45 protein-coding genes, 2 tRNA genes, 3 pseudogenes and 1 riboswitch (1 of these 51 running past the window's edge) are annotated in these 57,671 nt (G+C 35.3%); of the genes and pseudogenes, 23 read left to right on the forward strand and 27 right to left on the reverse strand.

Translation table 11 applies throughout. The features are described 5' to 3' along the window. Both IPK14_18275 and IPK14_18280 read right to left on the reverse strand, forming a co-directional pair. Nucleotides 1-774, reverse strand: a 774-nt coding sequence (locus IPK14_18275; GenBank protein ID MBK7995249.1) for a hypothetical protein, incomplete at its 3' end; no start/stop codon positions are given. Nucleotides 775-820: 46 nt separating this feature from the next. Beyond that, complete coding sequence (locus tag IPK14_18280; GenBank protein MBK7995250.1) at nt 821-1,957, reverse strand: M20 family metallopeptidase; 1,137 nt, start codon at nt 1,955-1,957, stop codon at nt 821-823. 130 nt (nt 1,958-2,087) lie between these two features. Between IPK14_18280 and IPK14_18285 the strand changes: the two genes are divergently transcribed. Continuing rightward, nucleotides 2,088-2,762: a hypothetical protein gene (locus IPK14_18285; GenBank protein ID MBK7995251.1), complete on the forward strand. Its 675-nt coding sequence runs from the start codon at nt 2,088-2,090 to the stop codon at nt 2,760-2,762. Between the two features lie 57 nt (nt 2,763-2,819). Here the strand turns inward: IPK14_18285 and IPK14_18290 are convergent, their stop codons facing one another. From IPK14_18290 to IPK14_18325, 8 genes and pseudogenes are all read right to left on the reverse strand, one after another. After that, nucleotides 2,820-3,089 (reverse strand): hypothetical protein, encoded by a 270-nt coding sequence (locus IPK14_18290; GenBank protein ID MBK7995252.1) that lies wholly within the window; start codon nt 3,087-3,089, stop codon nt 2,820-2,822. A 258-nt stretch (nt 3,090-3,347) separates the two neighbouring features. Continuing rightward, nucleotides 3,348-4,231 (reverse strand): annotated as a pseudogene (locus IPK14_18295) (ABC transporter permease). Nucleotides 4,232-4,235: 4 nt separating this feature from the next. Next, the gene (locus IPK14_18300) at nt 4,236-5,309 is read right to left on the reverse strand and encodes an ABC transporter permease (GenBank protein ID MBK7995253.1); all 1,074 of its coding nucleotides are present in this window, start codon (nt 5,307-5,309) and stop codon (nt 4,236-4,238) included. Between the two features lie 21 nt (nt 5,310-5,330). Next, nucleotides 5,331-5,891, reverse strand: a complete 561-nt coding sequence (locus tag IPK14_18305; GenBank protein ID MBK7995254.1) for a hypothetical protein — start codon at nt 5,889-5,891, stop codon at nt 5,331-5,333. Continuing rightward, on the reverse strand, nt 5,878-6,396 hold the full coding sequence (locus IPK14_18310; GenBank protein ID MBK7995255.1) for a DUF2085 domain-containing protein: 519 nt from the start codon (nt 6,394-6,396) through the stop codon (nt 5,878-5,880). Before IPK14_18310 ends, IPK14_18305 begins: the two co-directional genes overlap by 14 nt. Before the next feature lie 84 nt (nt 6,397-6,480). Continuing rightward, the gene (gene glpX, locus IPK14_18315; protein MBK7995256.1) at nt 6,481-7,512 is read right to left on the reverse strand and encodes a class II fructose-bisphosphatase; all 1,032 of its coding nucleotides are present in this window, start codon (nt 7,510-7,512) and stop codon (nt 6,481-6,483) included. Between the two features lie 235 nt (nt 7,513-7,747). Beyond that, nucleotides 7,748-10,925, reverse strand: a pseudogene (locus tag IPK14_18320) (efflux RND transporter permease subunit). Nucleotides 10,926-10,934: 9 nt separating this feature from the next. Beyond that, nucleotides 10,935-12,062 carry an efflux RND transporter periplasmic adaptor subunit gene (locus IPK14_18325; GenBank protein ID MBK7995257.1) on the reverse strand — a complete coding sequence of 376 codons (1,128 nt, stop codon included), beginning with the start codon at nt 12,060-12,062 and terminating at the stop codon, nt 10,935-10,937. A gap of 543 nt (nt 12,063-12,605) precedes the next feature. Between IPK14_18325 and IPK14_18330 the strand changes: the two genes are divergently transcribed. Both IPK14_18330 and IPK14_18335 read left to right on the forward strand, forming a co-directional pair. Then, complete coding sequence (locus IPK14_18330; GenBank protein MBK7995258.1) at nt 12,606-13,070, forward strand: hypothetical protein; 465 nt, start codon at nt 12,606-12,608, stop codon at nt 13,068-13,070. Between the two features lie 23 nt (nt 13,071-13,093). After that, nucleotides 13,094-13,972 (forward strand): hypothetical protein, encoded by an 879-nt coding sequence (locus IPK14_18335; GenBank protein MBK7995259.1) that lies wholly within the window; start codon nt 13,094-13,096, stop codon nt 13,970-13,972. 10 nt (nt 13,973-13,982) lie between these two features. Here the strand turns inward: IPK14_18335 and IPK14_18340 are convergent. From IPK14_18340 to IPK14_18355, 4 genes are all read right to left on the reverse strand, one after another. Then, a tRNA-Cys gene (locus tag IPK14_18340) sits at nt 13,983-14,057 on the reverse strand. An 84-nt stretch (nt 14,058-14,141) separates the two neighbouring features. Continuing rightward, nucleotides 14,142-14,213 (reverse strand) — tRNA-Gly (locus IPK14_18345). Nucleotides 14,214-14,317: 104 nt separating this feature from the next. Continuing rightward, entirely contained in the window at nt 14,318-17,863 is a 3,546-nt protein-coding gene (gene nifJ / locus IPK14_18350) for a pyruvate:ferredoxin (flavodoxin) oxidoreductase (GenBank protein ID MBK7995260.1), read from the reverse strand. 68 nt (nt 17,864-17,931) lie between these two features. Then, on the reverse strand, nt 17,932-18,780 hold the full coding sequence (locus IPK14_18355) for an energy transducer TonB (GenBank protein ID MBK7995261.1): 849 nt from the start codon (nt 18,778-18,780) through the stop codon (nt 17,932-17,934). Nucleotides 18,781-19,582: 802 nt separating this feature from the next. Here IPK14_18355 and IPK14_18360 point away from each other — a divergent pair. The 8 genes from IPK14_18360 to IPK14_18395 are packed head-to-tail and all read left to right on the forward strand — an operon-like array spanning nt 19,583 to nt 25,013. Beyond that, nucleotides 19,583-20,107 (forward strand): Rieske 2Fe-2S domain-containing protein, encoded by a 525-nt coding sequence (locus IPK14_18360; GenBank protein ID MBK7995262.1) that lies wholly within the window; start codon nt 19,583-19,585, stop codon nt 20,105-20,107. An 11-nt stretch (nt 20,108-20,118) separates the two neighbouring features. Next, the gene (locus IPK14_18365) at nt 20,119-21,540 is read left to right on the forward strand and encodes a cytochrome b N-terminal domain-containing protein (GenBank protein MBK7995263.1); all 1,422 of its coding nucleotides are present in this window, start codon (nt 20,119-20,121) and stop codon (nt 21,538-21,540) included. A gap of 45 nt (nt 21,541-21,585) precedes the next feature. Then, a complete protein-coding gene (locus IPK14_18370) occupies nt 21,586-21,864 on the forward strand; it encodes a hypothetical protein (protein MBK7995264.1) in 279 nt (92 codons plus the stop codon). A 7-nt stretch (nt 21,865-21,871) separates the two neighbouring features. Further along, nucleotides 21,872-22,075, forward strand: a complete 204-nt coding sequence (locus IPK14_18375; GenBank protein MBK7995265.1) for a hypothetical protein — start codon at nt 21,872-21,874, stop codon at nt 22,073-22,075. Between the two features lie 26 nt (nt 22,076-22,101). Then, the gene (locus tag IPK14_18380; GenBank protein ID MBK7995266.1) at nt 22,102-22,710 is read left to right on the forward strand and encodes a hypothetical protein; all 609 of its coding nucleotides are present in this window, start codon (nt 22,102-22,104) and stop codon (nt 22,708-22,710) included. A 3-nt stretch (nt 22,711-22,713) separates the two neighbouring features. Continuing rightward, nucleotides 22,714-23,577: a radical SAM protein gene (locus IPK14_18385; GenBank protein MBK7995267.1), complete on the forward strand. Its 864-nt coding sequence runs from the start codon at nt 22,714-22,716 to the stop codon at nt 23,575-23,577. Further along, entirely contained in the window at nt 23,567-24,520 is a 954-nt protein-coding gene (locus IPK14_18390) for a radical SAM protein (protein ID MBK7995268.1), read from the forward strand. Before IPK14_18385 ends, IPK14_18390 begins: the two co-directional genes overlap by 11 nt. Beyond that, the gene (locus IPK14_18395) at nt 24,510-25,013 is read left to right on the forward strand and encodes a hypothetical protein (protein MBK7995269.1); all 504 of its coding nucleotides are present in this window, start codon (nt 24,510-24,512) and stop codon (nt 25,011-25,013) included. Before IPK14_18390 ends, IPK14_18395 begins: the two co-directional genes overlap by 11 nt. A gap of 74 nt (nt 25,014-25,087) precedes the next feature. Here the strand turns inward: IPK14_18395 and IPK14_18400 are convergent, their stop codons facing one another. From IPK14_18400 to IPK14_18415, 4 genes are all read right to left on the reverse strand, one after another. Then, nucleotides 25,088-25,951: a hypothetical protein gene (locus tag IPK14_18400; GenBank protein MBK7995270.1), complete on the reverse strand. Its 864-nt coding sequence runs from the start codon at nt 25,949-25,951 to the stop codon at nt 25,088-25,090. Between the two features lie 24 nt (nt 25,952-25,975). After that, nucleotides 25,976-26,458 (reverse strand): GNAT family N-acetyltransferase, encoded by a 483-nt coding sequence (locus IPK14_18405; protein MBK7995271.1) that lies wholly within the window; start codon nt 26,456-26,458, stop codon nt 25,976-25,978. Between the two features lie 12 nt (nt 26,459-26,470). Continuing rightward, nucleotides 26,471-26,893, reverse strand: a complete 423-nt coding sequence (locus IPK14_18410) for a hypothetical protein (protein MBK7995272.1) — start codon at nt 26,891-26,893, stop codon at nt 26,471-26,473. 81 nt (nt 26,894-26,974) lie between these two features. After that, the gene (locus IPK14_18415; protein ID MBK7995273.1) at nt 26,975-27,262 is read right to left on the reverse strand and encodes a hypothetical protein; all 288 of its coding nucleotides are present in this window, start codon (nt 27,260-27,262) and stop codon (nt 26,975-26,977) included. A 263-nt stretch (nt 27,263-27,525) separates the two neighbouring features. Here IPK14_18415 and lpxB point away from each other — a divergent pair, with 263 nt between their 5' ends. Continuing rightward, nucleotides 27,526-28,704, forward strand: coding sequence for a lipid-A-disaccharide synthase (gene lpxB, locus IPK14_18420; GenBank protein ID MBK7995274.1), 1,179 nt, complete (start codon nt 27,526-27,528; stop codon nt 28,702-28,704). Here lpxB and IPK14_18425 read toward each other — a convergent pair. Then, a complete protein-coding gene (locus IPK14_18425) occupies nt 28,701-29,126 on the reverse strand; it encodes a YjbQ family protein (GenBank protein ID MBK7995275.1) in 426 nt (141 codons plus the stop codon). The genes lpxB and IPK14_18425 overlap by 4 nt on opposite strands. Nucleotides 29,127-29,461: 335 nt before the next feature. Here IPK14_18425 and IPK14_18430 point away from each other — a divergent pair, with 335 nt between their 5' ends. Together IPK14_18430 and IPK14_18435 are read left to right on the forward strand one after the other, a co-directional pair. Continuing rightward, a complete protein-coding gene (locus tag IPK14_18430; GenBank protein MBK7995276.1) occupies nt 29,462-33,112 on the forward strand; it encodes a protein kinase in 3,651 nt (1,216 codons plus the stop codon). A 2-nt stretch (nt 33,113-33,114) separates the two neighbouring features. Continuing rightward, nucleotides 33,115-34,095, forward strand: coding sequence for a hypothetical protein (locus tag IPK14_18435; GenBank protein MBK7995277.1), 981 nt, complete (start codon nt 33,115-33,117; stop codon nt 34,093-34,095). A gap of 78 nt (nt 34,096-34,173) precedes the next feature. Here IPK14_18435 and IPK14_18440 read toward each other — a convergent pair whose 3' ends face one another. The 5 genes from IPK14_18440 to IPK14_18460 all read right to left on the reverse strand — a co-directional run bounded on the left by IPK14_18440 (nt 34,174) and on the right by IPK14_18460 (nt 42,256). Beyond that, complete coding sequence (locus tag IPK14_18440) at nt 34,174-37,509, reverse strand: hypothetical protein (GenBank protein ID MBK7995278.1); 3,336 nt, start codon at nt 37,507-37,509, stop codon at nt 34,174-34,176. Next, the gene (locus tag IPK14_18445) at nt 37,490-37,708 is read right to left on the reverse strand and encodes a hypothetical protein (GenBank protein MBK7995279.1); all 219 of its coding nucleotides are present in this window, start codon (nt 37,706-37,708) and stop codon (nt 37,490-37,492) included. The genes IPK14_18440 and IPK14_18445 overlap by 20 nt, the downstream gene beginning before the upstream one ends. A 53-nt stretch (nt 37,709-37,761) precedes the next feature. Beyond that, the gene (locus IPK14_18450) at nt 37,762-38,973 is read right to left on the reverse strand and encodes a hypothetical protein (protein ID MBK7995280.1); all 1,212 of its coding nucleotides are present in this window, start codon (nt 38,971-38,973) and stop codon (nt 37,762-37,764) included. Nucleotides 38,974-39,169: 196 nt separating this feature from the next. Then, nucleotides 39,170-40,690, reverse strand: a complete 1,521-nt coding sequence (locus IPK14_18455; protein ID MBK7995281.1) for a glycosyltransferase family 2 protein — start codon at nt 40,688-40,690, stop codon at nt 39,170-39,172. Between the two features lie 102 nt (nt 40,691-40,792). Beyond that, entirely contained in the window at nt 40,793-42,256 is a 1,464-nt protein-coding gene (locus tag IPK14_18460) for a catalase (protein MBK7995282.1), read from the reverse strand. Between the two features lie 182 nt (nt 42,257-42,438). Here IPK14_18460 and IPK14_18465 point away from each other — a divergent pair, with 182 nt between their 5' ends. The 7 genes from IPK14_18465 to IPK14_18495 all read left to right on the forward strand — a co-directional run bounded on the left by IPK14_18465 (nt 42,439) and on the right by IPK14_18495 (nt 53,210). Further along, a complete protein-coding gene (locus tag IPK14_18465) occupies nt 42,439-43,992 on the forward strand; it encodes a response regulator (GenBank protein ID MBK7995283.1) in 1,554 nt (517 codons plus the stop codon). A 309-nt stretch (nt 43,993-44,301) separates the two neighbouring features. Continuing rightward, nucleotides 44,302-46,218, forward strand: coding sequence for a sigma 54-interacting transcriptional regulator (locus IPK14_18470; protein ID MBK7995284.1), 1,917 nt, complete (start codon nt 44,302-44,304; stop codon nt 46,216-46,218). A gap of 203 nt (nt 46,219-46,421) precedes the next feature. After that, nucleotides 46,422-46,964: a DoxX family protein gene (locus tag IPK14_18475; GenBank protein MBK7995285.1), complete on the forward strand. Its 543-nt coding sequence runs from the start codon at nt 46,422-46,424 to the stop codon at nt 46,962-46,964. A 97-nt stretch (nt 46,965-47,061) separates the two neighbouring features. Next, nucleotides 47,062-48,426: an NAD(P)/FAD-dependent oxidoreductase gene (locus IPK14_18480; protein ID MBK7995286.1), complete on the forward strand. Its 1,365-nt coding sequence runs from the start codon at nt 47,062-47,064 to the stop codon at nt 48,424-48,426. Nucleotides 48,427-48,626: 200 nt separating this feature from the next. Further along, nucleotides 48,627-49,304, forward strand: coding sequence for a Uma2 family endonuclease (locus IPK14_18485; protein ID MBK7995287.1), 678 nt, complete (start codon nt 48,627-48,629; stop codon nt 49,302-49,304). 195 nt (nt 49,305-49,499) lie between these two features. Further along, nucleotides 49,500-50,534, forward strand: a complete 1,035-nt coding sequence (gene lpxD / locus IPK14_18490) for a UDP-3-O-(3-hydroxymyristoyl)glucosamine N-acyltransferase (protein ID MBK7995288.1) — start codon at nt 49,500-49,502, stop codon at nt 50,532-50,534. Continuing rightward, a riboswitch (cobalamin riboswitch) is annotated at nt 50,516-50,739 on the forward strand. (Overlaps the previous gene by 19 nt.) A gap of 32 nt (nt 50,740-50,771) precedes the next feature. Beyond that, nucleotides 50,772-53,210 carry a TonB-dependent receptor gene (locus IPK14_18495; protein MBK7995289.1) on the forward strand — a complete coding sequence of 813 codons (2,439 nt, stop codon included), beginning with the start codon at nt 50,772-50,774 and terminating at the stop codon, nt 53,208-53,210. Nucleotides 53,211-53,302: 92 nt separating this feature from the next. Here the strand turns inward: IPK14_18495 and IPK14_18500 are convergent, their stop codons facing one another. The 3 genes and pseudogenes from IPK14_18500 to IPK14_18510 all read right to left on the reverse strand — a co-directional run bounded on the left by IPK14_18500 (nt 53,303) and on the right by IPK14_18510 (nt 57,130). Continuing rightward, on the reverse strand, nt 53,303-53,695 hold the full coding sequence (locus IPK14_18500; GenBank protein MBK7995290.1) for a retroviral-like aspartic protease: 393 nt from the start codon (nt 53,693-53,695) through the stop codon (nt 53,303-53,305). Between the two features lie 6 nt (nt 53,696-53,701). Beyond that, entirely contained in the window at nt 53,702-53,902 is a 201-nt protein-coding gene (locus tag IPK14_18505; protein ID MBK7995291.1) for a DUF104 domain-containing protein, read from the reverse strand. Between the two features lie 45 nt (nt 53,903-53,947). After that, a pseudogene (locus IPK14_18510) lies at nt 53,948-57,130 on the reverse strand (type I restriction endonuclease subunit R). 107 nt (nt 57,131-57,237) lie between these two features. On the opposite strand from IPK14_18510, the gene IPK14_18515 reads away from it, so the two are divergent. Beyond that, nucleotides 57,238-57,444, forward strand: a complete 207-nt coding sequence (locus IPK14_18515; GenBank protein MBK7995292.1) for a hypothetical protein — start codon at nt 57,238-57,240, stop codon at nt 57,442-57,444. Continuing rightward, on the forward strand, nt 57,444-57,671 hold the 5' portion of the coding sequence (locus IPK14_18520) for a type II toxin-antitoxin system VapC family toxin (protein ID MBK7995293.1). The gene runs 174 nt beyond the window's last position; 228 of the gene's 402 nt are visible here — the first part of the coding sequence; the start codon lies at nt 57,444-57,446; its stop codon lies beyond the right edge, outside the window. Before IPK14_18515 ends, IPK14_18520 begins: the two co-directional genes overlap by 1 nt.

Below are 57,671 nucleotides of genomic sequence, written 5' to 3' on the forward strand. Positions count from 1 at the left end.
TAGAAACCCTAAAGCTTGATTAGCAAAAGGAAATTTATCAGTCTCTACCAAATAACTTAAATTGGAAATTGCTTTTTGAGTATTCCCTAATGAAAAGTGAATTTCTGCTAAATTGAAAATAACATAATTAATATAAGAACTATTAGGAAACTCACGAGGTAATTTTTCTACACTTTCAAATAATTCTTTATCTTCTGAAATACTGCCAGCACTCATCAAATCAGTAAATCCTGGTAAAGCTTTTAATTTATCAAGTATTTCTTTATCTGACCCGCTAGGTTCAATAATAGAAATAGTCAATAAATTGGAGGTTAATCTTTGTTTTGCGCTATGGATAGTAAGTTGAAATTTATATTCGCCAGCCTTAGAAAATAAATCTGTCCGTCCGCTAACTAAGTGATATTGCCAAAGCTTTTCTGATTCAGTGATTTCTTCGGCAGAAATAACACTAGCCAAAGAATCTGTTAACTCAGTTAATTTAAGCTTTTTTTCTTTATCTTGATCATTTGTAAAAGAGCAATTTATTACTACATCTTCAGAAGAAACTTTTGGTTTTGTACTGTCAGCGATTGGCTGACCAAGGTTATTTTTTAACTTAACACTAAGGGAAATAGGTTCGAGTAAAAGAAACTCTGTTTTGGAAGCTTTTAACTCTAAGCTTAACATTGAAAGATTTAGCTTTTGCTCTTTTTTCTTAGAATTATCCGCCGCAAAAGTATTTGTAGTAACTACTAAAGCTATTAATAGCAATAATAAAAATTTTAGTAACTTCATAGCTTTTCCTTAGTTTTGATTTTGTTTTATTTATATAAATTATATCTTAAACAGTTTCCAGCAATCTTGTAATTAATGCTGCTCGTGGGGCGAGATTTCCTATTAGCACATGTTCGTAATCTGCATGTGCGCCGTCACCGTCCGGGCCTAGACCATCTAAAACCGGAACTCCTAGAGCAGCTATAAAATTGCCATCACTACCTCCACCGGTTTTGCCTTCTTGAAGTTCAAAACCTAGTTCTAAAGACAGCTTTTGAGCATGCTTAAAGAGTTCAGCAATTCTTTCTGAGCGTTCCAAAGGTGGACGATTGACTTTGCCTATTAATTCAATCTCTGCCCCATTTAAGACAGGTTTTAAGTTTTCTAATGCAGTCGAGAGTTTTTGTTGTTGCTGATTTGTCCAAAAACGGATGTCTATTTCTGCTCTAGCTTCGGCAGCAACGACATTTGAAAGCGTTCCGCCTTGAATAACACCTACATTAACAGAAATACCTTCTGTGTGATTTGTTAATGAATGTAGCTTAATAATTTGTTGGGCTAATTCCTCTACCGCACTAATACCTTTTTCTGGGGCAACTCCAGCATGTGCAGAGCATCCCCGAGCGATTAACTGATATTGGGCAATACCTTTGCGGGAGGTTTTAAGTTTTCCACCTGGCAGACAAGGTTCTAAAACCAAGGCAGCATAAGCTGATTGTGCGATGTCTTCAATTAATTGGCGTGTGGAAGGGCTTCCTTGTTCTTCATCACAGCTTAAAAAAACCTCTATTGGACGGCGTGTTTTTAGGTCTAATTCTTTGATTGCTCTTAGGGCTTCTAGCATTATTACTAGACCAGATTTCATATCAAAAACGCCAGGGCCATAGATTTTTCCATCTTCCATCTTAAATGGACGTTTAGCGATTGTTCCCAGCGGCCAAACCGTATCACAATGACCAACAATTAATAGCGGTTTATCCGACTCAACTTCACCTTCAGCAAAACGAGCATAAAGAGAAGAACCATTAGAAGTAGCAAAAATTTCTATTTTTGCGTCAAGTTCTCTAAGCAACGCAGCTAAATGCTCAACCATCCCAGCGATACGAACAACATCACCTGATGGGGTTTCACTCTCTACCAAATTACGAATTAATTGGATAGTTTCAAGTTGACGACTAAGAAAAAACTCTATCAGGTTTGACATATTTACTCCTAGTTACTTAAAGATTTATCAAAAATAATGCCCCATAAAAACCTAACCAATCAAGGTGTAAACTATTACACAAAATCAAGTTTGTATGGGAAAATACAAAAAATTCACTTTTGGAGACATTATGCACAAAAAGAAGATTTACTGGTTAGCTAGTTTAGCATTAATAGCACTAATGCTTAATCTATCTGTTATACAAACAGATACAATGGCACAAACAAACCGTCCACGCCCACGCACTACAACAACTCGTAAGCCTACAAGTATTAAGCCAAAAGTTGTTAATAATTCTGTACCTCGTGGTACACAAATGAAAATTAGATTAAATACAGAAATTGACTCACAAAAATCAAAAGAAGGAGATCGTTTTACAGCTACAGCACTTACACCTAATCGTTATGCTGATTCACAAATAGAAGGGCATCTTTCACGAGTTAAGCAATCAGGCAAGGTCAAGGGGCAAACTTCATTAGTTTTAGTATTTGATAGGATTACTTTGCCGGCTGGAGATAGCTATGCGTTAAGAGGCGATGTAACAAAAGTTTATGGAGAAAAGTCTGTTAAATCCGTTGATGAAGAAGGCAATATTAAAGGTGGCAGTCGTGGATCGTCCACAACTAAGCGAACTGTAGGCGGTGCGGCGGCTGGAGCAATTTTAGGTGGTATTATTGGAGGCGGAAAAGGGGCTGCAATTGGTGCTGGCATTGGTGCTGCTGGTGGTGCTGGTTCAAATGTTATTAGAGGTAGCGACAAAATTAAATTAGAAGAAGGAACAGAAATCTTAATTCGTACACGCTAAAAACCCTAACAAAATAACGCTGAAATTGCAGCGTTATTTTGTTGCAGCTATTTTTTATTATTTACTTCGATTAGTAGCAGCAAAAGTTAAGTTATCTTGACTATCAGCACGTCGGCGAACTCTTTCCCATTCAATGACTTGGCGAGCGCATCGGTTTTCTCGTGCATCAGCTAAATAGTTTATCAATTCGTCATCTATTTGAATAGTTTGGATTTTGTGTTTGGATTCTATTGTATTAATGTAATCTAGGACTTGGGCAGCTTCAGTATCAGAGAGAGAAGTTATTTTAGAAGAAATTTCTTGTTGATTAGTCAATCGCTTTGCCATGACGTTCCTCCTTAAAGTGTCCGGCAGACAACTGACCTAAGAGTTAAGTTAATCAGCCGGAGTTGTGTTGTTTTCTTTTATACATCTTGCAGTAGTATGTCTCCAGTAATGAAAAATTATGATTAATACATTAAGGTTAAATTAAGCCAATCTCTTATCGCAAGACAAGCCTCATTCTACCTTATTTAATGGCTATCCGACAACCCCAGAAAAATTTATTTCCACAACATATGGATAAGATCCAGATTCCTATAAATTTTAGCGACGTTCTTTAACATAAGGTTGACCAATTGCTTTTGGTGGGTGAACACGTCCAATAAAACCTGCAAGTACAACCATTGTAATTATATAAGGCACCATTTGAATAAATTGATTAGGGATATTTATGACTCCTTGCATACGAATGGCTAAAGCTTCTGTTAAACCAAAAAATAAACATGCAAGTAAAGTTTTAGTAGGGTGCCAATTACCAAAAATCAAGGCTGCTAGAGCAATATAACCACGTCCTGCTGTCATATTGCGAGTAAAAAAAGAATTTTGTCCAATAGCTAAATAAGCTCCACCTAGTGCAGCTAAAAGACCAGATATTAAAACGGCCATATAGCGGATTTTTTCTACACTAACACCAGCACTGTCGGCAGCTTCTGGACTTTCGCCTATCATTCTTAAACGTAGTCCAAAACGAGTATGAAATAAAACAAAGTAAGTAACAGGAACAGCTATAAAGGCAATATAAATAAACAAGTTAGGTAGTCTTTGTGCAGTTTCTAGTTGTGGAGTTGAACCAGATGAGCCAAAAAAAGCCCTTGAAAAAGTGCAGGTGCGCCCAAAAATAAAATATTGATAGCTGTGCCAATAACTACTTGATCAGCACGATAGCGAATGCAAGCTACAGCATGAATTAACGCAACTACAACACCAGAAATCAAGGCAGAAAGAGCAGCTAAATAAGGTGAGCCGGTTTTAGCTGCTACAGCAGCAGCAGTAAAAGCACCTGCTAACATAATACCTTCTAAAGCAATGTTAATTACTCCTGCACGTTCAGAATATAGCCCACCAATAGCTGCTAAAATCAAAGGAGTAGCAAGTCTTATAGTAGAACCTACTAAGGAAATATTAATAATATCTGTAGCATCTATCATGGTTTTAGTTTTTTCCTGTTGCTAGATTTCTTTTTTGCAAAAATTGAAAAATTGCTTCACAAGCGACAAAAAGAATAATTACTGCTTGCAAAACAACTACAAGGTCTTTAGAAACTCGGTCAGAGAAAATGTTAACAAAAAGCCCACCTCTAACTAAGGCCCCAAAAAGCAGTGCAGCCAAAAATATTCCTAGTGGATGATTGCGTCCAAGTAGGGCAACAGCAATCCCCGTAAAACCATAATTTGCAGAAAAACCATCATAATAACGATAACGATATCCTAACACTTCGTTAATACCAACTAGCCCAGCTAATGCTCCACTAATACACATTGCAAGAACAATACTTCTTCCAACATTAATGCCTCCATATTCAGCGGCTGAAGCATTAGCACCAACGGCCCGAAGTTCATAACCCCATTTAGTTTTCCAAAGAAAAATGTAAACAAATATACATGCAAAAATTGCAATAAAAAAGCCAAAGTTTAGAGGTAGCCAAGCAGGAAAATTTATTCCAAAAGTGCCAAGTATTGCACTCATTCTAGGAATTTGTGCTTGAGGAAAAATAGTTTTAGTTTGAAGTATTGGATCACCTGGCAAGCGGTAGTAATATTGGGTAAAATAGCTAGTTATTCCAACAGCGATAAAATTCATCATTATTGTATTAATAACTTCATGGCTACCAAAACGAGATTTTAAGATTCCAGGGATTCCTCCCCAAATTGCACCAGCCACAATAGCCGCAATCATACAAAGAGGAATAACAACCCATTGAGAAATATCTAAAGTAAAACCTACCCAGGCAGCAGCAAAAGCAGCAACATAAAGTTGCCCTTCAGCCCCAATATTAAGCAGACCACAACGAAAAGCCACAGCAACAGCTAAACCAGTAAAAATCAATGGTGTAGCATAAAACAATGTATAAGATATTCCGTCAATTGTACCAAAAGCACTAGCAAAGAAAATCTCATAAACACGTAAGGGATTATCGCCTACTAAAAAAACAATAATCCCTCCAACTAAAAATGCGCTTACCACAGCTAAGAGAGGAAATAACAGTGAATCTAATATTCGCTGCATTAGCTAGCCCCCAGATTAACTTTATTGATTTATTGGATAAGAAGATTTCGGGCCTTCTCCAAAAGATTGACCATAAGGAACATTTGGAGGTGGTGTTTTACCTTTATTAAATATCTTCACACCAATTACTCCACCTAAAGCACCAAAAATAGTCATAATTATTACACCAACAAGAAAGAACAAAATAATAAAGAGTGGTAAACTACCTAAAATAATATCCATAATCTTTATTACTTGATCGTATTGTTCAGCAGTTAAATTAGGTTGTTGAGAAAGAGCTTTTTCAAACTCTTGTCTTATTTGTTCAGTTGATGCACCACGCATCTTAACTATGTTTATAGTCCAACTAACCATATTTGAAATTATTCCAGCAACTGCTCCAGCTAATGCTCCAACCGTTGCACCTTCTGAAGAGCTTACAGGGCTAGGGTTATTACTAATAAACATTTTTACTGCTACTATGCCGCAAACTAGTAGCCAGGCACAACATACACAGTTAAGTGCGCCAACCAAAGGAATTACAGAAATAATGCCAAAGATTACACCAGAAATTAAAGCTGGTTTTAGCTTACTTTGATCCATAGAAGACTCCTTTATTTTTTCCAAACACCTTGGATAAATCTAGCAATAAACTTACAATTGCAGGAACAACATAAAATGCTATTGCAATGCCAGCAATCATCCCAGTAATGGCTCGTGATAGATGGGTATTTTCCCAAATATGAAATATTTTAAGCAAAAAATCTATTGTTGTTGGTGACAACGCTATTATTAAATATTTAGTTGCTGGCACATCACTACGCCGATAATTTCTTATTAATGGATAAATCACACTACCTAAGACTATACCTAAATAAATGCCTGTACATCTTGCACAAACTGCTAAAGGATAACCCCAAAGAAAAAAAGCTCTTTCTGCCTTTTGATGACAAAGTGAAGCAAATATTTTACGTAAAACAAATGCAGCTATTAGATTACCTTGATATTGCCAAAAGGCCGGCAAAATTATAGCTGTAAACCAAATCAATACAGACAATAGCACAATTACATAAGCTATTTTTGAAATATTGTCTGTATTTAGCCGCATAATTTTTTATAAAACCCAGTGGTAAATCACTGGGTTTTTATATGCCTTTGAAAATAGCATTATAGGATTATTAAAGAATATAACCTAAAATCTGACTATTACATCTGGTGCTTGAATTAGCTCAATACTATCAATGAATCTTACATAACGAGGTGAAGTAGTCATAATTAAGGAATGAGTCCTAATTCCATCACCAAAAAATCTTACACCTCTAAGCATATTTCCGCTAGTAACGCCACAAGCAGCAAAAACAATGTTTTTACCTGGGGCAAGATCTGAAGTTGTATATATTTTCTTTGGATCTGCTATTCCCATACTTTTCATTCTTTCAAGTACAGCACTATCTTCAGCAACTTTTTCATGGTCTTCAGCCGAGAGTTGATCTTTAAGAACAAACCTAGCTTGAATTTCACCATTTAAGCAACGCATTGCGGCTGCGGTTAATACGCCTTCTGGCGCACCACCAATGCCCATAACAGCATGTACACCTGAACCAGCAACAGCCGCACTAATACCAGCAGATAAATCGCCATCGCCAATTAGCTGTATTCTTGCACCTGCGCTACGAATTTCTTCAATTAAATTTTGGTGTCTAGGTCGGTCTAAAACAATTACAACTAAATCCGTAACATCCCGATTAAGACGACGAGCAATAATTTTTAAGTTTTCCTTTGGTGGAGCATCAATGCTTACATAGCCTTTAGCAGCCGGGCCAACAACTAATTTATTCATATACATATCAGGAGCTTTTAGTAAGCCTCCCTTTTCTGCTGCTGCTAGTACAGCAATAGCATTTGGCGCACCTGTTGCACAAAGGTTTGTACCTTCTAATGGATCAACAGCAATATCAACTGGATAGCTGCTATTTTCATCTTCTGCACCCATACCAACTTTTTCACCAATATAAAGCATTGGGGCTTTATCCCGTTCACCTTCACCAATAACAATTTCTCCACGTATAGGAACACTGCGCATTTCCTCACGCATTGCTTCTACAGCCATTTTATCAGAATATTTACGTTTTCCTTGTCCCATAGTGCGTGCAGAAGAAATTGCAGCAGCTTCTACAACATGCAAAAAATCTAGTGATAACTCATGGCCCAAAGTTCGTGGCATAAGTAATATTCCTCTCATTTTTAGATTTAATTAGATTTGATTATTTATACAATGGTCAATTGGTTATCTGATAGATTAGAAAATTTTGCAAGCCTTTTTCCGCTGTTCTCCGGTAAATACCTTAGAGTTATGTCAGCTACATTACAACTTCTTTGAAAGTAAGCATCCAAGCTAAAAATTGTAAAAGCCCTTGGAGGTCTAATATTCTTGAGTCGCATTAGCGATAACAAAACCTTTAGCTTGGTAAATCAGTGCCAAGTTGCCTTGCGGGTCTAACAAATATTTTCTTTAGCAATACCCCTATATCATCAAATACTGAATAAACTACAGGTGTAACAATCAGGGTTAAAAGTAAAGAAAGCGTCTGCCCACCAATAACAACTACAGCAATAGCACGGCGTTCTTCTGCACCTGGGCCAGAACCAACGGCTAGGGGTAACATACCAGCTACTAAAGCCAAAGTAGTCATTAAAATAGGTCTTAATCTATCCCGGTTGCCTTGTATAACAGCTTGCAGACGTTCCATTCCTGCTTGACGTAAATTATTCATATGGTCAATTTGTAAAATAGAGTTTTTCTTTACAACACCAAATAAAACTAAAATCCCTAGTGCTGAATAAAGATTAAGCGTGTTGCCTGTATACCATAATGAAAGAAGTGCAAATGGAATAGAAAGCGGTAAAGAAAGCAAAACTGTTAGGGGATGAATTAGGCTTTCAAATTGTGAAGCCAACATCATATACATAAAAATTACTGATAAAAGAAATGCCCAAAGAAATTCTGTAAAAAGTGCGCTCTAACTCTCTACCACGACCAGAAATACTAGTTGTATAGGTAGTTGGCAAGTTCATTTCTTTTACAGCACCACGTAGCGCATCCAGTCTATCAGCCAGTGCATAACCCGGTGCAGTAGCAGCACGAAGGCTAACTTGACGTTGACGGTCTAATCTATCAATACGAGAAGCACTTTTGGTTTTAGAAAACTTAACAAAATTATCTAGTAAAACTAGTCCTCCTGTTTTATTGGGAACATAAAGTTGAGCAATAGAAGTTTTATCTGTTCGATCTTTTGCATTAAGTCTAAGCTCTATATCATAGTCATAATTAACAGCAGGGTCACGAAAACGAGAAACTTCAGGATCGCCACCTACCATAATTCTTAATGCTGTAGCAATATCTCTAACATCAACTCCAAGATCGGCTGCTCGTTCTCGGTCTATTTCAATTCTTAATTCTGGCTTATCTAGCTTTAATGTTGTGTCTGCATCAACAATTCCACCAATTTCTTCTGATTTTAAGCGTAGTTGTTCGGCATATTCAGCTAATGCCTCAAGTTCGGGCCCGCGTAGCACAAAATCTATTTCAAAATTACCACCACCAATATTAAAAGATGGTGCATTACGTACAGAGCAACGCAAATCACGATATTTTCTTAATCGTTTTCTTACCTCCTGCATAACATCTCTTTGCGAATAATTCCCGCGAAAAGCATCTGAAGGAGAACCTTTTTTTATAGCTTCCCAAAGCCTGGTAAGAGAAAATGTCCTTACTTCATGCGGTTCAATACGAACATAGGCACGACCTTGACCAACACCACCTAAAACCCCTCCAGTTGAAGCAAGCACTAAATTAACGCCTGGTGTTTCCATTAAATCTTTTTCCACCATTAGCATTATTTCATTCATAGCTTGGAGTCCTACACCTTCAGGAGCATTAACATTTATATCAAATTCCGCTTCATCAACATCTGTTGGAATATATTCTTGTTTAACAAGTCTATAGAGTGGTGCAGAAGAAGCTATTACAGCTATAGCAACTACAGTAACAATAATACGATGTCGCATAGCAAAAGCTAATGTTGCTGTATAACTCCAATCAATCCAACTATAAAAACCTCCTCTGGATTTAGCTGTGTCATGCCCAGCATTTGCATCTTTGTCACTTAATAGACGCGCACTCATCATTGGAGTTAAAGTAAATGAAATCAACAAGCTAACTAAAACTGCAACTGCCGCAGTAATACCAAATTGATATAAAAACCGTCCTGAAATACTAGACATAAAAGAAACAGGCACAAAAATTACAACTAAGCTAAGCGTTGTAGCCATAACAGCAAGTCCAATTTCGGCTGTAGCTTCTTTTGCAGCTTGAAAAGCAGGCATTTTCTTTTCTTCAACAAAACGGAAAATATTTTCTAGAACTACAATTGCGTCATCAATAACAATACCTACCATTAACACTAAAGCTAACATCGTGACGCTATTAAGGGTAAAGTCTAAAGCCCACATCATACCAAAAGAAGAAACTACTGATGCAGGAATAGCAACACCAGCAATAATGGTAGAACGCCAACTTCGCATAAATGCAAGCACAACTAAACAAGCTAATATGCTACCCAAAACCAGGTGTAAATTAATTTCGCTTAGTGCGTTATAAATATAGCGGGATTGATCACGAATAATTTCTAGCTTTACATCTGAAGGGATTTGGCTGTTAATTTTTGCTAAATTTGCTTTAGCTGCTTCTACAACCTCAACAGTGTTTGAGCCTGATTGACGGCGTACTTCTAAAGTTACTGTAGGAACACCATTTAAGCGAGAAATTGAACGTTGCTCTTTGGTTCCATCTTCGGCACGTCCAATATCTTTAATTCTAATTGGCATGCCATTTATAGTAGTAACAACTAAATTATTAAACTCTCTTGGATCACTGATTTGACCCATTGTTCTAAGAGTTTCTTCACGTGTATTTGTAGTAATATTACCGCCAGGAATATCTGCATTTTGATTTGCAATTGCACTACGAACCGTAGTAATAGGGATTTTATAAGCGGCTAATTTTTCTGCTGTAACCCAAACATTTATTGCACGTTCTAATCCGCCTTCAATACGAACCTCTCCAACTCCTGTAGAGCGTTCCATCTGAACTTTTACTACTTTATCTGCAATTTCTGTTAACTCTCTAATGGAGCGATTTCCAGAAAGTGCAACAGTCAAAACAGGCGATGAATCATTATTAAATTTAGAAACTACAGGAGCATCAGCATCTTCTGGCAAACTGCGAATTACTGTAGCAACCCGATCACGTATATCTTGAGCAGCAGTTTCAATATCTCGGTCTAAATTAAATGTAACAATAACAAATGAACTTCCTTGACCAGAAACCGAGCGTAATTCATTTATGCCTTCAACAGTGTTTACAATTTCTTCAATTTTCTGTGAAACCTGGGTTTCAACCTCTTCTGGAGAAGCACCAGCTAAACCAGTCCTAATACTAACCGTAGGTAAATCAACAGAAGGAAACCGGTCAACACCTAAACGAAAATAGCTAGCTGCACCAACCACAACTAAAGCCAAAATAATCATGGCTGCAAAAACAGGTCTTTTAATACAAACTTCTGCAAGCTTCTGCATAAATTTTCCTTATTTAGTTAAATTTACTGGCTGTCCTGATTGAAGATTACCTGGTTCAGCTACGATTTCATCACCAACTTCTAACCCTTCAACAACTTCAATCATGCTGTCTATGCGCTGTCCAGTTGTGATTGTTTTTTCTACAGCTTTACCATCTTTAACTGTAATAACTTTTTCAATACCAGCAAAGCTAATTACTGAGCTTTTTGGAACAGTGGTAATAGTATTTTTATTATCAATAATCACTTGCGCACGTGCAAAAAGTCCCGGCTTTAGCGAACCATCATTAAGAATCTCTGCTTCAACCATTAGCATACGGTTTTCTTGCGTAAGTGTTGGGCTAAGCCGTTTGATTTGTCCATTATAATTATTACTACTAGCTTCCACACTTAGAAGAACTTTTTGACCTATTTTTATTTGATTAGCTTCACGCTCAGGAATTTCGGCTCTAAGCCGTAGCGGGTTAACTTGTACAACTGTAGCAATAGGCGCACCCGCAGCTAAAAACTCTCCTAAACTAGCGCGTTTTTCCTGTATTACTCCATCAAAAGGTGAATAAATTTTTGTGTCAGCAAGTTGCTGTTTAGCTATTTCTAGTTCTGAACGTCTTTGAGTTAAAACAGCAAGTCGATTATGAAATTCCTCAACAGCATCTTCATAACGACTAATTGCAACTTTGTGGGCTGTTTCTGAAACATCATATTCAGCTTGGGCAATAATTCCTTGTTTAACTAGTGCTGCACTACGATCAAGCTTAATTTTAGCCTCATCCACCAGGGCTTGAGCTTGACGAACTAAACTAATTTGCTTAGGGTCAGTTGGTTCTTCTGTACTATTAGGGTTTAAGGCAAGACGGGCCCGAGCTTGTGCTAATGCAGACTCAGCTTGCTGAACTCGTAGTTGATAATCTTGAGGATCAATTTGTCCAATTAGTTGGCCTTTTTTTACAACAGTTCCTAGATCAACCGTGATTTGTTGAAGCCGCCCTGGAACTTTAACACTTACAATTGCTTGATCATAAGCAACAAGTGTTCCTGTCACAGGAATTGTTTTGGCTGTAGTTTCTGCTTGTACTGCTATTAATCTAACTGTTTTAGCAGCAGCTTTATTATCAACTGTCTTTTCAGACTTATTCATTGATGAATAACTACTTTTACAAGAGAGCATCCCAAAAAGCAGCAAAATTAGGAGGCATTTTTCTTGCCTAGTTAACCGAGTAAAAATCATATTTTTAGATTTAGCCCTTATAACAAATAAAATTTAGTTAATAACCTTTTGTGTGGCAAAGTGTACATCATGCTAACAAGGTTAGTGTCATATGAAAATAGTTAGTTGCCCTTAGTATTTAAGTTAAAACTAAATTTAGATTAATGGGCTAAGTATTTATCTATCAATATAATAACTAGTTATAGTTTTTCGTAACTAGCTGCAATCGCTAGCTTAATACCTAAGTTTTAGATAAAGCTTCTATTTGTTTTAAGACTAGTTCTATGCTTCTAACTTCGTTATCAGGAAGCTATTTATATTTCCTTAGAAACAGGTTTTCTTGTAAGTTTCAATAAAACAAGAATAATTTTGCTTATTCTTGTTTATCAATATTTTTTTAAGCTGTTATAGTTAGCCCTAACTTATTTTCTAAGTTGCATTAAAATCTATATTAATTAGTATTTAGGGGTAATAATGAGCAAAAAGAAAGATAAAAAGAGCAAAAAAGATAAAAAAGGCAAAAAGAAATTTAATAAAAACCAGCAGATTTGCTTTCTAAATGTAGATTTAGATATTGAGTCAAAACATGATATTAGTGCGATAATAAAAGATTTTGGAGATAAAGTATTTATCCTAAATGATGAACCATATAGCGAAGGAAGCCATAACTTATCTGTTGAGCTTGATGGCCGTTGTGGTGATCTAGAACCTGAAGGTCTTATTTTAGACTATGTTGAGCTTATTAAAAACTTCTCTGACGATGCAAAAGATGCTTGGAATAAGGCACATAAGAAAGCATTTGATATAGGCTATGAATGTGGCTTTCAACCCTATAGTATTAACCACCAACTTTCAGCTAGCACTATTAATGCTGTTGCTTCTGTAAATGCTAGCGTTATCTTTACTTTATATTGTGTGCAAAAACAAAAATCCAAATAACAGTTTAGATATTGCATTATATTATGAAAATAGCATTTCTTTCTATCGAGGATTTAAGCGGCTATGTAAGTGATGACAATTTAGCTTTTGAGCCACTTCAAAACTTAGGCTATCAAGTTGATATTGTTCCTTGGCAACAAACCGCTGTTGATTGGAAAAAATATGCTGCTGTTATTATTCGCACTACTTGGGACTATCAAAACCACTTAGAAGCCTTTTTACAAGTTCTAAAGCAAATTGAGTCACAAACCTTGTTAGCAAACCCTTTTGAGATTGCGAAATGGAATGCTGACAAAATTTACCTTAATGATCTTCAAGAAAAAGGAGCAAAAATAGTCCCCACAATTTGGGTTAATAGTGGATTTAGCCTTAGTCAACTCCAACAATGGTTTAAGCAATTAGAATCTGACGAAATTGTAATAAAACCAAGAGTTAGTGCAACCGCACAAAATACTTTTTGGTTAAAACGCAGCAAAGAAGAGCAAGAAGATATTGAAAACTTAAACAAAATATTTGAAAACCGTCCCTTTATGGTGCAACCCTTTATGAAAGCAATAGTTGATGAGGGGGAATATTCACTGTTTTACTTTAATGGCGAATATAGCCATGCAATCTTAAAAACTCCAAAAACCCAGGATTTTAGAGTCCAAGAAGAGCATGGAGGCATAATCCAAGCAATAAAGCCCACATCCGACTTGTTAAAAGCAGGAGAAGAGATTTTGAAACATATTTCTAGGACATTGCTTTATGCAAGAGTTGATTTTGTAAGAACAGAAAATAACAAATTTGCATTAATGGAGTTAGAACTTATTGAACCATCATTATATTTACGTAATTGTGAAAACGCACCACACTTTTTTGCTAAAGCAATAAATAGTTGGTTAAAGGGTAGGTTAGGCTAATTGAAAGGGTTGGAGGCGGCGGACGGAGTTGAACCGACGAATAAAGGTTTTGCAGACCTCTGCCTTACCACTTGGCCACGCCGCCATTATCAAAAATTATCAAATTATTAAAGTTAAAAGGCGAAAACAGCTTTTTTCTGCTTTCGCCACTTTATGATTTACCGATGAAAGCGGGAGACGAGATTCGAACTCGCGACTTCAACCTTGGCAAGGTTGCACTCTACCGCTGAGTTACTCCCGCTTGAGACGGGCATAATCTACAATAGTTTTTAAGGGTGTGTCAACCTGTGTTTGGAAAATTTTTCCTAGTTTGCTAACAAAAACGCCAGGTATAAAACATCTTCCCTAAATACTTTTAGCCATTTGTTCTAGTTTTTGCCATTTTTCCAGAACTCCTTTTTGTGCTGTTTTCATAAACTCCTCAGCTATTTTTGGGTTAGTTTGAGCTAATGCGCTATAGCGAGTTTCATTATAGGCATAATCCTTAAATGGTAATTTAGGAGTTTTGCTGTCTAGTTGGAAAGGATTCTTGCCCATTGACTTTAATGTTGGGTTATAGCGATAAAGCGGCCAATAACCAGTTTCAACAGCTAATTTTTGTTGGCCTAAGCCTTTGGAAGTGTCAATTCCATGTGCAATACAATGGCTATAAGCAATAATCAAAGATGGGCCAGGGTAGCTTTCTGCTTCTAAAAATGCTTTTACGGTTTGACTATCATTTGCGCCTAAAGCTACTTGGGCTACATAAACATTTTCATAGCCTATAGCCATAAGTCCTAAGTCTTTCTTTGCGCTAGTTTTACCACCAGCAGCAAATTTAGCTACTGCTCCAAGAGGTGTTGCTTTAGAAGATTGTCCACCTGTATTTGAATAAACTTCTGTGTCTAAAACTAGTAAATTAACATTACGTCCACTTGCTAGCACATGGTCAAGCCCGCCATAACCAATATCATAGGCCCAACCATCGCCGCCAACAATCCAAACGCTTTTCTTTACTAACACTGGAAGCAAATGCAAAAGATCCCGCGCCATCATATCAGGACAATTTTCTAAAATAGCTTTTAGTTCTGCTGTTCGGTTGCGTTGTGCCAAAATTCCTGCATCACTTGATTGATCGGCATTAAGTATTGATTCTGCTAGCTCAACACCAATTACATTTTTAAGCTTGTTAACTAGAGCGTAAGCATAATCTAGCTGTTTATCTAAAGCTAGGCGCATTCCTAAACCAAACTCAGCATTATCTTCAAATAAAGAATTGCTCCAAGCTGGCCCGTAACCCTCTGCATTTGTCGTCCAAGGCGTTGTAGGTAGATTGCCACCATAAATGCTAGAACAGCCTGTTGCATTAGCAATTATTGTATGATCCCCAAATAATTGGGATAGTAATTTTAAGTAAGGAGTTTCTCCGCAACCAGTACAAGCCCCTGAAAATTCAAAGAGAGGTTGAAGAACTTGGATATTTTTTACTGAGTCAAATTTTAGCGAGTTGACACGAGAAATTTCTGGTAAGTTATGGAAGAAGTCCCAATTTTGTTTTTCTACTTCACAAAGCCCTTGGTAATCACTCATATTAATGGCTTTACGGCCAGCTTGGTTTTTATCTTTAACAGGACAAATTTCTACACACAAGCTACAACCTGTGCAATCTTGACCTGAGACTTGGAGGCTATATTTTTTATTTGGCAAATCCCTAAAATTAGGGTCAGCAAACTTAAATGTGTTTGGAGCATCTGCTAAATACTTTTCATCATAGATTTTAGCTCGTAGTGCTGAATGTGGACAAACCAAAACACATTTACCGCATTGAATACAAAGGTCTTTGTCCCAAACAGGAATTTCTTGGGCAAGGCTGCGTTTTTCCCATTGGCTTGTACCTACTGGGTATGTTCCATCAACTGGCATTGCGCTAACAGGCAGCAAATCACCTTTACCAGCAATAATTTTAGAAGTAACGGATTGAACAAATTCTGGAGCATTTTCTGGCACAATTTCTAGCATATCAATTTTGCTATCAATTTTATTAGGCACTATAACTTGATAAAGATTAGCTAAGGTTTGGTCTACAGCTTGGTAATTTTTTTCTACTACTGATTCACCACGTCGGCTATAGCTTTTTTTAATTGATTCTTTGATTTTGGTGATAGCTTCCTCGCGTGGTAAGACTCCGCTAATTGCAAAAAAACATGTCTGCATGACGGTGTTTACTTTTTTATCCATTCCTGCGGCTTTTGCTACTGAATAACCATCAATGACATAGAGTTTAATGTTTTTTTCTTGAATTTGTTTTTGTACCATTCTTGGCAGTTGTGACCAAACTTCCCTAGCACTAAATGGGCTGTTAAGAAGCACTGTAGCCCCATAAGCAGCCGCTTCCAAAATATTGTAGCGTCGCAAAAAAGCAAATTGATGTACTGCAATAAAGCTAGCATGTTTAACTAAGTAAGTGCTATGAATTGGGCGAGGCCCAAATCTTAAATGTGAAATAGTTCTAGCTCCAGATTTTTTGGAGTCATAAACAAAATAACCCTGGGCATAAAATGGCGTTTCCTCGCCAATAATTTTAATAGAATTTTTATTTGCTCCAACCGTTCCATCTGAGCCTAAGCCCCAAAACACAGCCCTAACAACATCTTTTGGCTCAATATCAAACTCATCATCATAAGTAAGACTACTATGAGTTACATCATCATTAATTCCAATTGTAAAGTGGTTTTTAGCAGTAGTTTTAGCTAATTCTAAGAAGACACTAATTATCATGCTAGGAGTAAATTCTTTAGAAGAAAGTCCGTAACGCCCACCTATAATTTTAGGAAAATTTTTTAGAGTCCCATTAGAAAAAGCTTCGCTAATTACTGTCATTACATCTTGATAGAGAGGCTCTCCGGCCCCGCCTGGTTCTTTGGTGCGGTCTAGCACAGCAATAGCTTTAACTGTGCTTGGCAAAGCTTTTAAGAAATATTCTGAAGAAAAAGGACGATATAGTCTTACTTTAATTAATCCAACTTTTTCCCCTTCATTTACTAAATAATCTACAGTTTCTTGAACAGCCTCACAGCCTGACCCCATAAGCACTAGAAGTCGTTCGGCATCAGGCGAGCCATAGTAATCAAAAAGTTGGTATTGGCGACCTGTTAGACTAGCAAATTTGTCCATCAAGTTTTGAACAATCCCTGGTGTAGCTAAATAATAAGGGTTAACAGTTTCTCGTGCTTGAAAGAAAACATCAGGATTTTGTGCTGTACCACGAATAACAGGATGTTCTGGCAAAAGTGCGCGACTTCGATGAGCATATACCAAATCTTCATTAATCATTTCTTTGATAGTTTTGTCTGAAACTTGAGTAATTTTCATTACTTCGTGAGAAGTGCGAAAACCATCAAAAACATGTAGGAAAGGGATCCGACTTTCTAAAGTAGCAGATTGACTAATTAAAGCAAAATCCATTACTTCTTGAACAGAATTAGCAAAGAGCATCGCCCAACCTGTTGAACGTGTAGCCATTACATCACTATGATCACCAAAAATAGATAAGGCTTGTGCTGCAATTGAGCGTGCTGCAATATGAAAAACTGTGCTAGTTAGCTCACCAGCTATTTTATACATATTAGGTATCATTAACAGTAAGCCTTGACTACAAGTAAAAGTCGTAGTTAAAGAGCCTGTTTGCAATGCACCATGTACAGCACCAGCCGCGCCGCCTTCAGATTGCATTTCTTGCACTAGGGGAACTTCGCCCCAAAGGTTGACTATGCCTTGAGACGACCAACTATCGGCAAATTCTCCCATTGGAGATGCTGGAGTAATTGGATAAATAGCAATCACTTCATTAGTTTTATGAGCAATATAGGCGGCTGCCTCATTAGCATCTAAAGTAATAAGTTTTTCTTTCATTTCATGCCTCTTTAGAATTTTAGCTAAATTACTGTAATTAAGATTACTTATTTTATATTTAGTAATAGCTACAAGTTAAAACGAAAAGTTAAAGTGCCTTGTACTTTTACTGGCTTATTGTTAAGTAAAGTAGGGTTAAATTTCCATTCCTTAGCAGTTACTAAACAAGTTTGCTGCAATAAACTATGTCCAGAAATAATTTGGCTACTAATAACGTTCCCATTTTCATCAATAACAATTTCTACAACTACTTCACCTTGAATTGCTGCATTACGAGCTACCATAGGATAACTAGGGGTTATTCTAACAGTAGCATTACCACGAATTATGCCTTCGCTACGTCTAATAATTTTAGGCTCTGGAGAAGGAGCAATTTCTTTTTTTTCTACAACTTTTTGTACTGGAGGAGGTGGAGGAGCAGCAACAATATCTGCACTTAAAGGGTCTAATACCCCTCCTTTTACACCTCCTAATACTCCACCCAACACACCACCAATTTCACCGCCAACTACACCACCAACTACACCACCAGCCACGCCGCCTTCTACACCACCTTCTACCCCTATATCACTTCCATTATTCACACTAGGTAAAACAACTTTATGGCTTACTGGCATTATTAAATTTTGGTTAAAGTTTAGATTCATTCCTGTTTTAACTATTAAATCATTAGCAGGTTTAACTATATTCATTCCACCTTTTGGTGGCGGTGGGGGTGGCGGTGGCGGCGGCGGTGGCGGCGGTGCTAACATAGTTAATAGCTGTAAATGGCTATCTAAACGAGCATCAAAAACAAAAATACCAGCAATAACAGTAGAAATAAAAATAATCACCCAAATAATTGAGGTACAAATAAATAATGCCCACTTCTTTTTGTCTCTTTTTTTACTGACACTAGCTAAAGTATATTCAAACATTGTTTTGTACCTCCTTAAAACTTACACTTGCAAACTTTGATATTGCTAATGCTAAATTTAGTAAGTATTTTACAACTGTATTTAATAAATAGATTTAGTAACACTACTTATTATACCCTAGTAAGTCTAGTTCATTTAGAGCATTAGCAGGTTAGTAATTTTGCTTTTCTTCTACGCAAATACTGTACCAATTAAATACTTACCAATAAGTCTATAATTTTGCAATAAGTTAGATCACATAAATTAGACTTAAACAAGAATTTTTCTATACTCAAGAAAACATTTAGGGAAATATTTAATAACAATGGGAAAATATTTGGGGAAAAGTAAGAAATTGAAGGTTTTTAGCACAGCGTAAACTAAGTAAGTTAATATTTCTTGAATTTCTTGAGTCTTGAAGGGACGAAATAATTGTAGCCTAGGTCGTAAGACCTAAGCTTAGTGATTATACATAATTAGAGTCACGTAGCGACGACATAATAAACCTAATTAATACAATATTTTAATTATGTCGTCACTACGTGACTCTGTAAATATTTCATTATCATACGTAGGGTTGAACCCCTACACTACAAATATATCGCCCCGTTGGGGCTTTAAGAGATAAAACATCAGAAAACTTTATTTACAGTGTTTTTAGCTTAAATATTTTATTATAATTATTGTCTGCAAATATTAACTAATAACTAATCTAAAAGCTCTTGCCTTATAAATAACCTAGGTAATACAATTGCCCAAATACTTCACTCTATCTAATTTTCTTAAATGCAACAAACTAATCTTAAAAATAAAAGGCTAGCCGATGTCAAAAAAGACAGCTTCTGAAAATGAGTCTTCTCGACGTAGTTTTTTAGTAATATTAAGTGGTTTTTTTATGGCTTTAATCGGGGGAGTAATGGGGATAGCAAGCGGTATTTATGCTATTTTTCCAGCCTTTAACAAAAAGGCAAGCAAAGATTTATCTTGGAAAAGCTTAGACTTAATAGATAAAATCCCTGATGGAATAAGCAAGCATTCAATTATTAGCAATAAACAAACAGGTTGGGCAATCTCTCAAACAGAACAAATCGTTTGGGTAGTAAAAGAGAAAGAATCCGTAAATGTTTTTTCTGCCGTATGTCCTCATGAAGGTTGCACTGTAAACCATCAATCTAGCAAATTTATTTGTCTTTGCCATATGAGCCAATGGAAATTGGATGGAACAAAAACCGATGGCCCTACACCTAGAGATTTAGATAAGCTTGACCACCGTATTAGCGACAATAAACTAGAAGTAAATTATCAAAACTTTAAACCCGGCACACCAGAAAAAACTCCATTAGCATAGGAGCATCATTTGTGGCTATAAAATTAGATAAATTAAATTCTCTTGTAGAATGGGTGAATGAAAGAACAGGAGCTAAAGCTATTTGGGATCACTTAATGAATGAGGCTATCCCAGGTGGCACTCGTTGGGTATATGTTCTAGGTAGCGCACTTTTATTTTCCTTAACTTTACAATTCTTTACTGGCGCATTACTACTACTTTATTATGTTCCTGCTGCTGAATTTGCACACGTTAGTGTAGCCTATATTCAAAAAGAAGTTATGGCAGGAAGTTTTATTCGTGGTCTTCATCATTATGGTACTAGCATTATAGTAATTTTAGCTGTGCTACATATGCTACGTACTTTCTTTTGGGGATCTTATAAAAATAAGCGTGAATTAGTTTGGTTAGCGGGTGTAACGCTATTTTTTATTATTTTAGGATTTGGTTTTACTGGCTATTTACTCCCTTGGGATCAAAAAGCTTATTTTGGTACAGCAGTAGCAATTAACTTGATGTCCGCCCTTCCTGTTATTGGCGAACCAATGTCAAAAATTGCCTTGGGCGGCGATGGACTCTCTACTTTAACACTTTCTCGGTTTTTTGTAATTCATGTTGCTGTTTTACCAGCAATATTAGTTATTTTTACCGCAGGACATTTATTTTTACTACGCAGAGCTAACCATTCTGGAGATTTTCGAGAAACTCCCACTTCTGAACCATTTTTTCCTAAACAGTTTTTTAAGGATTCAGCCTTTGCATTTTTACTTTTTGGATTACTTTCATCAATTAGCTACTTTATGCCTGCACCACTTGAACCAGAGGCAAATCCGGCTGATGCTAGCTATATCCCGCGCCCTGAATGGTATTTTCTATTTCTTTTCCAACTTCTAAAATATTTTCCAGGTAATCTAGTATTAATTCCAGCCGTGATTATACCTGGCATAGTTTTTACAATTATTTTCCTACTTCCATTTTTAGATAAAAATCCTGAGCGTAACCCCTTCAAACGTCCTATAGCTTGCGTGTCAGCCCTTGTTTTAGTTTGTAGTGTAATTTTAATTACTGGACTAGCACTAAGAGATGATCGAAAAGATCCATTAGTAAGAAAGCAACTAGAAAAACAAGTAACTGATGGAAAAGCTTTCCTAAAAACTCCTTTTGTTCCTAAAACAACAGGTAAAGCTGCTGAAACGGCGGCTCAAGCCTCAAATGCTCCGCCACCAGCAATTTACCAAGCTAAATGTGCTGCCTGTCATGGCGATAAGGGTCAAGGTCAATTAGGCTCTAAATTAATTAATTTATCTCAAAAAGAAAAACGTACTCGTGATGACATTATTAAAATTTTAGAAGACCCCCAAAGCTATGGTTTAGCTGTAACTATGCCTAAATTTAGTGATTTATCAGAAAAAGAACGTCAAGAATTAGCCGATTGGATAGTTTCATTAAAGTAAGCTAAAATCACTGTCAGACGACTAATTTTATTAGGAGTAAAAACAGTGAAAATAATAAAGGTTATCTTAGCTATTTTATTGGCTGTAATAGCTCTTTGGCTTACACTTTGGCTAATTGGCGTGTTAACTTCTCTTGTTTATATAGCTATTATTTTAGCTGTTATTTACTTAGTAGGAATGCTAGCTTGGAAATTAATTAATTTAAGCAAAAAGTCTGACCAACCCGCTAGTAACCTTCAATTAGACACAAATTTTAAAAATCAAGAAAAATTAATTGAAGCGGAAAAAAAGCTATTAGAACTAAAAAGACAACGAAAACAATAATTTCTTTATGACACTGCAAAATCTTGCACAATTAAAATATTCTGCCCAAGCCCGCCAACGTCGGTTTGACGTTTTTGCTTGTCCTCAAAAAATTACTCAACTTCTTGAAATTCTCCTTGAAAAATCAAAAAATGTTTTAACTCCATATATTAAATTAGATAGATTACGGGATAATCCAAACCAAATAGAAAAAATCAGCAAATTCCTGTAAATGTTCTATTAAATATAGTTGAGACAATGAGCGAAATTTTGCAGGAACATAGTCAAAAGCGTATCTCATTTCGCACTTTTACAGATAATTATTTGCGTGTTTTAAGTTGTCCTGAAGACATAAAAGAATGGTTGGAAGTTGGACAAATTACGCTATTTGAAGCACTGCAATTAAAAAGACTAAACGAAGAAAGCTTAAATGTTGGCAAAAAAGAGGCTATTAAAATTCGAGTAGAGTTTTTTAATCACTGTCGCAACCAAAATTGGATTATTCACAGGTTAAGAGAGGAAATAGACTTAAAATTAGGAAAAAGTGAGTCCAGCATTGAGCCAGAGTTTGCAGAAACTTCTAAAGCAACTCAGAGAAATTTAGCAAATTTAGCAAATTTAACGGATTTACAAATAGAGGAAATAAATTTTTCTCCTAGCTCAGAGTCTTTTTTTAGAGAACAAATTTATTTAATGATGGAAATGTTAAATTTTATAAATTTCAATGAGCTAGAAAAAAAGGAACAAGAAATGCTGCTAACAAATGTTGACACAGTAATATTACAACTACAAAAATTAACTAAAAAAACACAAAAACGGGTTAAAGAAACAAAAGTAGAAAAAGACAATTTAGGTTTTTTATCTTAAATTATGTTATTTAGGCAACCAACTATTGAATGGCAAACAAATGGGATATGCAATTATGATTGCTCATATTGCATACAATCAAAGAAATTTCGTCAAGGTTATCCTAGCGAAGAGGAAATAGAAAAATTTTTAGAATTTTTTGCCACTTTACAAGGAAATTGGGAAATAAAAATGTCTGGAGGCGAGCCATTTGCTTTTAAGGGATTTATGGACAAAATAGTCCCAGGACTAGCCTTATTGCCTCATAAAGTTTCTGTTCTAACTAATTTTTCTGCTCCACTAACTGTTTTACGTCGCTTTGTTGATTTGCTAGGGGATAAACTATCTGTAGTTTCTGTTAGTCTGCATTTGGAATATGTTCAAGCAATGGATTTTGTAGAAAAAGTAAGCTGTTTTCGAGAGTGGCTAGCACCTACAACAAGTCTAGTAATCAACAATGTGCTAGTGCCAAACACTTTAGCTAATTTATTGGAAGTGAAAAGTTTAGTAGAGCAAGCAGGACTTAAATATTTTCCTCAAATAATGAAAACTAAACATGGAGTTTTTTCTTACAACTTAGAAGACAAAGACTTGGTTATCCAATTAACAGGCAAAAATCCATCTAGCAAGCAAGCTAATCTTGCTCCGTCCTATCGTGGTTTGCTTTGTTGGACAGGTGTAGAATATTTTGTATTAGACCAAAAAGGGAATGCCTGGTCTTGTCGGACGGCTAAAAGATTTCAGGAAGGCTATTTAGGAAATGTTTTAACTGATACAGTAAAATTAAAAACTGCTCCAAGTGCTTGTAAATATGATATTTGCCCTTGTACCGTGCCAGCCAATCGCGGGATGATTGAAGGCATTAATAAAATAGTTTATGAAGATTGAAGCAATTAAAAGTAGAATTAAGCCTTTAGCTTGGCCGCCTAAAACCCTAATGGATTCAGCAGGTTATAGCGCGACGGCTGAACCAAGTAGGGGTGTAGTAACTTGGAATATAAACACTACTTGTAATTATCGCTGCTCATATTGCACACAAAAATTTTTAGATAATCGCGCACGTTGGGCAAAGGATACAGAACTCTTTTTAGCTGCTTTTAAGCGTTTGCCAGGAGAATGGGAAATTAAGCTATCAGGCGGCGAGCCTTTTCAACACCCAACTTTACTAGAAATTATAGAAGGTTTAAGAAACTGCGGTCATTTTGCTAGTGTTGTTACTAATTTTTCTGCTTCAGAAAAAAAATTACTAGCCTTTCTATCAAGTATTCAAGATAAGTTATTAGTATTTTCTGCTAGCCTTCATTTAGAGTATGTTAAGAGTGATAAAGAGCTTAACGAATTTATTCAAAAAGCTTTGCTGGTACAAAATAATCTTCCCTTACAAGCTTCTTTTAATGCAACTTGTGTAGCCACTAGAGAGAATTTTCCTAAGTTACAAGAACTAGTTAAATTATTTGCTGATAAGGGTTTACGCTTAAAAGTTCAACCAGAAAAATTTCAAGGTGATGTTATTGATTATACAGAGGAAGAAAAACAAGGACTTGTACAATTAGGCGGGCATAATGGTTTAGGAAAAGTGGCTTGGTCATTTTTGGGCCGTCCCTGTTGGGCTGGTAGGTATTCTTTTACGCTAGATGACTTAGGGAATGCTTGGCGATGTTATCCTGCACGACGTTTTCGCGCTCAATATTTAGGAAATTTTCTTTCCCCTAGTTTTCAACTAGCCGCAGGGCCTTCACCTTGTTTATATTCATATTGCAATTGTACTGTCCCAATTGAACGTGGCATGATGCCTAAAGACAATTTTTTAGAGGTAAGACATGAAAATTAAATCATTAATTTGCTTAGTAATATTAATTAGCTTTATTTCTATTAGTTGTGGTGGTTCTTCTGAACCAACAGCAACACAAACTCCAGAGGTAGCCAAAAAGCTAGATGTGCCTAGAGAAACGCCTATTCCAGGAAATACAGGTGCTAATCCAGCAACAACAGCAGCACCGACTACAACAACATCTGGTAATTCTACTGCTAGCTCGGGACGTGCAATTGAGCAAAAAGTCTTAGCTCAATTAGGACAAGCGGCTAGCGGCGACAAGATTAAAGACGCTTTTCCAAATGAATCATTTAAGGTCAATTTTTATAGAGAGGCAAGCGATAAGACTTGGACAAGGTTAAAAGTTGACTTAAACCGCAATGAAAAATGGGATGAAAAATGGGATTTAGCAGACGGTCAGCTTAAGAAGCGTCAAGTTGCTTCTAAAGATGACGAAAATTATGATCAAAAATTTATTTGGCAAAATGGAAAATGGGAGCCAGAAAAATAAATGGGAACGCGGATGTCCTCATCCGCATCTTGTTGAAACTTAAAACCTGCGAGCAAGATGCTCGCGCCCCAATATTAATTAAATCTATTATGTTGTTTAGGTCTATTAATTGGCATTTCGCTTTCTCCTGCTGCCATATCTAAAGCAGGTAAAGAAGATATGGCGGCATTTTCTCCTTCTAATAATTCATTATAAGAGATGCGAAACTCGTCGCTAATTTCCATATTTGTTAGTAGTCCATCTACCATTTCAGAAATACCACGAACATTTGTCATGCTATAAAGTTCATCTTGAATTAGTTGCAAAGAGTTACGGACAACTTGAAGACGTGCTTCAATTAGTCGGACTAAGCTTTCTAATTGTTTTATTTTACTAAATCTTTGACGAAGGATTTTTAAGTTTTGTGCAATTGCACCACGAACTTGATCAGACTGCTCATTACAAAGATTTTGCTCTGCTGTTTTAATTTCTCGTTCTAGCATCCCTTGTAATTGCTTATAGTTACGATTAGCTAGTAAAGAATGAGCGCGTAGCATTTGCACATATTCAAAACGAAAATTATCTAGCTTTTCAACTAGCCCACCTACCATTATCATAGAAGCTTTATCTGTACCCTGCTCATTTGCCCGTTTTTGTATTTCTCCACAAAGATGTTTTAAGGAATTAAAATCACTTTGATAGCTAGCCGGTAAATTGCTAGCAATAAGGTTTTCTTTTTCTTCTTGCTCTCTTTTAAGCTCTCTTTCAAATCCTGCTTGAAGCATTTTTTGTACAAAACCAAGTTGCCCTAACATAAAAACTCCTAATTGACCAGCAGCTAGAAAAAAAATCATTGCAGGATGAACAACTAAACTTAGAAAAATCATTACTCCAATAAATACTAAATTAAAGTTACTTTTATAAAGTGCTTTTAAGTATTTTGTTTGTGGCACTTCCATTAAATTTGTCCTTAAAATAGAAAATTAAAAAATTAAAGTGTCCGTACTTTTATAATTTGTTCTCATAATATAATGAGTTGTTGTTTCGCTAACTATTTCAAAGCCTAAGCTTTTATACAAATTTTGTGCAGGATTTACTTTTAATACATATAAAAATACTACTTTATTTGCATTTTTAGCTTTATCAAGCATATCTTGAATTATACATCTACCAATACCTTTATTTTGGTATTTAGGCAATATTTCTATTACTCTTAAAAATACATCTTTATCACTATTTTCTACAACTATTATTCCAATATCTTTTTTATCAAAAGTAATAATTTTTAATTTATCAGGCTCAAAATTTTCCTTAAACATTTTCTGCTGAAAATCATCATTCCAACCCCAAGTTTTATCAACGTAATCTTTCATAGTAGCTATATGTAGCTGATAGAGAAAATCGTAATCCTGATAACAAGCAGGTCTAAATGCTATTTTTTGAAAGATTTCCTGGTCAGAATTCATAAATTTAATTTACTAGGAAAAAAATTGTGTAGAAATAAAGCCCCAAAGAATTACTAGCATTCCTAGAATTTCCCCAGGTATAAGCAAATACATAAACCAAGTAGAAATAAAGTTTCTTTTGCTAAATAAATTATCAGTTTGATTTTGTAGCCCAGTAATAAAATAACCAACTATAGTTAGGGTAAAAAAGGTAAGAGGAATTATTGTAGCAAGTATCTGTATAAAATTAGAATAGGGACTATATTCTAGTAATTTTGCAATTACTAGAGCAGCAAAGCTATAAAGAAATGAAGCACGATGAGCAATATCAATATAGGCGGGTGCATTATGACTAGGGCTAGTCATAATGTATCTATACTTAATTACTCCTGAGAGCATACCAAAAAGTAAAAACACGCCTGCGGCTAATAGGCTGAGTTTAATGGCTAATCCCATAATCCCCTCAATATTATTAAATGCTTATTAGCCGATTATTTATCATCTATTTTGTTTTTACAATTTGCCTTAGCTATAGTTCTAAACAGGCAAAGTAAAACGGTCTACCGCAATACCATAGCTACGAAGTTTCTTTTCAATATCGCTTGCTTCTTTATCCATTGAACTAGGATCTGAATGTTTATAAGTGTTGTAGCGACCGTCAATGTATTTTTCTTTGCTAGCACCCTTTGCAATACAAGTAAGTCCATAGCGAACCGCACCATTTACGCTAAGGCATTTATGTGCATCAAGAGAAATAGTATCTATTTTGTTAGAGACCGCCCATTTGGCTAAATCTTCGAGACTGTAAAAATACTTTTCTATCATGATGTACTCCTGGTCTTTTATTTTGACAAAGATCAACTCACTTAACATATAGTTGGGTTAATTTTTTAGTATTAACTCAATTAGTTTAGTTAGTGGGAAATTTTTGTTTTTGGTATATCTCTCTATCATGCAACTTTTTTAAAATATGTCAACCGATTTATTGCTAAAAAAATTTTTTTATGATTTATCTAAAATAACTCCATTATTACTAGCTAATTAGCCATGTTCTATTTCATAATTGCAAGCCGTACTTTTGAGGAAAAATGGACACACCTAAAGGAAAAAAAATATTTATCGTTGCTGGTGAAGCATCTGGTGATTTACATGCTAGCAATTTAATTCGGGCAGTTAAGGAAAACCTCCACACAGTAGAATTTTATGGGATGGGTGGAGTAGAAATGCTTGCAGCAGGTGCTAGGCTTACTCATGATTTGCGTAAAGTTAGCGTTATAGGTTTAGTAGAAGTTCTATCACGCCTACCAACTATTTTACGAACGCTAAAAGAGTTAGCAGAGTCAATTGTAACTGAAAAACCAGACTTAGCCGTACTGGTTGATTTTCCAGACTTTAACTTAAAATTAGCTGAAAAGTTGAAAAAGGCAGGAGTTCCTGTTCTTTGGTATATTAGCCCTCAAATTTGGGCTTGGCGGGCTGAACGAATTACTAAAATTATCAAATTAATTGATTATATGTTGGTGATTCTACCTTTTGAAGTAGACTTTTACCACCAACATAACCTAAATGTTAGTTTTGTTGGACATCCTCTAGTTGATAAAGTAGCAGCAAAACTATCTAAAGAAGAAATTTGTAAAGAATTAGGATTAGAAGCTAATAAACCAATTATTGCACTACTTCCTGGCAGTCGTAACATAGAAATTAAGCTACTACTACCATACTTAAAAGCAGCAGCAGAAATTCTTTATCAAAAAAACCCTGCTTATCAATTTGTTATCCCTCTAGCTAACACTTTAGACCCTAGCAAAATAGCAAAAAAGCTAGATGGTGTTAAAGTTCCTATAAAATTAATTACAGGAAAAACTTATGACATAGTTTCTGCGGCTGATTGTGCTGTAGTTGCAGCAGGTACAGCAACATTAGAAACAGCTTTGCTTAACACTCCTGCTATTATTATTGGGCGAGTGTCTCGACTAACTTGGTTTCTTTGGTCAAAATATACAAAACTACCTTATTATGGACTACCTAATTACATAATAAATAAAAAGCTAATCACAGAGTTAATCCAACACCAAGCAAGCGGTGAGCAAATTGCTGAGGAGATAGAAAAATTACTTAATTCTTCTTCAGAGCAAAAGCGATTACAAGAAGGTTATCAAGAAATCCGCAGGCGTTTAGGCGATGGTGGAGCATCACAAAAGGCTGCTAATATTTTGCTAGAAATTTTGCTAAAAGATGCTAGTCCTTATAAATTGTTAAAAAACTAGATACCTGCAATATGAATTATTAACCGCCGCCGGTGAGCGCGTCGGCGATGTTCCCATAAATAAAGACCCTGCCAAATTCCTAAAGCTAATTTAGCGTTACTAATTGGAATATTTTCAGAGGTTTTTGTTAAAACACTCCGAGCATGTGCAGGCATATCATCAGAGCCTTCTGCGTCATGCTCCCAGTTATCCGACTCAGGAGCTAGTTTATTCATCCATCTAGATAAATCTCTTAGTACAGAAGGATCAGCATTTTCTTGAATTATTAAACTAGCAGAAGTATGTTGAATAAAAACTGTACAAAGCCCTGTAGTAATTTGACTTATCTTTACAATATTAGCAACACGATCAGTAATATTAATAAAACCTAGTCCATTAGTATTAATTTCTAAAAATTCTTGAAAAACTTTATAATTTGACATTTCTAACCTATTTAAAATATTAAAAAACTGATTGATGAAGTTAAGAATATTAACTAAATTGGGGCAAACTTTATAGTAGCAAAAAAAAATTTCTTAGATCAGGTTTTCCATATTGATTTAACAATACTTTGATGTTACAAAAACAGGTTGTTTTACCAAAAATAAATCAAATATTGCCTTAAGGTTTTATTACTAAACCTTTTATTCTTTGGCTCTAAAACAATCAAAATATGTAAATATTTAATGATAAATAGAGCAAACTATTAATTGCAGTAAAATTTTTACTTTTTGATACTTAAAAAACGAGGCGTTATTATTTTCGCTGAGGCAAGAGCATGAAATTTTGCAGCATCTGTGGCAAACAGTGGTTTAATGACATAAGGTTTTGCCCTATTGATGGTGTTCCGTTAGAAAGTGATTCTCCATCAAGCTCATTAAACTATTTAGTAGGCCAAGTTATTAACCACACTTACCGAATTGAAGCTAAAATTGGTGAAGGCAGCGTTGGCACAGTCTTTAAGGCTAAACATTTAGGTATTGGTGATATTGTAGCAATAAAAGTAATTGCTCCTGCAAATACAGAAAAAACTGATTCTTTAATGCGATTTCGACGAGAAGCTAAGGCGGCTCGTCGTCTTTCCCACCCAAATGCAGTTACCGTCTATGATTTTAATATTACTGATGGTGGCTTGCTATTTATGGTAATGGAATATGTAAATGGTATTACCCTAGAAAAATATCTACAAGACCATTCCCCTTTACGCCCACAACGTGCATTAGAAATTTTACGTCCAGTTGGTGCAGTTTTAGATGTTGCTCATAGTTTAGGTATTATCCACCGAGACTTAAAACCTGCTAACTTGATGCTTTGTAAAGACACAAGCGGCAATGAGCAAGTAAAAGTATTAGATTTTGGCACTGCTCGCTTAGTCCTTGAGGATTCAAACACACAAGAAGATGCTGTAATTACTACATTACAAGGTCAAATCTTTGGTGCGCCTATTTATACCTCTCCAGAACAAGCATTAAGTGAGCCTGTTGGCCCGACAACAGATATTTATACATTAGGTATTATTCTTTATCAAATGCTTACAGGTACAGTTCCATTTAATGCACCAAAAGCTTATCAAGTAATGATGGCACATATTAATGATTCGCCTGACTTACCATCTAGCCGTAATCCTGGACTACCAATAGAGTTTGATGATGTTATTTTACGAGCTTTAGCTAAAAAGCCAGAGGATCGTTATCAAACCGCTACAGCAATGGTTGAGGAACTAACAGCGGTAATTTCTAATTTAGTTACTCGCGATACTTTGACCATTCCTTCTCCAGTAGAGAACTTAAATGGGTCAGACTCAGAAAAAAGCCAAATTATCTCCTCATCTATTTCTAATTTAGAACAAACTGATTCTTCTGTAGAACTTGAATCTTTTGATTTACCTGACCCAATACATAGCGGTGATTTACCAATATTTATTGATACAATAAATTTTCAACAATATGTTGGACAAGAAACAGCCTTAGCTCAATTACAAGAAGAAATTAACACATCCTCAACTACCCAACCTATTTTTATTGTTGGAGAAGCAGGTATAGGTAAAACAACCCTAGTTAATCAGTTAAAACAATGGGCTGAAAGTCAAAAAATAACTGTTTTAGTTGGCAATTTTACAGAGTTTGGTGCAACTTCAATAGAACCATTGCATGTATTAAAAGAATTATTAAGCTTGCTTCCAAATATTAAATTGCTTGACCGCAGTGCTAAATCTAGCAATTTATCAACCGCTATGCTGCGAGAGCAACGAGAAGAAAAAAAGTGGCAGTTATTTGACCGTTTAGTAAAAACCTTAGAGGATAGGACTAAAATTTCTCCTCAAATATTAATAGTAGAAGATCTTCAATGGGCTGATACTCTTAGCCTAGAATTTCTAGGCTATTTACTGCGTAATAGTGAATTAAAAAATTTTTCTTTTGTTGGCACAGTCCGTTCTGAAGAACTTAACCGAGAAAGTTTATTTAGCAGTTGGTTTAAGTCCCAAAAACGCTATTTTTATTATCAAAGCTTAGAATTAGCTAAGTTGGATCAAACAAATATTTCTCTACTTCTAGAAAATATTTTTCAGGCTATTGGCATTCAACAACAAGATATTGAATCCCTACAACAAATAACAGAAGGAAATCCGCTTTATTTAATTCAACTTGTTAGTCTTTTAGTTCTTAGCAACAAAATTTCCCTACAAAATAATATTTGGCAAGTAGAACCAATAATACCAAATAAAGTGCCTAATAGTATTGCTAAGATTGTACAAGAAAAAATGGCACTACTTCCTTTAGAACTACAAAAAGTTCTTAAGTTTTCCTCTGCTATAGAAGAAATTATTAATTTTGACCTACTAGAAATTATTATAGGTAAAACGGCGGATCAATTAAAAGATATTCTTATCCCTGCTATTGATTATTTGTTAGTAAAAGAAGAAACCACTAGCCAAGGTCAAGTCTTGCGCTTTTATCATAATTTAATTAGACGTAGCATTTATGACAATATTTCTTTGGCTGAAGCCAAAGCACTTCATAGCGACATAGCCAAGGCTTATAACTCTTTAAGACACACTAAAAAGTTTCGTGTTGGTGCAGAGTTTGCTTATCACAATTATTTAGCAGGTGCTTGGGAAAGAGCCTTTCAACATGGATGTTCTGTTACAGAACGAGCCTGGCAACATTCTATGTTAGATGAAGTGATTCGTTTTTCCCGTTATACAGAAGATGCTGCCTCAAATCTAGCAGAGCTTGATAAAGATGCCTTAAATAAATTAACAGAGCTTAAATTATTAAGACTTCAATCACTTTTGCGCCTTAATCGTTTTAGAGAAGCAGAGCTTGAACTTGATAAAATGCAAGAGCTTATGACACAAATCGAAGACGCTTCACTGCTTGCACTTTATCATTTAGCTGTTTTAACTATTTGTAATCGTAATGGTCATTATAGCCAAGGAATAGAAATTGGTTCTGCTGGACTAGTTTTAGCTCGAACTGTAAATGATGAAGAAACCATTCGTCGTCTTATTTATAATATTGCAGGTTGTCATGCTCATATTTCAAAATTAGAAGTAGCTATTACTTTATTTGAAAATCTTTATAAAATGTCTAAACAAGCCGAAGATGAAGCCTTACGTTGTGCTTCACTTTGTTCAATAGGCTATTTACAACATTTTGCAGGTAGTTGGCGACAAGCCCGAACAAGCTTAAATCGCGCTCGTCAACTAGCCCAAGAAAGCTATGACCCTTATCGAGAGTGTTTAGCATTAATTTTTTCTATTTGGATAGCTGAATATGAAGGTAATACATCTACCCTTAATTCTTACTATCAAACAGGCTTAAAGCTAGCTCGTATTTATGGCTGGGTTAATTATGAAGGTTATTTGCATTTCCTCTTTGGCCGTCATCAAGCCTATAGTGCAGAAATTGACGTGGCTACAGCCGAGGAATCTTTATCTAGCAGTCTAGAAATTATGCAGGAAGTCCCAGATCTTCCAGGTCAAGTTATTGTAGCTCCTACTTTAGCCTTACTTAATGCTCGTATTAATCCATCTGAAGAAACTATAAATAATTTACGCTCAATGTGTGAAAGTCTAGCTCAATGGGGAGAAAAGCTAAATTATTGTGAAATACTTTGTCATTTAGCTAAAGTAGAACAAGAAAATGAAATGTGGGATAGTTCTTTAACTACATATGAAAAAGCCTTGGATTTAGCTAAAACCATTCCTCATATTGATTGTCAGTGGCAAGCAATGTTTGGTCTTGCCAAATATCACCATTACAAAGAATGTTCAGAAATAACTTCTTCTTACCTCTCGCAAGCAATAGAAATCATAGAAAAATTAAAGAAAGAATTTGATTCTGAAGCAGATATAGAAGCATTTTTAGAAAATAAAAAGCCCCTTTATGAACTACAAGATAAATTAAGTTTTAACACCAGGAGTTAGGAATGAAAAATATTTTAGTAAGCGTAATTCTAGTATTTAGTTTCTTTAGCATTACTTCAACATATAAAATTTTTGCTCAAGAACCTACTCCTGCGCAAAACCCTGCTCCAGAACAACCAACAGCAATAAAAGGAACTAAAGTTAATTTAATTAAGCCTGCTGGATTTATAGAATCAACAAACTTTCCAGGCTTTCAACAAAACTCTAGTGGGGCAACAATAATTGTTACAGAACTACCTGGCCCATATAAAGAAGTCTCTGAAAGTTTTACAGCAGAAAATCTTAAATCCCGTGGAATGATCCTTCAATCTACAGAAAAAACTACAATTGATGGCTATCCTGGGCTAATTATTAAATTCTCCCAACAAGCTTATGGTCAAGATTTTGGCAAATTAGGTATTTTATTTGGCGATGATCAAGAAACAATTTTTGTAGTTGCATCATTTCCAGTTGAAACAGAAAAAGACCTGCTTGCACCTCTTAAAGATTCAATACTTAGTGCAAAATGGGATCGCAAAAAAGTTGTAGACCCATTTGCAGACTTAACTTTTACTCTTGATGATAGTTCCAGCCCTTTAAAATTTGCTAAACGTGTACAATCCACATTACTTTATAGCAAAGATGGTCAATTTCCCGTTGCTGTAGATGCTCCTATTTTTATTGTTGGAAAAGCGGTTTCCGACCTAGCAGAAGAACAAATAGCTGACCAAAAAGCTTTTGCAGAAAGCCGCCTTAATCAAACTGTAGAAAATAAAAATATCGTAGTTCAAACCAATGAACCTATCACTATAGGCGCGTTAAGCGGTTATGAGCTAGTTGCTAGCGGTGAAGATGCTTCTACAAACACCCCTGTAGCCATTTATCAAACAATTCTTTTTGAAGGAAAAACTTACTATATTTTTCAAGGTGTGGTGGGTGCAAAAGCCAAAGATCAATTTATTAGCGAATTTAAGAAAATGACTCGTAACTTTAAACAAAAGTAGAAGTTTGAAGAAAAAAGCTAACTAAAAAAGAGATTGTCAGACAATCTCTTTTGTTAGCATATTTATCTATATATTTTTTTAGTTTGCAACTATCTCCACAGGCTTAGAAGTGGCTTTTACTTCAGGGTTATAATATTGATAAACCGTAGAAGCAAAGACAGTTACAGTTGCTGTTGCAATGTCTTCTTTAGCTAGTCTAGTGCGGTCATATTTAATGTCTATAGAAAGTGGTTCTATAGTTTGAATAGGCTCTAAACGGCTTTGCCAAGGCTTATAATAACGTCCAACTATTTGATACATCATTGAACCTTTACCAGCAAATTGAAAATCTAATTTATTATTTCCAACTTTTGTATAAGGTTTTAAGTCAAGCTGTTGCATCACGTCATTGTTATCTTCAGTAATAACTAAATCAGTAATTTTTTGTCCATTAATACTAACTGCAATTGTGCCAGTTGTATCTTTACCGCTAGATTTTTGTTGTGAAAGTAACAAAGCTTTAAGTGAAAGAATTGTTGCTTGTGTAGAATGCCAGTTTCCAAAAGAGTCTTTTTTATCATTTAAGTATTTTAGAGCTTTAACAACTAAATTTGGGCTACTACCTGATTTAATCAAGGCTTGAGCAGCTAATGCAGTTGTTTCAATATCTGCCATATTGCCATGTGAATAAGTTGGGGTTTTACCTTCCATTTTCCAAACAGCAGATTTTTCTTGTTCTTCTACTTTTCCAACTAATGAATTAATTATACGTGTAGTCCAGGCCACGTCTTGACGAGAATCTACAGCAAAGTTAGCTAAAATTGCTAAAGTGTAAGTGTCTTCTTTACCATTTAGATTTTTATCAATAAAGCTTTTTGCTTTTGCGATTGCGTCGCCTTTATAGCCAGTATAGCCCAATGCCCAAGCAATATAAGCTGTGATTCTTACTTGGTCATTATGAAAATTATTTGTTGCACCTTCATCAATAAAATCTGTGTCTGGCCGCCAACTACCATCAGCTTGTTGTTGTGAAGCAAGCCAAGCTTGAGTTCGCTCTATTAATCTTGGGTCAACTTCATGAACTTTTGACATATCAAAAAATTCCATTAACCCAAAAGAGGTTAAGATTTTATTTGCTGGTGCTTGACCAAACCAAGAAAAACCGCCTCCCTTAACTTCATAAGTCACCAAGCGTTGATAGCCTGTAGAAATAAAGCCTTCAGCCTTAACTTGAATTTCAGGAGTAATTTTCTTTGTAGTCTTCATATAATCCAAAACTAAAACATTTGGATAAGTTGTAGCAGAAGTTTGCTCAAAACACCCTCCAGGCATTCTTAACATACTGTCTAAGCCTTCAACTACTTGGCTTAAAGGGCCGGGGTAAAACTTAACTAAAATCTTGCTAGCATCAGCAATAGCAATTTCTGGAATAAGAATTTCTTTGCTGGCAGTGTTTTCTAATCTGTCATTAATTGTAACGTTTTGTTGTTCGCCATTTGGCAAGACTTCAATTTGTCGAGCAATTGCATCACCATTAGCGGCTGAATTACGGTTAAGAAGTCTTGCTGAAACGGTTAATTTGCCGATTCCAAGGCGTTTTGCTTGAATACGAAAACTGCTTGCTGTTACTTCACCAGCAGCAACATTTACTTGTTTAATTGCTGTGTCTTCAACCAAAGTAAACCAGTCTTCTTGTTTTAGAGTTAGTTCAACTGTTTGAGCATCAGTTAAATAATTATAAACTGCAACAGGTATAGAAACCGTGTCATCTTGAGTAAGTGAAACCGGCAAATCTAAGTCAATAAAGAAATCTTGGAAAACTTTAATTCCTGCTGTGCTGCTGCCTAAAGCACCTTTTTTAGTAGAAGCTAGCATTGTCATTCGCCAAGTAGTTATTGAGTCAGCTAGCGGAATTCTTACAGTTACACGACCAGTTTTATCAGTTATAAGACGAGGATTAACATAAAGTGTTTCTGGAAAATAAGAACGTATTTTTGTTTCTTCTCCACCGCCTTCACCACCACTTGAACCTTCTGTTTTAGTTTGTTTATTAGCTTCTTTGTCTGCTGAACCAGTATCTTTTCTTGGAACCATAGCATCAACCATTTTAGGTGCAGCAGTACCCGCAACCATTTCTAAAGCTGCTCCGTTGGCTTCAGGTCTTAGACCACCTCCCATTAAATCACCACGTTGATTTCTGCGTTTTACCCTTCTGTCATCTTCAAAATAACTATTTAAGTTAAATTGAAACACAGCTTTTTCATTTTGCTTATAGCCATAAAGTTGAAAATAAAATTGTTGTCCATCTAACCCGCCTAACCAATCAATAGCAGCATAATAGTTTGCATAATTATTTTGTGTTTGTCCTTCAATTTTTATTGTTCGTCCCCAAGGATCAATTAAATCTGTTGCTTGAATGTAATTAGCTTTAATTGCTTTAGGAACATCAGCTTTTAAGTCATAGCTGGAAGTTTTATTTTCTTGATAATACTTGTTAATTCCTGCCACTATTCTTTCCATTTGTTTGTTAATTGACTGGTAATATTTTGGGTAATATTCTCCTGCTTTTGCAGCAAAAACATTTTGTCCTTGTTCAGTTCTTAAAGTGTAAATATTGACTTCTGTTGCTGCTGCCAAAAGCACTTGAGCCGCATTTTTACGAACTATATTAGCTTCTGCGTCAATTTCTCCAACTGGTAAAATATTTCCTGTGTCATTTAAGGAGTGAATTTCATAGCGTGGTTTTAAGAGTTCTTGTTCAAGATAAAAGAAAACTTTTTCTAGCCCTGGTTTTTTCTCACTTAATGCAAATACAGCTTCATCAACTACTTGAAGATCTAAAACAGCAACTTTTGGATTGCCGGATTTATCTTTTACTATCATTTCTATTGCTGCTTCTTCACCAGGTCGAAAAGATTCTTTTGCTAGTTTAGTTTCAATTTGTAAATCATCCGCAGGGTCAACAAAAATCAATCGTCTATCGCTAACTGGGTCTGCATTGTTACCAAAAATATAAGCTCTTACTTCTAAAGTACCAAAAAGGTCTGCGCTTAAATCAAAACTAGTTGTAGCTTGATTGTTCTCAAGCTCTAAAGCACGAGTGGAAACAGTTTGACGATCTTTGATTATATCTAAATAAACTGATCCTTTAGGACGAGTAGAAATAATTGTAACATCTACCTTTTCACCTACTTTGTAGAGGGCTTGAGGTGTGCGAAGCATAATGCTATCGCCTAAAACTTGACGACTCTTTAGAGCAATATTAGCTGTTCCAACCTTGCCATTTGCATCTTTAGCTGTAAGGTTTAAGTAGCTTGTTTGTCCATCAAGTTCTACAGTTGCAACGCCGTCTTTACCTGTAACTAAACTTGCAGGTTTGATATTACCAGAAATAGTTGTAGCGGCTGGACTGCCATCAGGATAAGCAGTTAACAAATAAACTCGGTTTGTAAGACGAGGAGCCCATTTCCCCGCTTTCAGGTACAGCAGTAATTAAAATAGGATTGTTTGAAACTAATAAACTTTCTGCCTTTTCTTCTGTATGATTTGCGCCATCCGTTACAGAAACTTGAAAAGCAACCGGAGCCGCACCTTGTTCAAAGCTACGACCAGCAAAGGATTCAGGAAGTTTCATTGAAAATTGATATTCACCTGTTTGATCTAAAAAAGCTTCTTGTTTACCAATTTCTACCGTCTCAACATCAAAGTAGACATATTAATTTTTACTTGTCCGCGTGAAATTGGCTTACCAAAAATATATTTAGCAATAATTTTTCCTGTTACAACTTCGCCAGGTGCATAATATTTCTTTTGCTCACGTTCGTTTGCATTGCCCTGCATTTTAATTTCAATCTTAAATTTAGGTAACACATAACGATCTACAACAAAAGATTTTTCCTGTATGGTAGTTGGTCGTTTTTCAGAATCACCTAAAATTGCACGTAGCTTAAACGTCCCCATATTAACTTCTTCAGCCAGTTGAAACTCGCTGGATGCAACGCCAAATTCATCAGTCATTGAGCGTTTTTTGAAAACTTTATTTCCTTTAGCATCTTCAATTTCAAAAATTATTGGAGTGCTACTAACAGCATTACGAGAAAAACGGTCTAAAGCTAAAGTACGGATATGGATTAAATGACCTGGCTGATAAATTGGTTTATCTGTTGTAACTAAAATATTTTCCTTTTGTACAACTTGAACTTTTTCAACTAATTCTTGTGTGCCTAAAGAGGTTTTTACTGTGATTTTTAAGTTTGCTTCTCCAACTAATTCCATAGGAGCATTTATTGTTGGTGAGGCTGTGCCATGAGTATCTAAATTAGCACTAGTTTCTACTTCTAAAGATTGAGCCTCTGATTTATTAAGCTCAAGTTCCATTGAGCCTTTTAATGGTTGGCCGCTTTGCCCATCAACAACCACCAGGCGCAAAGAGTTATTAGCACCTGCAATAAGCTCTTTTTGTCCTAATAATCTAACTGTTGGATAATGAAAAATTTTGCTGATTGGATAAATCTTGGCATTATCCGACGTGGTTTTTCCATGTTCAATAAAGCCAAATTTTAAGCGATACCAAAACAGATCTTCTTGTTTTAGGTTAGCAGGTAAGGAAAGTTTTACTTTTTTAGTATTTTCTACTTTTGTATCAGTCAATTGACGAGCAACTACTTTATTATCTGGGTCAAGTATTTCTACAAGCAACGTGCTTGCTTGAGGTGAAGAAATTTCGCTGGCAGGAATGGTTAATTCAAGTTGATTTCCTACTTTGATTGCTGCTAACTCATTAAAAATAGCTGCATCAACGGTATTTTTAGGAAAAGAAAGATAGTAAATAGATGATAAGATTACAGTTAATAGAATGGCGAATGACATAACTTGGGCAAATTTATTTTTTAGTTTCATTTCTTTCTGAAAGCATTACAAAGAAAAATATGCAATGCTAGCCTCCTTTTGGAAGTAGTTACTCTATTAAACAACAATTTTTCTACGTTCGGCTTTGCTGTAGATTTAGCTTTTGCTCTAGTGACGGGTTAAATGCTAACTGGTTCCCCAAAATTTGCAGGTAGTAAAAATGCGGGTAAGATCCCCGCATTTACAATTATAAAACACTCTCTTTTTCAGCAATTTTACTTACAATAAAATTTTCACTTGTTTGAAGTTGCTCAAAGCCTCGTCGCTCTAGTTTGTCCCAGCGTTTTATGCCTCTAATTAAGCGGTAATAAGCACCTATGCTATAGACATACCAAAGAAATTGATTAGTTAATAAATAAATAGGTGACAGTAGCCAAATATATAGCCGTTCTTTTTTTGTTAGAGGCGCAATCACAAATCTATAATGTAGGGCAAGCAGTACCCATAACATTACAATATCAATTGACCATCTAATGGCTACTAGCTCTATTAATAGGGTAGTTGAAATAGGGAAGGTTTGATAAGTTAATTGATAGGCTAAAAATAAATAAACAGAAATTGACCAAAGCGGGCTAATGGCATCAATACATTTAATAGGCAACATAAAAATGCCTAACACCCCGTAGCTTTGTCTTAAAACTAGTTGACGATAATTTAATAAAGTTTGTAAAAAGCCTTGGAACCAGCGGATTCTTTGTTTAATTAACCCAAATAAAGTTTCTGGAACCAATGTATAAGATAAAGCATCAGGAACCGTAACCATTTTATAAGGAATTTTATTTGCTAAATGGTAGGCGTGCAGACGATAAACCATTTCATAATCTTCTGTAATGGATTTAGTATCAAATCCTTGGCACTTTCTTAAAACTTCTGTACGAAAAGCCCCAAAGCTACCCGAAATTAAAAGTAAAGTGTTGATAAAACTCCAACCAAACCGCCAAACAAACCCAGCAGAATATTCTATCCATTGGATTTTAGGTAAAAGTTTAGAAGGTAAATGACCTTCTTCAGTAGCTAAGATTTTTGCGGGTATTCCATTAGCAGCTTTTACTATTCCACCAGCAGCAATAACAAGCTTGTCATTAACAATTGCTTGAACCAGCTTTTCTATAGCTTTGTGATGTAAAACTGAATCTGCGTCTATGGTTAAAAATATTTCTCCTCGGCTAATGTTTAATGCTGCATTAAGCGCGTCAGCTTTGCCTTGATGCTGTTTATCAATAACAAATAAATTTTTAATTTTATTGCTTTGGTAAATGTTAAAAATAGAAGTAGTTTTTATATTACTGATAGAATCTAAGGTAATTGCTTTTAATTGATAAACATTTATTAATTTTTGTAGCGTGTCATCTGTAGAACCATCATTAATAATAATTATTTCAAAAGGTTTTAAAGACTGTTTAAGGATTGAATCAACGCTAGCAATTATAACTTCTGCCTCATTAAATACTGGAATTGCTACGCTTACAGTATTTTTCTTTTTATTAATAGGTGTTTTTTTACTTCTTTGTTTAAGTCCTAAGTATGAAAGGATTAACATTAATATAGAAAATGTTAGTCCATGAAAAAGATAACCTAAAAAAAGAGAGAGAAAAATAACAATAGAGCTATGATAAAAATAAAGGCTAAGTCCAGTTAAAAGAGCAGCACCACCTAAAAATATAGCTAACATCAGCCAAGCAACAGGCCGAGAAATTTGTTTTTTCATGAAAAACCCTTTTATATTTTGGCTAGAAAATCAATTTTAACATTTTGGTTAAGCAGCAATAAGCAAACGTATCTGCTAACCAAAATGTTAAATAAAAGTTTTCTATTCTGAAACTTCACTCATTTCAATACCAAGTGATTTAGCAAGACCTTCTCCATAAGCTGGGTCTGCTTTACTACAATTTTTTATATGGCGGATCTTTATTTCTTTGGGTGCGTCTCCCATTGCTCTAGCTGTATTTTCAAAAAGCACTTGTTTTTGCTCAGAACTCATCATTCTAAATAAATCTCCAGCTTGAGAATAATAGTCACTGTCATCATCTCGATGATTCCAATGGTCGGCGGCTCCCTCAAGGCTAAGTGCTGGCTCACGAAAAGCCGATTGTTCTTGCCATTGACCATAGCTATTAGGTTCATAACCTAGTGTCCCGCCATGATTACCATCTACACGCATTGCGCCATCACGATGATAGCTATGAACAGGGCAACGCGGACTATTTACAGGAATTGAATTATGATTAACACCTAAACGATAACGTTGCGCGTCACCATAAGAAAAAAGTCTGCCTTGTAGCATCTTGTCAGGAGAAAACCCAATGCCAGGAACAATATTAGCTGGATTAAACGCTGCTTGTTCAACTTCAGCAAAATAATTTTCAGGATTTCTATTTAGCTCAAGTACCCCTACATCAATAAGCGGGTAGTCTTTATGCGACCATACTTTTGTTAAATCAAAAGGATTAAAAGGAAACTTTGCTGTGTCTTTTTCTGATACAACTTGGATTTTCATATTCCATTTTGGAAAGCTTCCTTGTTCTATACTCTCAAACAAATCTTTTTGATGGCTTTCTCGGTCTTTACCAATCAGGGTTTCCGCCTCTTGATCAGTTAAATTTTTAATTCCTTGTTGGGTTTTTAAGTGAAATTTAACCCAAAATTTTTCACCTTCAGAATTTATTAAACTAAACGTATGACTACCATAACCATTCATATGACGGTAAGAAGCTGGAATACCTCTATCACTCATTGTAATAGTGATTTGGTGAAGTGCTTCTGGCAGCAATGTCCAAAAATCCCAGTTATTTTTAGCACTTCTCATATTAGTTTTAGGGTCACGTTTTACAGCATGGTTAAGATCAGGGAATTTAAGAGGATCTTTAAGGAAAAAAACAGGTGTATTATTGCCAACTAAGTCCCAATTTCCCTCTTCAGTATAAAATTTGACTGCAAAGCCTCGAATATCCCGTTCAGCATCAGCCGCGCCACGTTCGCCAGCTACGGTTGAAAAGCGGGCAAAAACTTCTGTTTTCTTGCCAACTTCAGAAAAAAGTTTTGCCCTAGTATATTTTGTAATATCGTGTGTCACCGTAAATGTACCATAAGCAGCCGATCCTTTAGCGTGCATCCGACGTTCTGGAATTACTTCTCTATCAAAATGAGCTAATTTTTCCAAAAACCATACATCTTGTAGTAGCATCGGCCCACGTGGGCCAGCAGTTAATACATTTTGGTTATCGGCAACAGGTGTTCCAGTAGCAGTAGTCAAATTTTTCTTTTTATCTTCCATTAATTTTACTCCTTTTGGGATCGTACTATGTTTTTAGGAAACTTTCTCTTACTAAATAAAACTTTTTGGTGAACTTGCATTTTAATAAATCTTAACTAAGAGTTATAGTTATCAATTGTTAAACTAGTCAAGATAGCCAAGCTTATATTTGCCTAAATTAAGCAAAATTACAGGGTTAAAAAATGAAGCATTCTACTACTATTTTAATAGTTGATGATGAGCTTTTCGGTAGAAAAGCCTTAGGAGGATTGCTAGCTGGGCAGGATTATCAAATAATCTATGCAACTAGTGGTTTAGAAGCCTTAGAAACAGCAAAGCAAACCATTCCCGACCTAATTTTGCTAGATGTGATGATGCCTGATATAGATGGCTTTGAAGTTTGTCAACGATTGCGCTCTGATAATTTGCTAGCAGATATACCTATTTTAATGATAACAGGTCTTGATGACCCTCAGTCACGACTTCAAGGACTAGAAGCAGGTGCAGATGATTTTATTACTAAGCCGTTTAATGCTATAGAGTTACGTGCTAGAATACGTACAATTGCTAGATTAAATCGTTATAGACGTGTGCTACTAGAACGAGCTAAATTTGAACAAACTGTAGAGTTTTCACCTAATGGTATTATCATAATTGATTTAGCAGGGACTATTAGCTTAATTAATCCTGCAATGTTACGAATGTTGATATTAGAAAGTACTACTCCTGTGGTAGGTCAATCTATTTTTCAATTTGTATCAAAAAGCTTTCAAGAAAATTTTTCTAAACTCTTAGAACAAGGTCAACAACAAGCTGTACTTAACCAAGAAATAGAGTTTTTAGCTAGCAATAATACGACTTTTCCAGCAGAAGTAGATATTGGTGGATTCTTGCTTGAAGACAAAGGAATGTTACAAGTAATTGTTCGTGATTTAACAGAAAAGAAAAAATTACAAGCAATGCTTCTACGTAATCAAAGACAAGAAATACTAGGAACAATTTCTGGTAGCATTGCTCATGACTTAAAAAATGTTCTTACTCCAATAATGATTGCTACAGAAATGCTAGAAAACCACGTAGATGAACGCGGGCAACGCTTTATTAATATGATCAAGCGTGGATGTAATCATGGGGTGTCATTAATCCAGCAAATTCTTAAGTTTAGCAAAGGTGGCAAAGCCCAAACAAACACCATTGAAATTACTAATCTAATTTCAGAAATTCATGAAATGATTAGTTTAACTATGTCTAAAGTAGTAAAAGTTACTACTAAAGTTCCAGAAGATCTTTGGCTAGCTATTGGCGATGCAACACAACTTCATCAAGTAATACTAAATCTATGTGTAAACGCTCGTGATGCTATGCCTGATGGCGGAGAGTTATCTTTAAGAGCCGAAAATATTTTTTGGACAGGTAATAAAAATCATCCAACGTCAGGTTATTATGTTGCTATCCATATTTCTGATACTGGTATGGGCATGTCAAAAGAAACTTTAGCCCAAATTTTTGAGCCATTCTTTACAACAAAAGGCGAAGAAAAAGGAACCGGCTTAGGTCTGTTTACTGTACAAACAATTATAAGAAATCATAGTGGCTTTATTGAAGTACATAGTGAGCTTAACAGGGGAACAACTTTTACTATTTATATTCCAGCACTTAAGGTTGTTGAAGAAGAAACACTAGAGCTACCTTTTGGACAAGGGGAACATATTTTAGTAGTTAATAATGAAGTATCTTTGGGAAAAATAATTGGATAGTCTTTAGAAAGTCATGGCTACAATGTCTTTCTAGCTAATAATTTAATAGACATAATAATTTCCTATAATAAAGCTAAAGAACAACAAATAAACATAAGCACAGTTTTACTAGACATTACCAATAGTGCTAGTAATGCTCAAGAAATCCTGGACGAAATAAAAAATATAGATAGAGAAGTTAAAATAATTTCTGTTGGAAATGAAAATCTTGTAGGAGCGGATCAATACCTAGCTAAATCACATAGCGTTTTTGAACTACTATCAACATTAAAAAAAGTAAATAGTAATAAAATTTAACTTTCTAACTCTATGAAAACAAATCTTTTAGATTCAAATAATATTTTAGCTAATCAATCTGAAGAAAAAGTCTTACGTGCAATTCTTGAAGGTACAGCAACAGCTATTGGAACAGAATTTTTTCGAGCTTTAGTTAAATATTTGGCTTTAGCTTTGGGTGTAAATTTTGCGTTTGTTGCTGAATTTGCTGAAGTTAATACTAGAGTTAAAACTATTGCTTATTGGGGGCCATCAGATTTTCGCAATAATGTGGAATTTTCCTTAGATGGAACACCTTGTAAAGATGTATTGCAAGGCAAACTTTGTCATTATCCTGCACATGTAAAAGATTTATTTCCTCAAGATGTTGGACTAGTAAAACTAGAGGCAGAAGGTTATTTAGGAGTCCCTTTAGTTAATGCTAATAATCAGATTTTAGGGCATTTAGTGGTTTTTGACACTAAACCAATGCCAGAAGAGCCAAAATTTCTTTCTATTTTCCATATTTTTGCGTCTCGTGCAGCAGCAGAACTTGAGCGCAAACGCATTGAACAAGCCTTGCAGGAAAGTGAGCAACGCTTAACAAACATTTTAGCCTCAGCAATGGACGCAATCATTGCGCTAGATGATAACTTCTCTATTACTTTATTTAATAAAGCAGCAGAAAAAACTTTTTGTGTATCAGCAAAAGATATTATAGGCCAATCTTTTCAACAATTTCTTACTCCTAAACTAACAACTGTACTTAATGAATATATTAGCAATATTTCGGCTAACCATAATAAAACTTTAAGTTTATGGTTGCCAGAAAATTTGCTAGCTCGCCGTGAAAGTGGTGAAGAATTTCCAATTGAAGCAACTATATCTCAAGCTACTGTATTAGGTAAAATTTTATATACGATAATCTTACGTGATATTAACGAGCGTAAGTTAGTGGAAGATAGGCTACAAGCACTTGAATTAGATAATTTCTATATGAAAGAAGAAATCAAAAATAGCTATAATTTTGAAGAAATTATTGGCTCATCTCCTCTAATGAAAGCTGTTTTTCAAAAAGTAAAACAAGTAGCTAGCACAGATTCAACCGTGCTAATTATTGGTGAAACAGGAACAGGAAAAGAGCTAATCGCACACGCAATCCACAATCATAGCAAGCGTAAAAACCGCCCATTAATTAAAGTAAATTGTGCGGCACTATCGGCTAGCCTTATAGAAAGTGAATTTTTTGGACATGAAAAAGGTGCTTTTACTGGTGCTATTTCTCAAAAAATAGTACGTTTTGAGCTTGCTAATGGTGGAACTATTTTTTTAGATGAAATTGGTGAAATTTCTTTAGAAATACAAGCTAAACTTTTAAGAGTTCTACAAGAACAAGAGTTTGAGCGCGTTGGAGGTGTTAAGACATTAAAAGTTGATGTCCGAGTAATTGCAGCAACAAACCGCAATCTAAAACAAATGGTGTTAGAAAATAGTTTTCGCGCTGACCTTTATTATCGACTTAATGTTTTTCCTATTAATTTACCTTCGCTAAGGGAAAGATCTGCCGACATTCCCTTACTAGTTAGCTATTTTGTTAATAAGCATATGTCATCAGTAGGAAAAAAAATTACTTCCATTAGCCAAAAAACTATGCAAAAACTAGTAGATTACACTTGGCCAGGAAATATTCGAGAGCTAGAAAATATTGTTGAACGAGCCTTAATTTTAAGTGAAGGAAATATTTTAGAGATTGAGGAAGAATTTCTACTTTTACCTAAGTTATCATCCGTAAAATCTAATAGCAAAATAGACAAAAGTTTAGAAAATATAGAAAAAGAGCATATTCTTAAAGTTTTAGAGCAAGTAAACTGGGTAATTGAAGGCTCACAAGGTGCTGCTAAAATCCTAAAAATTAATCCAAACACTTTACGAAGCAGAATGAAAAAGCTTGGTATTGTTAGACCTTCTTAGACTACTCCTACGAAATATCGTAGCCACGAAATATCATAGCCATGAAATCTTATTTCATTGCCTCATATTAATAATCCTCAAATATAAATTATTGATTATACAGGTTATAAAGCTTTTACTAAAATTTGTTTATTTTGGCACAAAGTTTGTTTAAGTTATTAATTAGAGAAAAATTAAAAACAAAAGGGAAAAGGAAAATATAAATGTCACAAAATAGTTTATTAGAGAAAATTAAATGGGCTTATGAAAGTTTTGTTAACACAGAAAACTTATTACAAAGCCCTATTTTACTAGGATTAAGGCTTTATTGGGGATGGCAATTCTTTTTAACTGGACAAGGTAAGCTAATGAATTTAGAGCAAGTTACAAGCTTTTTTACTGATTTAGGCATTCCAATGCCATATTTTAACGCTGTTATGGCTGGGTCTGTAGAATGTTTTGGAGGATTACTTTTACTCTTAGGTTTTGGATCGCGTTTTGTCAGCATTCCGCTAGCATCAACAATGGTAGTTGCCTATCTTACGGCTCATAGAGATGTATTGATAAATATTTTTGAAAAACCTGAAGACGTAATAACGGCTGAACCATTTTTATTTTTATTAACATCAATAATTATTTTGGCTTTTGGCCCAGGCTTTTTTTCCTTAGATAAAATCATTGGACATTTTGCTTATAAACAAACAGAAGATGCTTGCCAAAAACAACAAAAACTACCTGTCAAAAACATAACTCCTGTATCTATTTAGTTTAACTCTGCTACACAAAAGTTAACCACTTATAAAATCCAACCTAACAACCCACTTTGAATCCCACATTATAAAAATTAAGGAGAACTATTTCTTTATGAGCAATAAAAAGCAAATTGTAATTTTAGGCAGCGGTTTTGGAGGTTTATACGCCGCTTTAGAGTTTGAAAAAGCTCTTGCTAGCCGTTCAGATATTGAAGTAACTTTAGTCAACCGAGAAAATTTTATTGTCTTTACTCCAATGCTGCACGAAGTAGCTGCTAGCGAATTAGATATAACTCATGCAGTAACACCTATCAGAAAACTACTTAAGCAAGTTAACTTTTTTAATGGTGAAGTAGACTATATAAATTTAGCAGCAAAACGAGTTACAGTTTCACATGGCAGTGAACCCCATCCACATATCTTAAATTATGATTATCTAGTAGTAGCTTTAGGTTCTATCACTAATTTTTATAATCTACCTGGGCTTGAAAAACATGGTTTAACAATGAAAACCCTAGGCGATGCAATACATTTACGTAATCATTTAATTAAAAATTTAGAAGAAGCTGATTTTGAATGTTGCCCATTTGTACGCGAACCTCTCTTAAATATTGTAGTTGCTGGAGGTGGTTTTGCTGGAGTTGAAACAATAGCCGCAATTAATGATTTTCTGCGGGATGCAGTAAAATTTTATCCTCACCTTAAAGAAGAAATGATTCGAGTTGTGCTAGTTCATTCTGGATCAACAATTTTACCAGAACTAGGAGACACACTTGGCAATTATGCACAGAAAAAATTAGCTGAAAAAAAAGTGGAAATCCGTCTAAATACTAGGGTTAGTGAAGTAACAGAACGCGAAGTTTATTTAAGTGATGGAACAAAAATCGTTACAAACACAGTGCTTTGGACGGCTGGAACATCTCCAAATCCATTACTTGAATCATTAGCTTGTAAAAAAGATCGTGGTCGTATTTTAGTCAATGAATTTATGGAAGTACCTGATTTTCCTGGTGTTTTTGCATTAGGTGATTGTGCAGTAATCCCAGATATAAATAACCCAGGAAAATGCCATCCTCCAACCGCCCAACACGCAATGAGACAAGGCATAGTTTTAGCTAAAAACATCTTAGCCGATATCCGAGGAACTAAAAAGAAACCCTTTTCATTTAAGACTATTGGGCTACTTTCAGCACTTGGAAAACGTAGCGGTGTTGCCCAAATTTTAGGAATAAATTTTTCTGGATTTATTGCATGGTTTTTATGGAGAGGAATTTATTTAAGCAAATTACCAGGCTTTGAAAAGAAAGTTCGGGTAATGATTGATTGGACATTAGATCTTTTCTTTTCCAAAGATACTGTTCAATTTATGACCGAGCGGGCCAAATCTATTTCCGAAGAACAGCCAAAACAAAAGTCTATTTTTACACAACCCAAAAAATCAAACATCCATTCTATGCGAGCCTTAGCCAGCAAATAGTTCTATTTCCCTTAAAAATCAACCAATTGCAAAAGAAATTGCTCTTTCAGAGTGATTTCTTTTTTTATTTTTTTCTGCTCTATAGCTCAAAAGACTTGTCCAAGAAAAATAAAAAGGTAAAATACTAGAGAAATAACAAAAAGATTAATTTTATTTTGAGGACTTCAGCTATTAGCTAACTACTAGTTTGAGGAGAAATTATGTCAGAAGCACTTTTGAATATTGATGTTAGCCATCTTATAACAGAGGATGATGAGCCTGTGGACAGTTTTTTAACTGAAAAACAAGAAAGATTACTTACAGAGCCACTTTATAGCTGCTGGAAACCTCATAATAACCGTCCATTCCTAGTAGCAGCCAACGTTGGAGTGTTCAACAGCATTCATTTACCAGCAATAGTTCCTGATGTATTTTTAAGTATGGATGTTGAAATTCCTGCTGATTGGTGGGAAAAAGAACATCGTTCTTATTTTACTTGGGAATTTGGCAAACCTCCTAATGTTGTTATTGAGATTGTTTCCAACAAGATTGGCGAAGAAGACACTAGGAAAATTACTCGTTATAGCCAAATGGGTGTCACCTATTATGTTATTTTTGACCCATTTAAGAAGCTAAGTGACAATTTATTAACTGTTTACACTCTCCCATTTGGCCGCCCTGTTGCCTTAAACCAAAACTTTTTTTCTGACATTGGCTTAGGTCTAACTCTTTGGGAAGGCGAATTTGAGAATACATTTTCTAAATCTTGGCTTCGTTGGACTGATGAACAAGGTCAAGTTATTCCTTCTGGCATTGAAAAAGCTGAACAGGAAAAACAACGGGCAGACCGTTTAGCCGCAAGATTAAAAGAACTTGGCGTTGATCCTGATTCTATTTAATCGCTTTATTTCCAAATTCATATATTTGCTTCTAAATCAATCTAAGGCTAGTTGGTTAGTTCGCTAGCTTTAGATTCTAGTCAAAACAACCAAAAATCAATTAACTCGACTTGAGCTTTTCCTTTCTTATGGTGTTAAATCTTGCTAACTAACCAAAATAATTAAAAAAATATCTTTGAGGTATCCTTAAAAATAATGAAGTTATCAGACATAGCATCAAAACTAGATTGTGTTTTAGTAGGTGATAAAGATTTAGAAATTACTGGAGTAGCAGGACTTGATGAAGCGGAAGCGGGTCAACTAGCCTTTCTTTCAAATCCAAAATATACGCCTAAACTAGCCACTACAAAAGCATCTGCGGTAATTGTAGGAAAAGATTTTTCTAGCCCAACTAATTTAAGCTTGCTTCATCATTCTAACCCTTATTTAACCTTTGCTCGTGCAATAGAGCTTTTTTACACTCCACCAAGTCTAGCTAATGAAATCCACCCTAGCGCGGTAGTCTCCCAAACAGCAAAACTTGGTGCAAATATTCGTATTGGTGCAAATACTGTAATAAGCGATGATGTTGAGCTAGGAGATAATGTAGTAATTTATCCTAATTGCACAATTTATGCTGGTGCAAAAATTGGGGCTGACTGTGTTATTCATTCCAATTGTGTAGTCCGTGAATATGTGCAAATTGGTGAACGTTGCACTTTGCAAAATGGCGTGGTTGTTGGGGCTGACGGCTTTGGCTATGCTAAAAAAGATGATGGTAGCTGGTATAAAATCGTCCAATCTGGCATTGTTGTTTTAGAAGATGATGTAGAAATAGGCGCAAATTCTACAATTGACCGAGCAACCATTGGCGAAACCCGAATTAAAAAAGGTGCAAAACTAGATAATTTAGTAATGGTTGGTCATGCTTCGTCAGTAGGTGAAAACACTTTACTTTGTGGACAAGTTGGACTAGCTGGAAGTAGCAAAATAGGTCGTAATGTTACGCTAGCTGGGCAAGTTGGGGTTGCTGGACATCTAACTATTGGGGATAATGTCATCGCTACGGCACAAACAGGTATCCCTAATTCTGTAGAAGCTAATCAAGTAATTTCTGGCTATCCCGCAATAGAAAACCGCGCTTGGCTAAAATCTTCAGTAATTTTTACTAAACTACCTGAATTGCAAAAAGCATTTCAACATCTGCAACGCCGCGTTGCAGAAATAGAGAAGCAAAATAATAAACCTTAAGTTCTTTTACAACTCAGAAATGGAAACAAATGTCCGGGAAGTGTGGTGAAAAGCCGCCGCTGCCCTCGCAACTGTAACTAGCTACGAAATTCATATTAAAGCCACTGTCTTAGTTAATATTAACTATCAAATAGATGGGAAGGCATAGAAAAAGTAGGTTTAATGCTAGATAGCCAGGAGACCGATTTGTTTTCCCTTCTGCGTCCTATTCTTGCGAAGGGCAAGAGAAAGGATCCTATGAAATATTTTCGTCTACATAAATTTTTACTTATTTCTACCCTAATTATTCTTTTTAGTTTTATTTCCGTTTTAGCTGCTAGTAGTGAACTTTCTGGAACCGTCAAAGATGAGTCTGGTCAATTAGTCCAACGCGCAACAGTTGTTTTATTTAGCCGTGATGGTCGTCAAATCTCTGTAATGACTGGAGATGATGGACGTTTTAGCTTTTCTAACTTAAAAGCAGATAGCTATTTTCTACGTGTTAATGCAAATGGCTTTCGTAACACAATCAGCAATGAAATTAGCTTAACTAGCAGCGACAACAAAGACTTAGAGTTAATCTTAAAAGTTGATGGAATTAATGAAGAAATAATAATCACTGCTGAAAATAGCTCTCAACCTGTTGATCAAGCGTCTAAATCTCTTTCTACCGTTAGCGATCAAGAAATCAGCACACGTCAAGAATTTACTGTTGCAGAAACACTTAGCACTTTGCCAGGTGTTAGACAAAGAAGCTTTGGCGGCCCAGGTTCGCTTACTTCTATTCGCTTACGTGGTCTTGCTAATGAAAACACATCTCTATTAATCGATGGCCTGCGCTTTCGTGATGCCACAGATGTTCGCGGTACAGTTCAAGCATTAAGTGATTCTCTATTTAATGATAATGTCCAACGTATTGAGTTACTTAGAGGTAGCGGAAGTTCTCTTTATGGTACTAATGCGGTTGGTGGAGTAATTAATATTGTCCCTTATGCTGGCGTAGGTGCGCCAAGTGGAGAAGTATCTTTTCAAGGTAGCGGTTTAGGGCAATTTCGAGAAGCGGCCCGCATTGGTGGAAGCTTTAAGAACGTTTTTAGCTATGGTTTTGGAGCATCTCGAATTGATACAAACGATGGAATCGATGGTCAAGACGTTTTCCGAAGCACATCTTTAAGAACTAATTTGCGCTATAACCCAACTAATAATTTTTCTATGTCAGGTGTTATTTCTTATGGACGTTCATTTTTCCAACTTAATGACAGCCCTTTCCCAATTGGCCCAGTAGGGAATGAACTTGGCTACGCTAGCGGTTCAGGCCCTGTTACTAGCTTTGTAACAGACCTTAACGACCCAGATTCATTTCGTACTACTAGATTTTTCCAAAGTGGTTTTTCCGTTCGTCATCGCTTAAATGATATTGTTAGCTATAACGCTAGTTTTAATTTTGTAAAATCTGACCGTCGTTTCTTTGATGGCCCTGCCGCATCACCTTTTTTAGTTTCGCTAATTACCAAAGCACAAGGCTTTTTCCCTAGTTTTACTAGCGATTCTCTTTTCAAAGGACGAACTTACACTTTTAACAGTGGAGTTAGTTTAAGACTTGGAAAACATAATCTTGCTAGCATTGGTTTTGAAGCAGAAAAAGAACGCTTACGTCAAACTACTGATTTTGCTGGTAAAGAAAGCTTTTCTCAAAAAACTTATGGAGTTTATTTTCAAGACCAAATTAATTACTTTGAAAACCGCTTGCAGCTTTCTCTAGCTAGCCGAATACAATTTTTTACCTTAGATTTTCCTACAACAATTGCTAGCATTCCTGCCGCAGACATCGACAAATTACGCAATATTGATATACCTAGGGCTTATACTGGCGATGGCTCAATTGCTTATTCGTTTTTCAAAACAGGGACAAAACTTCGCGCTCATGTTGGTAATAGCTTCCGCGCTCCGGCTCTAGCTGAACGTTTTAGCGCGTTTGACGGCTCATTTTCACCTGTAAGAATTGGCAACCCATTTTTAAGACCTGAAAGAGCCGTTTCTGTTGATGGAGGAATTGACCAATCTGCTTTTAATAATCGCTTAAAAGTATCTCTTACTTATTTTTACACTAAACGCCAAGAAATTATTACTAGCGGATTTGTGCCTTTTTCAAATGCTGGTAGCGGTGCAGCATTCTTTCAATCCAACAGCCGAGGCGGTTTGTCACGAGGCTTTGAGGCTTCTGTTTTAGCTAATCCAGCACGAGGGCTAGATATTAATTTAGCCTACACTTATGTTAATTCTGAGCTTGATTTTCAAAATATCTTGTTAAACGCTGATGACACAAACATTAGCCCTACTAGCCAAAGGGTTTCCGGCAGCACTCGCGCTTTTGGTATTCAAAGAAATACTTTTAGCGTTGTGGTAAATCAAAATTACAAGCGATTAAATGTTAACTTTGATTTAACTGCAATTAGCGAGTTTGACAGCTTATTTTTCTCTCCAGCAGAATTTTTTAATGGATTTGCATCTCGAATTGTTCGCCTAGATGGTTATGTCAAAGCTGATTTAGCTGTGTCCTACACCATCCCATTAAAAGAAAAAACTAGCATAGAGTTATTTACTAAAGTAAGTAATTTGTTTGATCAAACCTATTTTGAAGATGGATTTAAGACTCTTGGCGCGATTAGCACAGGTGGGATAAAATTCCGGTTTTAATAAATATAATTCTAGGTTCAGCAACTTGAAATGTTTGGTGAGTCTTGACAAGCCGACATTTCAAGTCCACTACAAAAAACATTTATTTATACTTAATTAGAAAAAAATTTGCGTTCTTCCCAAAATAAATTAGGCCTATCAAAAACTAAAGATAACAAATTAAGAATATCCCTACCCAAAACACCTTGATTTTGTTCAGCAATTAAAAAACGACCTTTAAAAGTCTTTTTCAACAAAAGTATTTCAACAAAAGCAGATTGTGCAAAACTAGCATTACCATCAAAACCTATAACTTGATAAGACTGAGAAAAATCTATTTCAAGATTTAGCTTATTAACATAAAGTCTAGGAATTAAAGTAATATCAGCACCTGTATCAACCAACATTTCAACGTCTGAAATAGTATTTTTTGTTGCTGGATTACGTAAAATAACATTTGCTATAGGAGCAGCAGGACTAAAATGTTCTTCATCATATTTTGGCATTTATTTTTACTGTTCCTCTATCATTTCTTTACGAAAATCTGCTAATTTACTTTTATCAACTAATCTTGGACTTCTTATATAAACTGTATCTAATATTTTCTCCTCTGGGATTATTACGTATACTTTTGCTTTTTCTGGCAACTCTACAGGTGTCAATAGTTTAATTTGTCCATTCTCTATTATTGCCTCATACGTTGTTACTTTCATATGTTTTTTCCTTTTCCCCTTTCTTTTCCTTATTTTAGCATAGGTTCAAGCAGCATAAGCACTTTTGCCAGCACCATAATAAAATTCATAAACATGTTGATAAGTCTGCTCACATTTTTGTTTATATAATTCTGAGGTGTAGCTTTCTGGCAATTCATCTAAGGTTGTTTCTATACACAATTTAACATTAGCCCTAGTTTGTTGACGCTTACGCCAATCTAAGACTAATTTTTCTTGCTTAAGTTTTACAAGCAAATCTTTGGCAATCTTTTTAACTTGAGACTCTTCTGCTTTAGATAGCTTGATTTCAGGCCGTGTTAGCAAGTCAAAAATCGCTAATTCTTCTTCTGTAAGCCCTTCTGCAATGGTTCTTTGTTCCTCATAATGCAATGATTTAGCAAATTCTAGTAAACGGCGAAATTGTTCTTCTACATTTACGCTACCTGCATTATACTCGTCTATCATTTCCTCAAGCTTTTTTAAGTAATCTAATCTACTATGATTGAGTTGTACCATTTCGGCCAGCTTCTTTTCTAGCGTATTACGTAATTTTGCTAGTTCTGTGTTTTTTCTGCTATTAAGAAATTTATCTTTTAAGGCTTCAAAATCAAGCTGGCTAAGGTCTACAAGCCTGCTAGCCGTTATTTCATTGATGATATAACCTTCTGCTGCAATTGAATTGTCTAGTAAATCTCCTAGCTCTTTTATTACTTTAGAAATGTCTACCTCAAGTTTTTGCGAATCAATTGCATCTGCTAGTAGCTTAATAAAAAATCTTGTTTGGGAAAATTCATTAGCCGCCACGTCAGGCAAAATTGCTTAGAAAAGCCTTAAAACTTGGTTTGCGTGTCGGGAAAATTCTTTTCTAGTTTTATCATTAACTAAAATTGCATCCAAAGAATCTTGTAACCATTTGATATATTTGTAGTTAGTCGGTTTTGTAGCGGTGTTAACAACTTCCTGAAAGTCTATTTTTAACCCTTTGCAAAAATCTAAAGTTTTTTCGACTGCCTTTCTTAGCATTGCAACAAGTTGAGATTTATCTTGTGCAGGTGACTCGCCTTCTTCAAGCGTACCTGTTGCACCTGAACCATAGATTGCTAGAGCTTTTTGTAAATCTCTAAAAACTCCTATGTAATCGACTATTAACCCGTTTGTTTTTTCTGGAAAGACTCTATTTGCTCGTGCAATAGTTTGCATAAGTGTGTGATTTCGCATAGGTTTATCCAGATAAATTGTTGAGCAACAAGGGACATCAAAACCCGTCATCCACATTGCACAAACAAAAACTAACCGCAATGAATCGTTAGGATCTTTGAATTTTTCCTCTAAGTTTTCACTTTTATTTATCAACCTACTACGATGTTTGGTAATGTCTGCACCTTTTTTCTTTAGTTCTTCTACTTCATTTTGTGCTTGAGAAACTATTACAGCCATATCTGTTGTTTCCAAATAATTAATTGTTTCTATTAACTCTTCTTTTGCTTCTCCTTTAGCTATTTCTATATTATTTTTTAATTTATTTAGATAAATTTCTTTATATTTCTGTACTTTATCATACATTTTTACTGCTGTAGCTTTATCAATGCTAACAAGCATTGCTTTTCCTCTATAACCTCGATTAGCAAAATGAATTATTAAGTCTTCTGCTACTTTTTCCAGTCTATCTTCGCGGGTAATTAAATGATATTCCTTAGAAAATTCTTTCTCTATTTTTAACTCTTGGTCTTCATCAAGCATTGCTGAATCCAACAACTCTTCTATATCTTCGTTTAATTCTTCATTTGTTAGCTGTAATTCTGGAATCCGATTTTCATAATAAAGCGGAACTGTAGCCCCATCTTCGGTTGACTGCTTAAAATCATAAACGCTTACATAATCACCAAAAACGTCTTTAGTTTTTTCTTCGCCAAAAATTAAAGGTGTGCCTGTAGAAGCGATAAAAGCCGCATTTGGTAAGCCATTTCTCATATTTAAGGCTAATGTGGTGTACTGCGTCCGATGTGCTTCATCAGCAATAACAATTATGTCTGAACGGTCTGTTAACTTTGGGTAATTTGTCCCTTGGTCAGCGCGGAATTTATGAATTAGAGTAAAAATAAATCTATGGTCAGTTTGAAGTAATTCTTTTAAGTGCTGGCTGCTATTAGCTTGTGTGTGCTGTTCGGTTATAACTCCAGCGTCAACAAAGTTTTTATAAATTTGTGTGTCTAGTTCTTGTCTATCAGTAACAATTAAAAACGTCCAATTTCCTGGAATTTTTCTAAGTATTTTTTGAGCAAATAAAATCATTGAAACGCTTTTTCCTGAGCCTTGAGTATGCCAAAAAACACCTAGTTTCCCATCAACACTTTTGATATTAGGAAACGGCTTTATTGCCCGATTTACGCCCAAATATTGATGATTCTTGGCGACAAGTTTAACCATACTATTACGTACTGATTGAAAAAGAGTAAAATTTTCCACTAGGTCTAATAATTGTTCTTTAGTGCAGGTTCCAAGCACTATTGTTTCAAGTGAAATAACGCCTTGTTCGCCTTCCTCATTAATTTTCTTCCACTCAGCAAAATGTTCCCACTCTGCGCTTATGCTGCCAATATAGCTTTTTAATCCATTAGAAAGAATGATAAACGCATTATAAATAAAGAGTTGTGGAATATTATTTCTATAATCTTGTAAATTATCATCATAAGCATTTTTAACATTTTTATGGCCTGCTTTTAGCTCAATAAAAACAAGTGGCAGACCATTTACAAAGCCTATTAAATCAGCGCGGCGGCTATACATATCACCAACAACCCAAAATTGAGAAGCTAGAAAAAAGTTATTATTTTCTGGAGTTTTCCAATCTATTATTTGAACAATTTCTATAATTTCTTGTTGAGTATTTTTAGAGTCACGGTAGCTAACTTTTACACCATTTTTTAGCAAATAATAAACTTGGCGGTTAGCCTGTGTGACATTCATCGCGCTACGGTCGCGGGTAATTTCCTCAATAGCTAGATTTACAGCTTCAGCAGGCAATTTTGGATTAAGTTTTATAATTGCAACCTTTAGCTGTTCAACTAATACAACTTCGGTTTTAGATTCTCGTCCTAATGTACTTTTACCAGAAGCAAACTCATTATAGCAATTCATTGTTTGCCAGCCCAACTCACCAAAAAGCTTTATTGTAGGCTGTTCAACTGCTCCATCTTCTGAAAAGTCTAAAGGCTTATTTGTAGTCATAGGCTATTTCCCAATCCAAAAATTGAAATAAAAATGTATTAACAATTATAAATAAGTTATAATTATAGGCGAAAAAATAATTAATATAAACCTGAAAGGAAAATTAAATGACAAACATAGAAAAATCAACTCTAAAAATAAAGGAAGATGTAAATAAAAAACTGGAAAGCCTTATATTAGAACAAAAGGTTATGCCGTTAGAAAAACTTGATGATGCAGTAGCAAATTTTTGGCCGGAAGATGAATCTGTAGATGAGTTTATAACGAATTTGAAACAGTGGAGAAAAGAAGAAATTACTAGAGGGAAAATTTAATGAAAACTGTAGTATTAGACACAGATTTAGTTTCCTTTTTATTTAAAGGAGATACTAGAGGAGATTGGTATAAACCTTATTTAGAAGGAAGTATTTTAGTAATTTCATTTATGACTATAGCTGAATTAGATCGTTGGACATTGGAACGCAACTGGGGAGACACAAGAAAAGAAAAAATGGAGCAACATTTAAAGAAGTTTGTTTTTGTTCCTTATGATAGGCAATTA

It is taken from the genome of Blastocatellia bacterium, assembly GCA_016713405.1.
Lineage (GTDB): Bacteria > Acidobacteriota > Blastocatellia > Chloracidobacteriales > JADJPF01 > JADJPF01.

What these genes read in the sequence shown, in the direction of transcription:
- IPK14_18410 (MBK7995272.1), bottom strand. Translation starts at nt 26,893, where the DNA reads ATGGGATTAGCCATTAAACTCAGCCTATTAGCCGCAGGCGTGTTTTTA.
- IPK14_18480 (MBK7995286.1), top strand. Translation starts at nt 47,062, where the DNA reads ATGAGCAATAAAAAGCAAATTGTAATTTTAGGCAGCGGTTTTGGAGGT.
- nifJ (MBK7995260.1), bottom strand. Translation starts at nt 17,863, where the DNA reads ATGAAAGAAAAACTTATTACTTTAGATGCTAATGAGGCAGCCGCCTAT.
- IPK14_18515 (MBK7995292.1), top strand. Translation starts at nt 57,238, where the DNA reads ATGACAAACATAGAAAAATCAACTCTAAAAATAAAGGAAGATGTAAAT.
- IPK14_18300 (MBK7995253.1), bottom strand. Translation starts at nt 5,309, where the DNA reads ATGCAGCGAATATTAGATTCACTGTTATTTCCTCTCTTAGCTGTGGTA.
- IPK14_18470 (MBK7995284.1), top strand. Translation starts at nt 44,302, where the DNA reads ATGAAAACAAATCTTTTAGATTCAAATAATATTTTAGCTAATCAATCT.
- IPK14_18290 (MBK7995252.1), bottom strand. Translation starts at nt 3,089, where the DNA reads ATGGCAAAGCGATTGACTAATCAACAAGAAATTTCTTCTAAAATAACT.
- IPK14_18455 (MBK7995281.1), bottom strand. Translation starts at nt 40,690, where the DNA reads ATGAAAAAACAAATTTCTCGGCCTGTTGCTTGGCTGATGTTAGCTATA.
- IPK14_18280 (MBK7995250.1), bottom strand. Translation starts at nt 1,957, where the DNA reads ATGTCAAACCTGATAGAGTTTTTTCTTAGTCGTCAACTTGAAACTATC.
- lpxB (MBK7995274.1), top strand. Translation starts at nt 27,526, where the DNA reads ATGGACACACCTAAAGGAAAAAAAATATTTATCGTTGCTGGTGAAGCA.
- IPK14_18305 (MBK7995254.1), bottom strand. Translation starts at nt 5,891, where the DNA reads ATGGATCAAAGTAAGCTAAAACCAGCTTTAATTTCTGGTGTAATCTTT.
- IPK14_18415 (MBK7995273.1), bottom strand. Translation starts at nt 27,262, where the DNA reads ATGATAGAAAAGTATTTTTACAGTCTCGAAGATTTAGCCAAATGGGCG.
- IPK14_18495 (MBK7995289.1), top strand. Translation starts at nt 50,772, where the DNA reads ATGAAATATTTTCGTCTACATAAATTTTTACTTATTTCTACCCTAATT.
- IPK14_18395 (MBK7995269.1), top strand. Translation starts at nt 24,510, where the DNA reads ATGAAAATTAAATCATTAATTTGCTTAGTAATATTAATTAGCTTTATT.
- IPK14_18430 (MBK7995276.1), top strand. Translation starts at nt 29,462, where the DNA reads ATGAAATTTTGCAGCATCTGTGGCAAACAGTGGTTTAATGACATAAGG.
- IPK14_18385 (MBK7995267.1), top strand. Translation starts at nt 22,714, where the DNA reads ATGTTATTTAGGCAACCAACTATTGAATGGCAAACAAATGGGATATGC.
- IPK14_18335 (MBK7995259.1), top strand. Translation starts at nt 13,094, where the DNA reads ATGAAAATAGCATTTCTTTCTATCGAGGATTTAAGCGGCTATGTAAGT.
- IPK14_18450 (MBK7995280.1), bottom strand. Translation starts at nt 38,973, where the DNA reads ATGAAACTAAAAAATAAATTTGCCCAAGTTATGTCATTCGCCATTCTA.
- IPK14_18475 (MBK7995285.1), top strand. Translation starts at nt 46,422, where the DNA reads ATGTCACAAAATAGTTTATTAGAGAAAATTAAATGGGCTTATGAAAGT.
- IPK14_18425 (MBK7995275.1), bottom strand. Translation starts at nt 29,126, where the DNA reads ATGTCAAATTATAAAGTTTTTCAAGAATTTTTAGAAATTAATACTAAT.
- glpX (MBK7995256.1), bottom strand. Translation starts at nt 7,512, where the DNA reads ATGCCACGAACTTTGGGCCATGAGTTATCACTAGATTTTTTGCATGTT.
- lpxD (MBK7995288.1), top strand. Translation starts at nt 49,500, where the DNA reads ATGAAGTTATCAGACATAGCATCAAAACTAGATTGTGTTTTAGTAGGT.
- IPK14_18445 (MBK7995279.1), bottom strand. Translation starts at nt 37,708, where the DNA reads ATGAAACTTCCTGAATCCTTTGCTGGTCGTAGCTTTGAACAAGGTGCG.
- IPK14_18390 (MBK7995268.1), top strand. Translation starts at nt 23,567, where the DNA reads ATGAAGATTGAAGCAATTAAAAGTAGAATTAAGCCTTTAGCTTGGCCG.
- IPK14_18360 (MBK7995262.1), top strand. Translation starts at nt 19,583, where the DNA reads ATGTCAAAAAAGACAGCTTCTGAAAATGAGTCTTCTCGACGTAGTTTT.
- IPK14_18435 (MBK7995277.1), top strand. Translation starts at nt 33,115, where the DNA reads ATGAAAAATATTTTAGTAAGCGTAATTCTAGTATTTAGTTTCTTTAGC.
- IPK14_18465 (MBK7995283.1), top strand. Translation starts at nt 42,439, where the DNA reads ATGAAGCATTCTACTACTATTTTAATAGTTGATGATGAGCTTTTCGGT.
- IPK14_18380 (MBK7995266.1), top strand. Translation starts at nt 22,102, where the DNA reads ATGAGCGAAATTTTGCAGGAACATAGTCAAAAGCGTATCTCATTTCGC.
- IPK14_18355 (MBK7995261.1), bottom strand. Translation starts at nt 18,780, where the DNA reads ATGTTTGAATATACTTTAGCTAGTGTCAGTAAAAAAAGAGACAAAAAG.
- IPK14_18375 (MBK7995265.1), top strand. Translation starts at nt 21,872, where the DNA reads ATGACACTGCAAAATCTTGCACAATTAAAATATTCTGCCCAAGCCCGC.
- IPK14_18285 (MBK7995251.1), top strand. Translation starts at nt 2,088, where the DNA reads ATGCACAAAAAGAAGATTTACTGGTTAGCTAGTTTAGCATTAATAGCA.
- IPK14_18330 (MBK7995258.1), top strand. Translation starts at nt 12,606, where the DNA reads ATGAGCAAAAAGAAAGATAAAAAGAGCAAAAAAGATAAAAAAGGCAAA.
- IPK14_18405 (MBK7995271.1), bottom strand. Translation starts at nt 26,458, where the DNA reads ATGAATTCTGACCAGGAAATCTTTCAAAAAATAGCATTTAGACCTGCT.
- IPK14_18485 (MBK7995287.1), top strand. Translation starts at nt 48,627, where the DNA reads ATGTCAGAAGCACTTTTGAATATTGATGTTAGCCATCTTATAACAGAG.
- IPK14_18500 (MBK7995290.1), bottom strand. Translation starts at nt 53,695, where the DNA reads ATGCCAAAATATGATGAAGAACATTTTAGTCCTGCTGCTCCTATAGCA.
- IPK14_18400 (MBK7995270.1), bottom strand. Translation starts at nt 25,951, where the DNA reads ATGGAAGTGCCACAAACAAAATACTTAAAAGCACTTTATAAAAGTAAC.
- IPK14_18325 (MBK7995257.1), bottom strand. Translation starts at nt 12,062, where the DNA reads ATGAATAAGTCTGAAAAGACAGTTGATAATAAAGCTGCTGCTAAAACA.
- IPK14_18310 (MBK7995255.1), bottom strand. Translation starts at nt 6,396, where the DNA reads ATGCGGCTAAATACAGACAATATTTCAAAAATAGCTTATGTAATTGTG.
- IPK14_18460 (MBK7995282.1), bottom strand. Translation starts at nt 42,256, where the DNA reads ATGGAAGATAAAAAGAAAAATTTGACTACTGCTACTGGAACACCTGTT.
- IPK14_18505 (MBK7995291.1), bottom strand. Translation starts at nt 53,902, where the DNA reads ATGAAAGTAACAACGTATGAGGCAATAATAGAGAATGGACAAATTAAA.